Origin of the sequence: Idiomarina sp. 29L, assembly GCF_004123135.1 — a bacterium.
Lineage (GTDB): Bacteria > Pseudomonadota > Gammaproteobacteria > Enterobacterales > Alteromonadaceae > Idiomarina.
Window position 1 is genome coordinate 285505 of record NZ_SDJS01000004.1, and the last position, 54008, is coordinate 339512.

54 protein-coding genes, 1 tRNA gene and 1 other RNA gene (1 of these 56 running past the window's edge) are annotated in these 54008 nt (G+C 46.6%); 18 read left to right on the forward strand and 38 right to left on the reverse strand.

The annotated features are described in order from the left end of the window. The 5 genes in view from hisB to hisIE are tightly spaced (at most 9 nt apart) and all read left to right on the forward strand, a layout consistent with a single transcriptional unit that may run on beyond the window. A protein-coding gene (gene hisB, locus EST55_RS10435; protein ID WP_129497402.1) for a bifunctional histidinol-phosphatase/imidazoleglycerol-phosphate dehydratase HisB crosses the window boundary here: on the forward strand, positions 1-496 show its final stretch. 581 nt of this gene lie to the left of the window's left edge; the window shows 496 of its 1077 coding nt (coding positions 582-1077); its start codon lies beyond the left edge, outside the window; its stop codon occupies positions 494-496. Further along, on the forward strand, positions 493-1083 hold the full coding sequence (gene hisH / locus EST55_RS10440; RefSeq protein ID WP_129497403.1) for an imidazole glycerol phosphate synthase subunit HisH: 591 nt from the start codon (positions 493-495) through the stop codon (positions 1081-1083). Before hisB ends, hisH begins: the two co-directional genes overlap by 4 nt. Next, the gene (hisA, locus tag EST55_RS10445; RefSeq protein ID WP_129497404.1) at positions 1077-1814 is read left to right on the forward strand and encodes a 1-(5-phosphoribosyl)-5-[(5-phosphoribosylamino)methylideneamino]imidazole-4-carboxamide isomerase; all 738 of its coding nucleotides are present in this window, start codon (positions 1077-1079) and stop codon (positions 1812-1814) included. The genes hisH and hisA overlap by 7 nt, the downstream gene beginning before the upstream one ends. After that, positions 1796-2578, forward strand: a complete 783-nt coding sequence (gene hisF, locus EST55_RS10450) for an imidazole glycerol phosphate synthase subunit HisF (protein WP_129497405.1) — start codon at positions 1796-1798, stop codon at positions 2576-2578. Before hisA ends, hisF begins: the two co-directional genes overlap by 19 nt. Before the next feature lie 9 nt (positions 2579-2587). Further along, positions 2588-3196, forward strand: a complete 609-nt coding sequence (gene hisIE, locus EST55_RS10455; protein ID WP_129497406.1) for a bifunctional phosphoribosyl-AMP cyclohydrolase/phosphoribosyl-ATP diphosphatase HisIE — start codon at positions 2588-2590, stop codon at positions 3194-3196. Positions 3197-3207: 11 nt separating this feature from the next. On the opposite strand, the gene EST55_RS10460 is transcribed toward hisIE, so the two are convergent. The 17 genes from EST55_RS10460 to EST55_RS10535 form a co-directional block, all read right to left on the reverse strand. Then, entirely contained in the window at positions 3208-4593 is a 1386-nt protein-coding gene (locus EST55_RS10460; RefSeq protein ID WP_129497407.1) for an MATE family efflux transporter, read from the reverse strand. 44 nt (positions 4594-4637) lie between these two features. Next, a complete protein-coding gene (locus EST55_RS10465) occupies positions 4638-5420 on the reverse strand; it encodes an alpha/beta hydrolase (protein ID WP_129497408.1) in 783 nt (260 codons plus the stop codon). Positions 5421-5429: 9 nt separating this feature from the next. Further along, the gene (locus tag EST55_RS10470) at positions 5430-5831 is read right to left on the reverse strand and encodes an MAPEG family protein (RefSeq protein WP_053952589.1); all 402 of its coding nucleotides are present in this window, start codon (positions 5829-5831) and stop codon (positions 5430-5432) included. A 48-nt stretch (positions 5832-5879) separates the two neighbouring features. Further along, positions 5880-6527 carry an adenylate kinase gene (gene adk / locus EST55_RS10475; protein WP_100691706.1) on the reverse strand — a complete coding sequence of 216 codons (648 nt, stop codon included), beginning with the start codon at positions 6525-6527 and terminating at the stop codon, positions 5880-5882. A gap of 111 nt (positions 6528-6638) precedes the next feature. Further along, positions 6639-8552, reverse strand: a complete 1914-nt coding sequence (gene htpG / locus EST55_RS10480) for a molecular chaperone HtpG (protein ID WP_129497409.1) — start codon at positions 8550-8552, stop codon at positions 6639-6641. A 76-nt stretch (positions 8553-8628) separates the two neighbouring features. Continuing rightward, the gene (gene recR, locus EST55_RS10485; RefSeq protein WP_129497410.1) at positions 8629-9234 is read right to left on the reverse strand and encodes a recombination mediator RecR; all 606 of its coding nucleotides are present in this window, start codon (positions 9232-9234) and stop codon (positions 8629-8631) included. Positions 9235-9249: 15 nt separating this feature from the next. Further along, entirely contained in the window at positions 9250-9576 is a 327-nt protein-coding gene (locus tag EST55_RS10490) for a YbaB/EbfC family nucleoid-associated protein (RefSeq protein WP_088767747.1), read from the reverse strand. 29 nt (positions 9577-9605) lie between these two features. Further along, the gene (dnaX, locus tag EST55_RS10495; protein ID WP_129497411.1) at positions 9606-11684 is read right to left on the reverse strand and encodes a DNA polymerase III subunit gamma/tau; all 2079 of its coding nucleotides are present in this window, start codon (positions 11682-11684) and stop codon (positions 9606-9608) included. Between the two features lie 21 nt (positions 11685-11705). Beyond that, positions 11706-12239 (reverse strand): adenine phosphoribosyltransferase, encoded by a 534-nt coding sequence (locus tag EST55_RS10500; RefSeq protein WP_129497412.1) that lies wholly within the window; start codon positions 12237-12239, stop codon positions 11706-11708. 17 nt (positions 12240-12256) lie between these two features. Beyond that, positions 12257-12634: a response regulator gene (locus tag EST55_RS10505; protein WP_129497413.1), complete on the reverse strand. Its 378-nt coding sequence runs from the start codon at positions 12632-12634 to the stop codon at positions 12257-12259. 39 nt (positions 12635-12673) lie between these two features. Continuing rightward, complete coding sequence (locus EST55_RS12410) at positions 12674-12796, reverse strand: hypothetical protein (RefSeq protein ID WP_268762555.1); 123 nt, start codon at positions 12794-12796, stop codon at positions 12674-12676. A 132-nt stretch (positions 12797-12928) separates the two neighbouring features. Beyond that, the gene (locus EST55_RS10510; protein WP_129497414.1) at positions 12929-14221 is read right to left on the reverse strand and encodes a hypothetical protein; all 1293 of its coding nucleotides are present in this window, start codon (positions 14219-14221) and stop codon (positions 12929-12931) included. A 3-nt stretch (positions 14222-14224) separates the two neighbouring features. Next, the gene (locus EST55_RS10515) at positions 14225-14836 is read right to left on the reverse strand and encodes an energy transducer TonB (protein WP_100691699.1); all 612 of its coding nucleotides are present in this window, start codon (positions 14834-14836) and stop codon (positions 14225-14227) included. 1 nt (position 14837) lies between these two features. Beyond that, entirely contained in the window at positions 14838-15239 is a 402-nt protein-coding gene (locus EST55_RS10520; protein WP_053952599.1) for a biopolymer transporter ExbD, read from the reverse strand. A 12-nt stretch (positions 15240-15251) separates the two neighbouring features. Continuing rightward, positions 15252-15776, reverse strand: coding sequence for a MotA/TolQ/ExbB proton channel family protein (locus EST55_RS10525; RefSeq protein ID WP_088767742.1), 525 nt, complete (start codon positions 15774-15776; stop codon positions 15252-15254). A 3-nt stretch (positions 15777-15779) separates the two neighbouring features. Then, positions 15780-17147 (reverse strand): MotA/TolQ/ExbB proton channel family protein, encoded by a 1368-nt coding sequence (locus tag EST55_RS10530; RefSeq protein ID WP_129497415.1) that lies wholly within the window; start codon positions 17145-17147, stop codon positions 15780-15782. After that, a complete protein-coding gene (locus tag EST55_RS10535; RefSeq protein ID WP_205702588.1) occupies positions 17144-17932 on the reverse strand; it encodes a DUF3450 domain-containing protein in 789 nt (262 codons plus the stop codon). The genes EST55_RS10530 and EST55_RS10535 overlap by 4 nt, the downstream gene beginning before the upstream one ends. A 476-nt stretch (positions 17933-18408) precedes the next feature. On the opposite strand from EST55_RS10535, the gene priC reads away from it, so the two are divergent. Genes priC through EST55_RS10550 form a run of 3 tightly spaced genes read left to right on the forward strand, consistent with a single transcriptional unit; the run spans position 18409 to position 20156 of the window. Continuing rightward, complete coding sequence (priC, locus tag EST55_RS10540) at positions 18409-18939, forward strand: primosomal replication protein PriC (RefSeq protein WP_129497417.1); 531 nt, start codon at positions 18409-18411, stop codon at positions 18937-18939. Then, positions 18926-19891, forward strand: coding sequence for a histone deacetylase (locus tag EST55_RS10545; protein ID WP_129497418.1), 966 nt, complete (start codon positions 18926-18928; stop codon positions 19889-19891). The genes priC and EST55_RS10545 overlap by 14 nt, the downstream gene beginning before the upstream one ends. Beyond that, the gene (locus tag EST55_RS10550; protein ID WP_088767737.1) at positions 19881-20156 is read left to right on the forward strand and encodes a late competence development ComFB family protein; all 276 of its coding nucleotides are present in this window, start codon (positions 19881-19883) and stop codon (positions 20154-20156) included. The genes EST55_RS10545 and EST55_RS10550 overlap by 11 nt, the downstream gene beginning before the upstream one ends. A gap of 20 nt (positions 20157-20176) precedes the next feature. On the opposite strand, the gene ffs is transcribed toward EST55_RS10550, so the two are convergent. The 3 genes from ffs to EST55_RS10565 form a co-directional block, all read right to left on the reverse strand. After that, an RNA gene (ffs, locus tag EST55_RS10555) (signal recognition particle sRNA small type) lies at positions 20177-20273 on the reverse strand. Positions 20274-20355: 82 nt separating this feature from the next. Next, positions 20356-21102: an enoyl-CoA hydratase gene (locus EST55_RS10560; protein ID WP_129497419.1), complete on the reverse strand. Its 747-nt coding sequence runs from the start codon at positions 21100-21102 to the stop codon at positions 20356-20358. 14 nt (positions 21103-21116) lie between these two features. Continuing rightward, positions 21117-22205 (reverse strand): ketoacyl-ACP synthase III, encoded by a 1089-nt coding sequence (locus EST55_RS10565; RefSeq protein WP_088767735.1) that lies wholly within the window; start codon positions 22203-22205, stop codon positions 21117-21119. Positions 22206-22334: 129 nt separating this feature from the next. Here EST55_RS10565 and EST55_RS10570 point away from each other — a divergent pair, with 129 nt between their 5' ends. From EST55_RS10570 to EST55_RS10585, 4 genes are read left to right on the forward strand one after another with little or no spacing between them, the layout of a single operon-like run. Continuing rightward, the gene (locus EST55_RS10570) at positions 22335-22883 is read left to right on the forward strand and encodes a YajG family lipoprotein (protein WP_129497420.1); all 549 of its coding nucleotides are present in this window, start codon (positions 22335-22337) and stop codon (positions 22881-22883) included. Continuing rightward, positions 22883-23473: a peptidylprolyl isomerase gene (locus EST55_RS10575; RefSeq protein WP_129497421.1), complete on the forward strand. Its 591-nt coding sequence runs from the start codon at positions 22883-22885 to the stop codon at positions 23471-23473. Before EST55_RS10570 ends, EST55_RS10575 begins: the two co-directional genes overlap by 1 nt. Then, the gene (locus EST55_RS10580) at positions 23473-24813 is read left to right on the forward strand and encodes an MFS transporter (protein ID WP_129497422.1); all 1341 of its coding nucleotides are present in this window, start codon (positions 23473-23475) and stop codon (positions 24811-24813) included. The genes EST55_RS10575 and EST55_RS10580 overlap by 1 nt, the downstream gene beginning before the upstream one ends. Next, positions 24803-25708, forward strand: coding sequence for a 2-dehydropantoate 2-reductase (locus EST55_RS10585; RefSeq protein WP_129497423.1), 906 nt, complete (start codon positions 24803-24805; stop codon positions 25706-25708). Before EST55_RS10580 ends, EST55_RS10585 begins: the two co-directional genes overlap by 11 nt. Here the strand turns inward: EST55_RS10585 and ribBA are convergent. Genes ribBA through glyA form a run of 4 tightly spaced genes read right to left on the reverse strand, consistent with a single transcriptional unit; the run spans position 25689 to position 29696 of the window. Next, a complete protein-coding gene (ribBA, locus tag EST55_RS10590; RefSeq protein WP_129497424.1) occupies positions 25689-26804 on the reverse strand; it encodes a bifunctional 3,4-dihydroxy-2-butanone-4-phosphate synthase/GTP cyclohydrolase II in 1116 nt (371 codons plus the stop codon). The genes EST55_RS10585 and ribBA overlap by 20 nt on opposite strands. Before the next feature lie 5 nt (positions 26805-26809). Then, the gene (gene ribD, locus EST55_RS10595; protein WP_129497425.1) at positions 26810-27946 is read right to left on the reverse strand and encodes a bifunctional diaminohydroxyphosphoribosylaminopyrimidine deaminase/5-amino-6-(5-phosphoribosylamino)uracil reductase RibD; all 1137 of its coding nucleotides are present in this window, start codon (positions 27944-27946) and stop codon (positions 26810-26812) included. Continuing rightward, a complete protein-coding gene (gene nrdR, locus EST55_RS10600) occupies positions 27939-28388 on the reverse strand; it encodes a transcriptional regulator NrdR (RefSeq protein WP_053952613.1) in 450 nt (149 codons plus the stop codon). Before nrdR ends, ribD begins: the two co-directional genes overlap by 8 nt. A gap of 51 nt (positions 28389-28439) precedes the next feature. Then, positions 28440-29696, reverse strand: coding sequence for a serine hydroxymethyltransferase (glyA, locus tag EST55_RS10605; RefSeq protein WP_129497426.1), 1257 nt, complete (start codon positions 29694-29696; stop codon positions 28440-28442). A gap of 159 nt (positions 29697-29855) precedes the next feature. On the opposite strand from glyA, the gene ettA reads away from it, so the two are divergent. Beyond that, a complete protein-coding gene (gene ettA, locus EST55_RS10610) occupies positions 29856-31520 on the forward strand; it encodes an energy-dependent translational throttle protein EttA (protein ID WP_129497427.1) in 1665 nt (554 codons plus the stop codon). 6 nt (positions 31521-31526) lie between these two features. Here the strand turns inward: ettA and EST55_RS10615 are convergent, their stop codons facing one another. From EST55_RS10615 to radA, 4 genes are read right to left on the reverse strand one after another with little or no spacing between them, the layout of a single operon-like run. Further along, positions 31527-32276, reverse strand: a complete 750-nt coding sequence (locus tag EST55_RS10615; RefSeq protein ID WP_129497428.1) for an ABC transporter ATP-binding protein — start codon at positions 32274-32276, stop codon at positions 31527-31529. Between the two features lie 5 nt (positions 32277-32281). Then, complete coding sequence (locus tag EST55_RS10620; protein ID WP_164976539.1) at positions 32282-33274, reverse strand: iron ABC transporter permease; 993 nt, start codon at positions 33272-33274, stop codon at positions 32282-32284. Further along, a complete protein-coding gene (locus tag EST55_RS10625) occupies positions 33267-34073 on the reverse strand; it encodes an ABC transporter substrate-binding protein (protein WP_129497430.1) in 807 nt (268 codons plus the stop codon). Before EST55_RS10625 ends, EST55_RS10620 begins: the two co-directional genes overlap by 8 nt. Continuing rightward, positions 34063-35427, reverse strand: coding sequence for a DNA repair protein RadA (gene radA, locus EST55_RS10630; RefSeq protein WP_129497431.1), 1365 nt, complete (start codon positions 35425-35427; stop codon positions 34063-34065). Before radA ends, EST55_RS10625 begins: the two co-directional genes overlap by 11 nt. A 62-nt stretch (positions 35428-35489) precedes the next feature. Between radA and EST55_RS10635 the strand changes: the two genes are divergently transcribed. Further along, on the forward strand, positions 35490-37994 hold the full coding sequence (locus tag EST55_RS10635) for a PilZ domain-containing protein (protein ID WP_129497432.1): 2505 nt from the start codon (positions 35490-35492) through the stop codon (positions 37992-37994). Here EST55_RS10635 and serB read toward each other — a convergent pair. Continuing rightward, positions 37980-38630, reverse strand: a complete 651-nt coding sequence (gene serB / locus EST55_RS10640) for a phosphoserine phosphatase SerB (protein ID WP_129497433.1) — start codon at positions 38628-38630, stop codon at positions 37980-37982. The genes EST55_RS10635 and serB overlap by 15 nt on opposite strands. A gap of 26 nt (positions 38631-38656) precedes the next feature. Here serB and EST55_RS10645 point away from each other — a divergent pair, with 26 nt between their 5' ends. After that, entirely contained in the window at positions 38657-39280 is a 624-nt protein-coding gene (locus EST55_RS10645) for an AhpA/YtjB family protein (protein ID WP_232709784.1), read from the forward strand. A gap of 21 nt (positions 39281-39301) precedes the next feature. Here EST55_RS10645 and EST55_RS10650 read toward each other — a convergent pair whose 3' ends face one another. Further along, the gene (locus EST55_RS10650; protein ID WP_129497434.1) at positions 39302-40060 is read right to left on the reverse strand and encodes a TatD family hydrolase; all 759 of its coding nucleotides are present in this window, start codon (positions 40058-40060) and stop codon (positions 39302-39304) included. A gap of 8 nt (positions 40061-40068) precedes the next feature. Beyond that, positions 40069-41658, reverse strand: a complete 1590-nt coding sequence (gene prfC, locus EST55_RS10655) for a peptide chain release factor 3 (protein WP_088767720.1) — start codon at positions 41656-41658, stop codon at positions 40069-40071. Between the two features lie 178 nt (positions 41659-41836). Between prfC and EST55_RS10660 the strand changes: the two genes are divergently transcribed. Further along, positions 41837-43528, forward strand: a complete 1692-nt coding sequence (locus tag EST55_RS10660) for a methyl-accepting chemotaxis protein (RefSeq protein WP_129497435.1) — start codon at positions 41837-41839, stop codon at positions 43526-43528. Here the strand turns inward: EST55_RS10660 and EST55_RS10665 are convergent. The 7 genes from EST55_RS10665 to EST55_RS10695 form a co-directional block, all read right to left on the reverse strand. Beyond that, the gene (locus EST55_RS10665; RefSeq protein WP_129497436.1) at positions 43525-44721 is read right to left on the reverse strand and encodes a phosphopentomutase; all 1197 of its coding nucleotides are present in this window, start codon (positions 44719-44721) and stop codon (positions 43525-43527) included. The genes EST55_RS10660 and EST55_RS10665 overlap by 4 nt on opposite strands. A gap of 5 nt (positions 44722-44726) precedes the next feature. Then, complete coding sequence (gene deoA, locus EST55_RS10670) at positions 44727-46058, reverse strand: thymidine phosphorylase (protein WP_129497437.1); 1332 nt, start codon at positions 46056-46058, stop codon at positions 44727-44729. A 2-nt stretch (positions 46059-46060) separates the two neighbouring features. Continuing rightward, entirely contained in the window at positions 46061-46807 is a 747-nt protein-coding gene (gene deoC / locus EST55_RS10675) for a deoxyribose-phosphate aldolase (protein ID WP_129497438.1), read from the reverse strand. A gap of 9 nt (positions 46808-46816) precedes the next feature. After that, positions 46817-47263, reverse strand: a complete 447-nt coding sequence (gene rimI / locus EST55_RS10680; protein ID WP_129497439.1) for a ribosomal protein S18-alanine N-acetyltransferase — start codon at positions 47261-47263, stop codon at positions 46817-46819. After that, complete coding sequence (locus tag EST55_RS10685) at positions 47256-47567, reverse strand: hypothetical protein (RefSeq protein WP_129497440.1); 312 nt, start codon at positions 47565-47567, stop codon at positions 47256-47258. Before EST55_RS10685 ends, rimI begins: the two co-directional genes overlap by 8 nt. Before the next feature lie 91 nt (positions 47568-47658). After that, positions 47659-47735, reverse strand: a tRNA-Trp gene (locus tag EST55_RS10690). A 94-nt stretch (positions 47736-47829) separates the two neighbouring features. Continuing rightward, positions 47830-48690 (reverse strand): HDOD domain-containing protein, encoded by an 861-nt coding sequence (locus EST55_RS10695; protein ID WP_129497441.1) that lies wholly within the window; start codon positions 48688-48690, stop codon positions 47830-47832. An 86-nt stretch (positions 48691-48776) separates the two neighbouring features. Between EST55_RS10695 and EST55_RS10700 the strand changes: the two genes are divergently transcribed. Both EST55_RS10700 and EST55_RS10705 read left to right on the forward strand, forming a co-directional pair. Beyond that, the gene (locus EST55_RS10700; protein WP_129497442.1) at positions 48777-50504 is read left to right on the forward strand and encodes an autotransporter assembly complex family protein; all 1728 of its coding nucleotides are present in this window, start codon (positions 48777-48779) and stop codon (positions 50502-50504) included. Beyond that, complete coding sequence (locus EST55_RS10705; RefSeq protein WP_129497443.1) at positions 50501-53875, forward strand: translocation/assembly module TamB domain-containing protein; 3375 nt, start codon at positions 50501-50503, stop codon at positions 53873-53875. Before EST55_RS10700 ends, EST55_RS10705 begins: the two co-directional genes overlap by 4 nt. The last annotated feature ends 133 nt before the right edge of the window (positions 53876-54008 follow it).

Consider the following 54008-nt stretch of genomic DNA (forward strand, 5'->3'; position numbering starts at 1 on the left):
ATTCAGTACCGGCATTGGCTTTTTTGACCACATGCTGGAACAAATTGCCACACACGCGGGCATTTATATGAGCGCCGTCGTCAAAGGTGACTTACACATTGATGATCACCACACCATTGAGGATACGGCTTTAGCGTTGGGTCAGGCATTGCGCACAGCACTTGGTGACAAACGCGGTATTGGTCGCTTTGGCTTCGCGCTGCCGATGGACGAATGTAAAGCCGAGTGCCTGATTGACTTATCCGGGCGCCCATACTTGAAGTGGCAAGCGGACTTTAGTCGCGACAAAGTCGGTGAATTGTCGACAGAAATGGTTGAACATTTCTTCCGCTCGCTGACCGATGCTATGGCCATTAGCCTGCACCTCTCAACAACCGAGGGCAACAGTCATCACCAGGTAGAAAGCCTGTTTAAAGTCTTTGGTCGCGCGTTACGTCAGGCGGTTGCTAAAACCGGAGACCAACAACTGCCATCGAGTAAAGGAATGCTGGCATGAAGGTAGTGATAGTCGATACCGAGTGCGCAAACCTGACATCGGTTCGCTTTGCGATTGAACGATTGGGATATTCATGCACAGTGACAGACGACGCAGACGCGATTCGCGCTGCTGATCGTGTCATTTTGCCCGGCGTTGGCACTGCTGCTGCAGCGATGCGTAACCTACAGAGAAAACAGTTGGTTGACGTGCTGAAGTCGCTCGACCAGCCAGTGCTCGGCATTTGTTTGGGAATGCAACTCATGACATCGCATTCGGAAGAAGGTGATGTGGAGTGCCTAGGATTAATTCCGTCATTGACTAAACGGCTTGAGGTTGGCGAACTGCCGCTGCCACACATGGGCTGGAATACGTCGATGCCAACCAATAATAATCCGCTACTGAAGTCTGCCGAACAATACTGTTACTTTGTTCACAGCTATGCGGTCGCCGTTGACGAATATACCATTGCCGAAGCGGAGTACGGCCAACGCTTTGCATCAATGATTCGCCACAACAATTATTTCGGCGCGCAATTTCACCCAGAACGCTCAGGCAAAGTGGGTGAGTCAATTTTACGTGAGTTTCTGGAGGCTAAGCTGTGCTAATACCTGCGTTAGACTTAATTAATGGCGCCGTTGTACGACTGTACCAAGGTGACTTTTCTCAGAAAACTGAATATCAGTTTTCACCGGTTGAACAAGCTCAGAGCTACGTTAAAGCTGGCGCAAAATGGCTTCACTTAGTGGACTTAGACGGCGCCAAGGACCCTAAGCAGCGTCAAACAAAGCTGTTGGAAAAGCTGATCAAAGAGTCAGGTATGAATTGTCAGGTCGGTGGCGGTATTCGCACCACTGAAGACATCGACGCTCTGTTGGCTGTTGGCGTTAAGCGCGTAGTGATAGGCTCAACCGCTGTCAGTTCACCAGAGAAGGTGCTCGAATGGTTTAAAACCTACGGTCCTGAAAAGATTGTGCTGGCGCTGGATGTCAACATTCAACCCAACGGTCAGGCGTTAGTGGCAACGCACGGCTGGCAAGAGTCTTCAGGCAAGGCCCTGGAAGATGTTTTAGACCAATACCTTGAAGTAGGCTGCCAACACGTATTGTGCACCGACATTAGTAAGGACGGCACACTCAGCGGCAGCAACGTCGAACTGTATCAAAAGTACAAAAGTAAGTACCCAAACGTGCAGTGGCAAGCGTCGGGTGGCGTAAGCAGTTTAGACGATATAAAAGCGTTAAAAGCCATTAACTGCGACTCTGTGATTCTGGGTAAATCGCTGCTAACCAACCAATTCACTCTGGAGGATGCACTGGCATGTTGGCAAAGCGAGTAATTCCCTGCCTGGACGTTCGTGACGGTCAGGTCGTTAAAGGCGTTAAATTTCGCAACCACGAAGTCATTGGTGACATTATTCCGTTGGCTCGCCATTACGCCGAGAGCGGTGCCGACGAGTTGGTTTTCTATGACATTACCGCTTCGTCCGATGGGCGCACGGTCGATAAGTCCTGGGTAGAGCGAGTTGCCAAAGAAATTAATATCCCGTTTACGGTCGCCGGCGGTATTCGTTCAGTGGCACAAGCGCAAGAACTGCTGTCAAAAGGCGCTGATAAATTGTCAATTAACTCCCCTGCGTTACTGGATCCGTCATTGATCGACACGCTGGTGGCAGAGTTCGGTCAACAGTGTATTGTTATCGGTATTGATAGTTTCTTCAATGAGGAGACCGGTACCTATGAGGTGCACCAATTTACCGGCGACGAGAAAAAGTCACGCAAATCGGCATGGCAAACCAAAGACTGGTTACAGGAAGTGATTAAACGGGGCGCCGGTGAAATTGTCTTAAACTGCATGAATCAGGACGGCGTACGCAAGGGGTACGATATTGAGCAACTGGCCGCTTTACGCGATTACTGTTCAGTACCCATAATCGCCTCTGGTGGCGCTGGTGAAATACAGCATTTTGTCGATGTTTTTAATGACGCCAAAGTTGATGGAGCTCTGGCAGCTTCAGTCTTTCATAAGAACGTTTTTTCAATTGCCGATGTGAAAAGCGCAATGCACAACAATGGCATTGTCGTGCGTCCAATTGAACCCTAAGGAGTGACAGTGAGAGTCGACAAGCAAAATTTAAACAGCCTTGACTGGGCAAAAATGGACAACCTGCTTCCCTGTGTTGTCCAGCACGTTCTGACCGGCGAGGTCCTGATGCTGGGTTACATGAACGACAAGGCACTTGAAAAGACATTAGTGTCAGGTCAGGTCACTTTTTACAGCCGCAGCAAAGCGCGTTTATGGACTAAGGGTGAAAGCTCCGGCCACGTTCTTGAGTTGGAAGAAATTCATACCGACTGCGACAGTGACGCACTGCTAGTTAAAGCAATGCCTAACGGGCCAACCTGTCATTTGGGCACTCAAAGCTGTTTCGCTGAGACGTCAGGGTCTTTTTTACACCACTTAGAAGGGGTTATTAATTCAAGAAAAGGCGCCGATGCCGGTGAAAGCTACACTGCCAGCCTCTTCCAGAAAGGCATTAAACGCTGCGCTCAGAAGGTTGGCGAAGAAGGCGTCGAAGTGGCGCTGGCAGCAGCAACCAACGACAAAGACGAACTGCTTAATGAAAGCGCCGACCTGCTGTATCACTTATTGGTGGTACTCAGTGCCAGCGACTTGTCAATGAACGATGTGCTTAAGGTGCTTAAACAACGCCATAATTAGCTGATAGCTAATTATGCGTTGTTCAGTTGCTCTTGAAAGTGGCGGCGCTTATAGGCTTTTGAAACTTTTTTCAGCCTGACAGACAATAAAACGGCCGCCACACTCAGGCCACTAATAAAGCCTATCCAAAAACCGGCAGCTCCCATTGCCGGCACCACTAAGTCGGTTCGTCCGAGTATATACCCCACGGTTAAACCGAAAGGCCAGTACGATATGAACGCCAAGACCATTGGCAGTGTCGTATCTTTGTAGCCCCTGAGAGTGCCCATTGCCACCACCTGGAACGTGTCAGACAAGGTGAAAATAGCAGCTAACCCCATCAAGGTCGCTGCTAAGTTAATGACTTCTGTGTTGGGTGTGTACAAGCTAGCCAGAAAGCTGCCACCTAAGTACATAATAAGACCGTTAACGGCTGCAAAGACGCCGCCAAACCATAGGGCAATTCTGAAGTTTCGCATTGCGTTATCCGGGTTTCCGGCACCTAGTGCAAAACCAACACGCAAAGTCACCGCCATAGAAATACTGAGCGGGACCATATAAACCAGTGAACTTATGTTTAAGGCTATTTGGTGGGCGGAGACCACAGTAGGACCTAACGGAGCAATTAATAGCGCAACCGCGGCAAATAAGCTCACCTCAAAAAACAGCGACATTGAAATGGGAAAACCCAGACGAATGACATAAGTCACGTCATCCCAACTCGGCTTGTACCAGCGACGCAATAACTTTAATTCTTTATAGCGCTTGGCGCCGAATGTATAAATGGCCATCGAAATTGCCATCCCCCAGAGCACTAATGCGGTTGCCACACCACAACCGGCGCCGCCAAGTGCCGGCATGCCAAATTCGCCATAGACGAAAATATAGTTCGCCGGAATATTGATGATAAGTCCGATGAAGCCAATAATCAGTGACGGCATGGTGTTCGACATGCCCTCACAGAAGTTTCTCAGAACGGCATAAATAACAAAGCCGGGAATACCCCAGGCAATATAGAACAAGTAGTCCAGCGTAACTTGACGGAACTTATCCTCTACTTCCATTAAGTCGAGCAGCCAAGGTGCTGAAGACATCCCTACTAGGGTAATAGCTCCGACTATGGCACAAGCATAAAACCCCTGCTGCAGCATATTCGCCATTTTTCGATGACCACCGGAGCCGTCAAAATGAGAAATAATGGGGGCAAGCGCCAAAGCAAGACCGAAAACTAATAGTGTCGCGGGTACAAAAATACTGCCGCCAACGGATACCGCCGCAAGATCAATTGCACTTTTTCGACCGGCCATTACCGTATCAACAACGCTCATCAACATCTGTGTGAGTTGTGCGATAAGTATTGGGCCAGTGAGTCGAGCCAGTTTGATTACTTCGCTTTTATTGTCTTGCCAGGGTTTCACAGTTGGAGTGTCTCGCTAATTTAGGCTGTATTGCACGTGTAGCGTTAGCTGTTGATGTATTGTACTAACTTCTCATTCACCTCTGCCGGATGTGTCAGAGGCCCCATGTGTCCTGCGGCAATGGATTCACGCTTCAGCTGGCTAATAACCGTCGAGAGTGCATCAGCCACTGCCTTAGCACTACGACGAGTATGCTCGCCCTGAACCATCAACACAGGCTGCTCAAGACCGGCATAATCGTTCAGGCGCTTAGGCTCGTTAAGCAGCGCATCAAAATCCAATGCCACCTTGGCTGCCTGCTTCACCATCAACGTCTGTATTTTGGACGGCAAGGCGTCGAAATAGCCAGGACTGTTCCAGTAATCGACAAAGGTGCGGGTACACTCTTCAGCATCTTTCCCATGCATCGCCTGACTGATTTCCTGTATTTCAATCATTCCGGGGGAGTCATCGGTTAACACATGGAATGCAACGGGTTCGTACACGGCTACTTTTGCGATGGTAAAAGGTTGCTCCAAGGCCAGTTTCAACGCCAAGGCACCACCGTAAGAGTGACCAATCACATCAATTGCAGTATCTATTTTTAACGCCGAAACAGCCTCAACGACCCGGGGTATCTCGTCTGCCAAGCGAAAGTTCGCCACAGCTTCAGGCTGTGGTGCTTTCCCATAACCGAGTAAGTCAACGGCAATAACAAAACGAGTTGGGCTAAGCCTTTGAATTAAGTCTCGCCACTGAGAACTCGCGCTTTGAGAGCTGTGAAGCAACAATACCGGTGGGTTGTGCTTCTCACCAAAAACATACACTCCAGAACCTAACTCTGACATTTTGTTTCTCTACAGCAAGCTAAAGCCAATGAACTGACCGACACAAATTCCCGCACTGAATAACAGAACGGCGAAGGTACCCAGAACACCAATAGTGCGAAAGATGCTTGGCCCTATTGTCTTAGTTAAACCGATAGCATGGCTTATACGGGCAATGAGCGTAGCAATACCAATTCCGTGAACTAGCTCCGTTGAAGTCCCATTAGCTTCAACCATACCAAGCAAAATAAGAATAAACGGGACATACTCAATAAAGTTACCATGGACCCGTACTGCCACTTTCAGCTCGTCTTCTCCACCGGTACCAATACCAACGCGATACTTCCAGCGTAAGCGAACAATTCGCACAGCCAAAATTAAATAAAGTACTGCAAGTAAGCCAGCGTAAAAACCGGTGATGCGAATATCCATTGTGTCGCCCCTTTATTCAAAAAAGGCCCACCAAGTGAGCCTTTGTGTTTATTTTTTCAGTAGCTCACCAAGCTGGTCGCTAACTTTTTCAACCGGCTGTGTGCCATCGATTTTGTAATACTCAGTTTTGCCTTCTTCCGACAATTTCTGGTAATACTCAACCAGTGGTTCAGTTTGCTCATGGTATACTGACAGGCGTTTACGGACCGTTTGTTCTTGGTCATCCGGGCGAATAACCAGCTCTTCGCCAGTTTCATCGTCCTTGCCTTCTTCTTTTGGCGGGTTATGCTCAACGTGATAAACACGACCTGAACCAGGGTGCACGCGACGTCCACTCATGCGCTCAACGATCACTTCATCCGGCACATCAAATTCTAATACGTAGTCGATCTCAATGCCGTTATCACGCATTGCATCAGCTTGCGGAATCGTGCGAGGGAAACCATCTAACAAAAAGCCGTTTTGGCAGTCTGGCTCAGCGATACGCTCTTTCACCAGTTCAATGATGATGTCATCAGAAACAAGCTGACCGGCATCCATTACCTGCTTGGCCTTTTTTCCTAACTCCGAGCCCGACTTAATTGCTGAACGCAACATGTCACCTGTCGAAATTTGAGGAATACCAAATGTGTTCATCAGGAACTGAGCCTGGGTGCCTTTACCTGCCCCCGGAGCGCCCAATAAAATAATGCGCATAAGAAACCTCTTTGCGTGATTCAAAAGTCTGCCCCGAACTTTACCCTGACAGGCAAGGTATTACAAGCACAGAGAAGTGCTGCGGCCAATGGTATGACCGCAGCAGAAGGCTTATGCGTTAAGCATTAACTTATTCAGTTTCGTCACAAATGAAGCTGGATCTTTCAGATTTCCACGCTCTGCAAGTGTGGCTTGATCGAGTAATACATCAGCCCACTCTTTGAAGGTTTCATCGTCTTTTTCCAACATTCTCTGAACCAAAGCGTGCTCAGGGTTCACCTCAAAAATGTACTTGGTTTCGGGCACCGCCTGACCTGCCGCTTCCATCAACTTCGCCATTTGCGTGCTCATATCATGCTCGTCGGTGATGATACACGCTGGAGAGTCCGTTAAGCGGTGCGTTACGCGAACCTTTTTCACTTTATCACCCAACGCTTTCTCAAAGCGCTCAAGACTCTCTTTGAAGGCTTCTTCGGCTTTTTCCTGCTCGGCCTTATCTTGTTCGTCGTCGAGCTCACCAAGATCCAAATCGCCTCGAGTTACCGACTGTAACTGCTTTTCCTTAAACTCGGTTAAGTGGCTCATGAGCCATTCATCAATACGATCGGAGAGCAACAGAACTTCTATACCTTTCTTGCGGAATATTTCCAATGCGGGATTATTTTTCGCCGCTTCATAGCTGTCCGCCACAATGTAGAAGATCTTATCCTGACCATCCTTCATGCGCTCAATGTAGTCATCAAGACTGACTGACTGAACAGCACTGTCATTATGGGTCGACGCAAAACGTAATAACTCCGCAATACGCTCGCGATTACTATGGTCTTCCGCCGGACCTTCTTTTAAGACATTACCGAAGGTGTCCCAGAACTGCTGATACTCTTCCTTGTTGTCTTTCGCTAGTTTCTTCAGAATTTGTAGCACTTTTTTAGTGCTACCGTTACGCATTGAACGAGTAATTTTGTTGTCCTGAAGAATTTCACGAGACACATTCAACGGCAAGTCATTCGAGTCCACCAAGCCGCGTACAAAACGCAGATAAGTCGGCATTAATTGTTCTGCATCATCCATAATAAAGACGCGCTTAACATAAAGCTTTACGCCATGCTGCTGTTCGCGGTTCCATAAATCCCATGGAGCCCTTTTCGGAATGTACAGCAAGTTTGTGTACTCCGTGGTACCTTCAACTTTGTTATGCGTCCACAGCAGCGGTTCGTCAAAGTCGTGCGCAACCGTTTTGTAAAACTCTTTGTATTCGTCGTCAGTAATTTCTGACTTATCACGCGTCCATAGCGCCTTGCCTGAGTTAATAGTTTCCCACTCACCGGGCTGCGCTTCAATTTTGTTGCCTTCACCGTCCTCAGATTCAGCAACCGGCTCTTTCCACATTTGCACTGGAATGCTCAAGTGCTCTGAGTATTTATTAATAATGCCTCGCAGGCGATACTCGTCTAAGAATTCTTCGGCATCATCTTTCAAGTGCAAGATGATATCGGTGCCGCGACGTGCCTTTTCAATGTCAGCAATTTCAAACTCACCTTCACCACGCGAACGCCATTCAACACCCGCAGTATCTTTACCTAACGCTGAGCGAGTGCGCACGGTAACCTCATCTGCAACAATAAATGCGGAATAGAAACCGACACCAAACTGACCAATAAGCTGACTATCTTTTGCCTGATCACCGGAAAGCTGGCCAAAGAACTCTGCAGTTCCTGACTTAGCGATAGTACCCAGGTTATTCATAACATCGTCACGCGTCATGCCAATACCGTTGTCACTGACAGTAACCGTCTTAGCTTCCTTATCAACCGAGATGCGGACAAACAGCTCATTGTCGTCGCCGTATAGAGAGTTGTCACTCAGCGCTTTAAAGCGCAGCTTATCGGCCGCATCAGACGCGTTGGAAACCAATTCGCGCAAGAAAATTTCTTTATTGGAATACAAAGAATGGATCATCAAATGAAGCAGCTGTTTTACTTCTGTCTGAAACCCGTGTTTTTCCATTTGACCGGCTTCCGCCATAGTGTTTTCTCCTACTGTTTAAAACGTACAGTGATACCTAACGTTTTAAAATGGGGATGACACTACGGTTTTCAAGTCAGCGAATGAATTGTTTTCGGCCGCTAAACGCGTGACCTAATGTGGTTTGGTCAACGTAGCCCAGTTCACCACCTACAGGAACGCCGTGAGCGATGCGAGTGGTGTTAATCTTGTGTTGATCCGCCATGTCCGCGATGTAATGAGCGGTTGCATCACCTTCGACGGTAGGGTTGGTGGCAAGTATGATTTCTTCGATACTGTCTGAGTGAAGCAGCTCTTCGAGCTTATCTAAGCCAATGTCTGATGGGCCAACACCATCGAGCGGCGATAAGTGACCCATTAGAACAAAGTAGCGACCTTTAAACTGGGAGGTTTGCTCGATGGCTAAAACATCGGCCGGCGTTTCAACGATGCAAAGCACGCCACTTTGACTCCGGCTTGAGTCCAGACAAATAGGGCAAAGCTCGTTTTCCGTCAATGTACGGCAACGTTCACAATGTCCGACAGTTTCAACCGCGTGCTTTAAGGCTTCAGACAAGTTTGATGCGCCCGGTTTATCTCTTTCCAATAAGTGAAACGCCATACGCTGCGCCGTTTTCTGACCAACACCAGGTAAACGCTTCAAGCTTTCCACCAATTGTTCGATAGCCGGGCTTAACTTCACTACTGTCGCTCCGCGTTAAAACGGCATTTTAAAGCCCGGAGGTAAACCCATACCGCCGGTAATTTCTGACATACGTTCTTTACTGGTTTCTTCGACACGGCGCACGGCATCGTTCGTCGCCGCTGCCACTAAGTCTTCCAGCATTTCCTGGTCGTCGTCCATAAGGCTTGGATCAATGCTCACGCGTTTGACGTTGTGGTTGCCCAACATTGTGACTTTTACCATACCAGCACCAGCTTCGCCAGTGACTTCCATCGTTGCGATTTCTTCCTGGGCTTTTTGCATGCGCTCTTGCATTTGCTGCGCCTGCTTCATCATATTTCCCATTCCGCCTTTAAACATGTTTACTTCCTCATCTCTTATTTAATTCGTTAAAGCGCTTGCACCGATTCTTCATCAATTTGTGCGCCAAAGCGTTTTTTCAACTCCATCACGCCATTATCTTTTTCTAAACGTTCTAGAGCGCGCTTATGTCTGTATTCATTAATACGTTGCTGCAACATAAGTGGCGTGGGCTGTGTCGGCGTTCCTATCGAAAAAGACACCCTAGTATGTTGTCCCAAAACTTCTTGCAAAGACTCCCTTACAGCCTGCTCGGTTGCGCTATTTAGTAGTGACTGTTGATCACTGTTAACCAGAATTGTCCAATTATCATCGCCACTTTGTTGTAACTCCGAGTTCAGTAATACCTGTCGCGCCAAGCCAGAAATGTCCATGCCCGCTATCATTGCGCTCCAGCGATCAATATCCGCCGCCTCTTTTATATCGTCGGTAATTTCCGGATAGTCGTAGTTGTGCTCTGCGGTAACCACCGGCTGCGGCGTATCACTGCGCGCAGCATTGTCGTGTGGTCGTTCAGAAGTCTCTACCCGGTTTAATTCCCACTTTGATTCAGGTGTTGCCGCTGCGGCTCTAGGTTGAGCCGTTGACTCCTGATGGCTTGACGCTTCAGAAGTGCCTTTCGATGCTACTTCACCGGGCTTTTTTTTTTGCATTAAATCTTGCCGCATTTGCAGCAAATCATCTAAACCGGATACCGGAGTCTCAGTTTGAGAGAGGGTCTGCTCATTCTGCTCTGGTTCAGGTGGTTGTCGATAGGTATCAACATCCGAAAGTTCACTGCCTAGCTCTTCATGTGGTTGGTACGAGTCTACTAGCTCATCATTGTGTGAAAAGCTCGCGGAGCTTTCATTGACTTCGTTATTGTGCTGTACATCTAGTGCCGCACCGGACTCGACTGGAGGCTGCGACGTTGTCGGCGCGCTCATCTCGTTTTGTTCATTTGACGCGGTAAGGTCTGACGACGCCTTTTCTAAAGGCTTTCCAGATAAAAGAGATTCGTCGGAGGAGTTATCCTTTGAGCTCACCGTTTTGGGACGAAACGCCAGTAAACGCAGTAACGTCATTTCCAGACCACTTTTGGCATCCACAGCATACGGCTGCTCTCGGCGCCCTTCCAACACAATTCGATAGAATACTTGTATCAACTCAGCGGGCATTTGTCGCAGCAGTGGTTGAAGCGTATCGACATTATCGAAGGCTTGCTGCGATTCCGGCAGTTGTTGCATCAAGGCCAATTGATGCAACACGCTCTGCATTTCAACCAGCACTGAGCTTAAATCAGGAACCACAGCGACCATGTTATCAACGCGCTGCATTAACGAAACGGCGTCATTATTCAATACATCATTCAATAAGCCAGCAATATCGGCGGTGGGTACATTTCCCAACATTTGCCGGACACTGTCTAACAACACTTCACCATGCCCCTGGGCAATAGCTTGATCGGTTAGACTGAGCGCGTCGCGCATACTGCCATTAGCGGATCTTGCCAGCAAAGAAAGCGATTCCGGATCCGCCGAAATACCTTCCTGCTGTAAAACATGTTTAAGCTGACCAGCAATGTCTTCCTTTGACAAAGCCTTTAAATTGAATTGTAAGCAGCGAGACAGTACGGTTACCGGCAACTTTTGTGGATCAGTTGTCGCCAGCAAAAACTTAACATGCTCAGGAGGTTCTTCGAGCGTTTTCAATAACGCGTTGAAGCTATGGCGCGATAACATGTGAACCTCGTCAATAAGGTAGACTTTATATCGCCCGCGCGTTGGCCGGTACTGCACGTTATCAAGAAGCTCTCGCGTATCTTCGACTTTTGTGCGCGACGCCGCGTCAATTTCTAATAAGTCGACAAAGCGTCCCTGATCAATTTCCTGACAGGCTGAGCATTGGCCACATGGGGTTGAAGTCACTCCCGTATCGCAATTCAGAGCCTTAGCCAAAATTCGAGCTATTGTGGTTTTGCCAACGCCGCGCGTTCCGGAGAAGAGGTAAGCATGGTGAAGCCTTTGCTTCAGCAGTGCATGTTCTAACGGTTTCAATACATGCTGTTGCCCAACCACCTCAGAAAACTGGGACGGTCGCCACTTTCTTGCCAGAACTTGATAACTCATAAGGCTCTCAGGTTGAAATTTTCAGAATTGACACAAGGTATAGCATGCAATACCTGCTTGCCGCAATTTATCCTCACCGCCAAGCTCAGTTAATGAAACGACAAACGCCGCCTCTTTTACCAACGCTCCAGTTGAACAAATCAGCTTCTCAGCGGCGAGTACGGTACCACCAGTTGCCAGCAAGTCATCAATAATTAACACATTATCATCAGCTGACAAGGCATTTTCGTGAATATGAAGCTCATCACTACCGTACTCTAACTCATAGCTTTGACAGACCGTTTTGCCCGGCAGCTTTCCAGGCTTTCTTAGGAGAGTGACACCGCAATCCAGTGCATAAGCAAGTGCGGCACCAAATAAAAAACCTCTTGCTTCAATAGCAGCTATTTGGGTAACTCCTTCCCCTTGGTAACGCTTTTTAAAAGCCTCAATGCTGCTTTTGAACGCACTTGGATTTTGCAGTAACGGAGTAATATCCCGAAAGATAATGCCGGGTTTCGGATAATCCGGAATAGCGCCGATTGAATCTCTCACTTCCTTTAGACTTGCTTCCATAAACCTTTGCTCTTTATTTATGCAACTGCTTTTGCTGACCAATTATTTACAGAGTCAATTAAATACTCTGCATCAAGTGGCTTTGATAAACACTGTGTCGCACCAGCAGCCAACGCTTTTGGCTCAACTTCGACTAATGAGTCTGTGGACATAAAGAGTAATGGTGCATTGCGATAGCTTTCCAACTCTCGCAGGTTCTTCAATAGCGAAAGGCCATCCATTACCGGCATTTTATGATCAATAAGAATAAGATCGTAGTAGTCTTTTTTGGCCTTACTTAAGCCATCCAACCCGTCTTGAGCCGTCTGAATATCGAGCTTCAAAGGTTCCAACATTCTACGAATTGTCCGAAGCGTATTATCTTTATCTTCGACAATAAGCATTGAAATAGACATAACTGTCACTTACACCTTAAGCCTTTTACAGCTTGACTATTAGGCAGATAACACTTGTATTAAGCGCAGTACTAATGGCAAGCAGCCTGCGATAACAAACAATACAATAGCGAATAACAAATAACCGAACCCGGCAGGCTCTTTGAACGACTCTGATGACATGACATCTACCTCCTAAATAAGTCGAGGCAGATCATACTTGATCCTATGCGCTGATAAAAGCAGTTCAGCCAATAAAAAACCCGACCTGATTAGGTCGGGTTTTATTCTGATAATTAACGCTATCAGGTTAAATTATAATTCAATGCCTTTGCGTTTCGCAGTTGATTGAATATAACCTTTCCAGCTTCGGGCGCTGCGACGTTGTCCGTCGAATTTAGCCGCTTCATTAACGTATCTCATCGCTTGGCGGTAATCACCACCGTAGAAATACGCTTCGGCTAAAGACATATAAACTCGACCTTCGTCACGACCTTCCAAATAATCCAATGCTTTTTTCAAAGGTTCTGCTGCTGCAATGTACTGTTCGTTTAGCAACATAATATTGCCACGCTTACGATAGTACTCACCTTTGTCATCCGCATCTTCTGCAGCTTCTGCTGCACGAAGGTACCACTCAACGGCTTTATCCAGAGTTTTCGCACGGTGATAGCTGTTCGCTATGGTAGCGAAATTCTTAGCCGTTTGCTCGATATCGCCTGCTTCCACATGCTTCTCCATGGTGGTAGCTGCTTTATAAGGAATACCTTCGTTATCATAAAGTTGAACCAGCATTTTAAACTGGCTTTCTTTATCCAGGTACCCCGCTAAATAAGCCACTTCCATAGTTTGAAGCGCTTTAGGCAGGTTTTCTTCGAGCATATAAAATTGAGCTAACTGCGGCCACCATTGAGTCACCTCAGGAAGCTTATTCAAGCCTTCCTCTAGTACGCCTATCGCATCCGAGTACATTTTACGCTCGTAATATGAAGCCATCATTAACGTGTAAACGTTTTTATCAGGATCTCCATACTCTAAAGCGGCTTCAGCAAATGGAATGATTTTAGCGAATTCTTTCTTCTGGTAGTAGGCATTAGCCATATACAGGAAGACTTTTGGATCTTTTTCGCCAGTAAACTGAATCCATTTACGAAGGTACTCGATAGACTGGTCATACATTTCTTCTTGAAGACTTAACTGACCGACCAGCTTCATGGCTGCAGCCTGATCACTCCAACCAAGAATATCTTCATCCACTGCGTTCTTTAACAGGCTTAATGCTTCGTCGATACGCTCCTGAGCGGCATATAGATTTCCCAGGAATCTAGCAAGATACGCTTTATCGTATGAGTCGCTAGGTTCCTCGTCTTCTAAAATTGCTATTGCTTCAGGAATATTATCTTCCTCATAAGCCTCGAACGCGTTCATGATAGCCCGACCGATACTTTGTGATGCAGTCTGGTTTTTTCGTGCTTTCTTCTGCGCCTCAACGGTCTCTTTATCCGGAATGTTGAAACCAAGGTCCTGGGCCGAAGCCTGGACCATGGTCAACGACATAGCCGCGACAAAAGCCAGGGCACTAACAAATGTTTTTGATAAATAGTTCATTTCTTAGTTCCCATCCATTGTGAAGTCGAGCTGGACAGTCATCCCCGGTTGACGAACCGGTTTGCCATCGACAACCTTCGGCTTGTACTTCCAGCGCAACAATGCGCGACGAGCTTCACGGTCAAATACTCGACGAGGTTCAGAGTCAATGACTTCAACGTCAGTTACACCACCTTGTTGATCGATAGTGAACCGTAATTGAACCCAACCTTCAGTGCCATTACGCGCCGCTTGAGGCGGATAGCGCGGCTCGATGCGAACGATAGGAGTTGCATCACCGTCACTATTTAAACCTCCTCCCGGACCAGATAGACCGGTGTCAGCTCCACCTACATCCACATCAAAGCCCATATTCAAATTCAGACTGGAGTCCGAAGTATCAGGCTGAGACTGTGGAGTCTCTGGCGGCTGCTCAGGTGGCGGCGGTGGCGGCGGCGGAGTACGCCGACGCTCTTGCACGTCAGACTCAGGTGGCGACGTTACGATGTCAATGACCGGTGTTGGGGGCGGAGCTTCATTACTTTTCGCCCCCCCACCGATTAAGTAAGCCATGAAAGCAAACAAAGCAAACGTAACGGCCGCACCTAGTAGTAAAGATACTAAAAAGCGCACCATATTAGTTAGTCTCCGCTGCTATGGATATCTTATCGATACCCGCTTCCTTAATTTGGTCCATAACTTCAACGACGCGACCATGTTCAGCTTCTTTATCGGCCTGAATAACCACTAAGTCAGTTGGTTGCTCTGCTAGCATACGTTCTAAGTTTGCTGCAACGCGCTTAACGTCGACTTGGCGTTTATCCATCCAGATTTCACCTGTATCACGAATTGCGATAAAGATGTTTGCTGAAGGCTCCTTGTTCGCCTGATTAGCTTCAGGTTTATTTACCTGAATACCAGCTTCTTTAACGAATGAAGTCGTTACGATAAAGAAGATCAACATGATGAAGACGATGTCGAGCATCGGCGTCATATCGATAGACGCATCTTCTTCTTCTCGATTACGATTACGTGCCATAGTTTTACTCTCTTAGTGATGTGGCAAACTGTCAACCAGGCCTTCTTTCGCACGACGAACCTTACTTTCCAGTCGAGTTGCGAAAAACATGCCGGATAAAGCTGCAACCATACCCGCCATCGTTGGGATAGTTGCCATCGAAATACCCGATGCCATTAGACGAGGGTTACCCGTCCCTTGTACTGCCATGATTTCGAAGACCGTAATCATACCGGTTACGGTTCCCAACAGTCCGACCAGCGGACATAAGGCAACACAAGTTTTAATTAACAGAATACGAGCATTCAGTTTATCGTTCGCTTCGGAAATCCATGCTTCACGGATTCTATGGGCGTACCATGAGGTGGTGTCCTTACGGGCATCCCACTTCGCAATAATGTCGTTGCGAAGCTTAGGGAATGCGCCGGTAAGGTACCAATAACGCTCAATCATCAGTACCCACATTAGAAAGAGCACCCCCATGACGATGTACAGGACATCGCCACCGGTAGCCAGAAAATCCCTGATAGATTCCCAAAGTTCCATCAGGTAAAGCATGGGTTACTCCTTCTCCGAGTGCGCAGCTACGATTCCCGCTGCCTGCTCGTCCAGAATGTGAACGATAGACTTAGCGCGAGATGCCACAATACTGTGAGCCAAAATCAATGGAATAGCCGCGATAAGACCCATAGCTGTTGTTACCAACGCCATTGAAATATCGCCCGCCATGATCTTCGGATCACCGGTACCAAACAGTGTGATTGACTGGAACGTACCAATCATACCAACAACTGTACCTAATAGACCAAGCAGTGGTGCGATTGCTGCGAAGATCTTGATAACGTTTACGCCGCTGTCAATCTTCGGAGTTTCACGCAGAATTGCTTCGTCCAATTTCAGTTCTAAGTTTTCAGGATCTGCACTCTTGTTCTCCTGATACACTTTCAGGATACGACCTAAAGCGTTGCTGTCTTTAGGGCTTTCAGGATTTTTAAGCTGTGAACGGATTTTGCCTGCCGCCCCAGTTAACGTAATTAACTTATAAAGCGCAATTAATAAGCCAATAATCAGTACAACGGTAATAACATAACCAACTGTACCACCTTGGTGATAGCGCTCAGAAAGCGTTGCTTTTTGAGTTAACAGACCAAGAATCTGACCTTTAGATGGATCAAGGAACACACCTTCATAACCACTTTCAGTATTGAAGAACTCTTGTGCTTGTCCTGTCGCACCACCTTCTGGTTGACGACCTAATGGCTGAACTTGTTCAGTCGTGTCGTTATACACCAAATATTGGTCACCAGAAATTAGGTTAAAAGTACCTAAGCGAACGACTTCACGTTGCTCAGTACCACCGTCAAGTAAAGTCACTTCAGTATCAAACTTAACGACTTTACCAGACTGAACCATTTCAGTAAGAAGTGCTTGCCATAGTTCTTCTAGTTCTTCCAGAGTCGGAAGTTCTTTTGCTTCAGACAAGCTCTGAAGAACGTCTTCACGACCTGGATACTGAGCACTAACAATTGACGTTGCGATGCGACCGATAGTTTCGGTTGCTGCACCACGAACAACACCGAACATTTCACCTAAGGTGCCTTTGGCGTTCTCAAGTTCCTGCTCTTTGTTTGCTAACGCGACTTCGTTTTCAGAAAATTCATTCTGTAAACGTTTACCGCGCGCTTTCTCGTCTTCAAGCTGTTGCTTAGCACGGTTTAGCATAGCTTGCTTGTCAGCACGCGCTGCTGTGAATTCACGCTCACGCTCAGCATTTAATTCACGAGAAGAAACACGGTTTTTCTCAACTAGCTGTAACAGCTCGTCAAGGTTCTTAGCTTCAGATGTATCCTGAGCTTGTGCAGCGAGAGTCGTACCGGCAGAAAGGGTGACTGCTGCTGCAATCATTAACGATTTTACTAATTTATTCATTCTGCACTCTCCGCTGCGAATACTGGAAGTTTCACCAGATCGTAAGCTGTTTGCTTACGTGACATACGAATCGCTTGGGTCAGAGGACGGATAAACTCGTCTTCCAAAGCAGTCCACTCATCAGTTTCGTTGTTGTAAATCCAAGCATTTCTCAAATCGAGAGACTGTGCCAGGAATGCAACACGACCCATGTGGAAATAATCAACAGCCACTTGCTCGCCGTCTACTTCCAAGTTGCCTTGGTAAGAGATCAAGCCTGAACCGTAGTCCATTTCTGTCTGGTACGCTTCAATGATTTGACGGAACTGCTCAGACGTTGAAACGTTAGCGCTGTCCATGATGTCGCGCAGACGCTCAACACGTTCCATACGCTTTTCACGGTGAATTGGAATATCCAATTTCACAAATTGCTCTAGCGCATCGATCATTTCATACATAAGAGGAACGACGCCCTGCTTAGTACGCTCGATGCCGTCAATTTGCTTTTGCAAAGACGCTAGCGTTGCTTCTTGGTCATTAACCAAGCGCTGAACGTGGTCATTGTATACTTTCAAGTTCTCATACTCAGCAATGACTGAGCGATACTCGATAAGAAGATCCTGGCTTTGCTCAAACAGAGAGTTTACTTTCTCTTGAGACTGAGCGGCCGCATTAAGAATCTTTTTCTCTTCGTTTTGTAGCTTAGCTACATCGACTTGCTGTGCAGCGGCAACGCCAGTGCCAGCAAACGCCATCACACCCATCAGGGTTGCAGCGAGTTTGGTTCTTTTGATTACTTTGGTCATAGTTCCCAACCAATTTGACTTAACTTCCGCTTCAACGCCTAAGGCGCGAAACACCAGTTGTTTGAATGACGAAAAGATCTCGTTCTACGGTTTATAGTTATTGTCGACAAAAGTGACAATAACCAAGAATACTCCCACGATGACTATACGCTGTCAACCAAGTTACCTGAGTTAACCGCGCTATAGCTATCGTTTCAATTCTATACTGTAGAACACGGATCTGGACTCGTACAATCTCCAGATTTTCAGACAACATCCTGTCGTCAAATCAATTCATAGCCTCAAAGAAGTAAAACATACCCCTTTTTAGCTACTACTCCTGTCTTGAATAGTATCACTTTTTGATCCACGAACAACACTGCCTTATAAATTTCAACGTTTTTTATACAAGTAATTTTTGAGCCTATGTGTAATGGCTTAACCTCTTTTTCTGATTTGACCGTGTCATAAGAGAAAAATTCTTTTATTATGGGGTTATGAGACCAATAAATGATTTAACGTCAATTCAACATGTTGAACGATTACTCAATGAGTTTTCCGAGCAAGCTCTGCATATTGACGAAGAAAACAGACGCCACTCAAAGAAAGTCACGGAGCAATGGTTCAGTCCTTCACTGTTCCAAACGCGCTCATCAGTCGCTATAGATTACGTTAAAGAGACAGAGCGTTTGTTAAGTCAACTCTTACAAACAACATCAAAAGAATCGCAACGTTATGTGGCTGAAAAACTTTGCGCTCAAGTAGAAGCGTTAGCAACTGCGTTGCGTTCAGGTAAGCTCCCGGAAATGGGAGAGGAGCAGCGAGAAGTAAAGGCCAGTCATTACCAAAAGCTTCACGAACAATTAGTGACTTATAGAGACTATGAGCGCCGCTTAACTGAAAACCTTGAAAATGCACAAAGCACGGGTTTTCAGGACGTAATTCAAGCCGCTCAAAAGCGATTAAACCGCTGCCAAATGGCAATTGAGCAATTAGAGAGACAGATTCAGCGTTATGACGAAGGTTAATATTCCCTTCATCTACTCTCCAATATACAGCCAACTGTCGCTTCCTGAACGGCACCGCTACCCTATTGAAAAATATCGTTTATTGCATGACTGGGCCATAAGCCGGGGAGCACACGCAAGTCAGTGGAAGGCGCCTGTAGCAGTAACCTGGGAACAAGTTGAACAGACACACAGCGCTTCGTACATTGAAAAACTAAAAGCCAATAGCTTTGAAAAAGCTGAATGGCGAAGAATTGGCTTCCCCTGGTCAGAGCAGCTACTTACGCGTTCTTTAACATCGGCCGGCGGAACGGCTTTAGCTTTACAAATAGCACTAGACTCGTCCATTGCAGTTCATTTTTCGGGAGGCTATCACCATGCCCATAAAGATTGGGGCAGCGGGTTTTGCTTGATTAACGACTTGGCTATAGCCTGTCATCAGTTACTTTTACAACACCCCAATTTAAAAATCGCTGTGCTGGACACGGACGTGCATCAGGGTGACGGTACAGCGACTATCTTCAAAAATGACCCTCGGGTCTTTACTTGCTCTATTCATGGTGAGAAGAACTTTCCATTCTCAAAATCATTGTCAGATTTAGATGTTCCGTTACCCAAAGGAACGACTGATAAAAGTTACCTTCAGGCGTTGCAGAATGCACTTACCTTGATTGTGAAGCGCGTAAAGCCCGATATCATCCTTTACGACGCCGGCGTGGATATCTACACAAAAGATGAGCTAGGCCATTTTCACATTAGTTTAAACGGCATATTTCAGCGTGACATGACGGTGCTTTCATTTTGTCGACAAAATAGCATTCCTGTCGCAGCGGTCATTGGTGGAGGTTATCAACGGAACCTGGAGCGACTGGTGCGAGGACACGCCCAATTACTCAGAGCCGCATATTATGTCTATACTGAAGATCAGTATCTACCTGACACAGCGCTGAGGAGTCCGGAAAATGAAATTTGACGATGATATTCACAATTATTATGAGCGATTAGTTGCGGATAGAGTTGAGGAGCTAGAGCTCGATAAGCAATACGAGCAAGAGTTTCTGGCTGACTTATGCTGTCTGGTGCTGAACCAACTGCCGCCTCGCTATATTCGCCACGAGGTCGATATGGCTTTTTTCCTTCCGCCGTCAAAACGACTGGACATGGAAATGCAGGTCCACAAAGCGATTACGGAAGCTTTAGAGTTTCTGAAAAATAGAAAGAGAGATGAGAGCATTTAATAAGAAGGATTGGGTGGCGACTCTACCAGCCACACCCCGGCACACACATCCCCAACTACGGCTGCTCCCTTCCGGGCCTGACCGGGTTCGCTGGTTAGCGTTGCGGGGGGACCCGCAGAGTCACCATTGACGCTTTATTCAAAGCAGGCGCATTATGACTTACTTGCCATGGGTAAACAACCCAACAACGGTCTTTCGCTTACTTTTTCTGCAGTTTACGGGCAATCGCTTGTTTTGCCTCAGGAGAGCTTAACGCTTTAGCAAAATATTCAGCTTCACGGCTTATGCGTGCAGCCGTTGATTCAACGGGGTGTTTAAGTAATTTTTTCGACATCCGCAAAGACTGGCCAGATTGAGCTCGTAGTTTACTCAACACCTCTTCTACTTTGCCTTCCAACTGCTCGGCAGAAACAACATGATTCACAAAACCAAGCTCCAAAGCAGTTTGTGCATCGAAATTATCCCCCAGCAACAATAACTCGGCCGCTTTCTGATAACCACAAATTTGCGGCAACAATAAACTTGAACCGGCTTCCGGCAGAAGTCCCAATTGCACAAACGGCAATGCGTAAAGCGCTTCATTACTACTGATAACAATATCGCAGTGAAGTAGCAAGGTAGTACCAATACCGATCGCTAGGCCGTTAACAGCCGCGACAACGGGTACTTCCACCTTATTCAAGGTATGTAGAAAACGGAATGGCGGTGCTGATTCATCGAGGTTTTCTATCGCTAGAAAGTCGTTTAAGTCATTACCGGCTGAAAAACTGTCGCCTTCACTCTCAAACACAACTGCATTAATTGATTTGTCACTATCGGCTTCTTTTAGCGCTTCTTCACATAAAGTATACATTGCTTGAGTAAACGCATTTTTCTTTTCTGGACGGTTCAGGCGAATTCTAACAACACCGTTATCTTTTTTTACTATCACTGACTGTTCAGACATTAGCCTTTCCCTCCTTATTGTTGGCGCTTTTTCCAAGCCTTAGCGGTTGCTTCATGCATTGGCACGATAATATCCAACGCTGTCTTATCCCCCGCTGGCAGCTCCATTTGGTTTGGCTTTTTAGGAGTGACTCGTTCCCCCCATTTAATAAGGCCAGCCCCGCACGTTAACCCACCACCGAACACCGCCGACATAATACTATCGCCGGGCTTAATAATGCCGTTATCTGCAGCCTCCGCAAACGCAATGGGAAGTGTTGCAGAGGATGTGTTTCCATACTTTTGAATATTGATAACCGTTTTCTCACTCGGCACTTTACACATCTTGCCCAGGAAGTCGATTAACCGCTTATTTGCCTGATGCGGTATCAGAGCGTCGATGTCTTCCGTTGTCATTCCGGTTTGTTCAAAAACGTTCTCAACCGCCGCACTCATACCTTTAACTGCACGCTTGAAAATTTCCTGACCCACAAAGTCAAATTGCATAATGCCATCGAAGTTGAAACGATCGAAATTGAGACCAAAATCAAGACTCAATACATCACGCGCATCGGCGTCACAACTGACGTGACTTGCCAACAAACCGACTTCATTGTCTGACGCTTCCAGCACCATAGCACCGGCTCCATCGCCAAACAGCACGGCGCTTTCGCGCTTCGTCCAGTCTAAAATACGCGTGAGGCATTCTGCACCTATTAACAATACTTTGCTGTGCGCACCCGTTCTTATAGATTGAGTCGCGAAATGCATGGCATATAAGAAGCTGCTACAGGCGGCATTCAAGTCAAACGCCGCCGCATTTTTTGCGCCAAGACGTTGCTGAACCGCCGAAGCAACATTCGGAATGATTTCGTCTGCGGTACAAGTTCCGACAATGATCAAGTCGATTTCATTAGGGTCTAAGTCAGCCGCAGCCAATGCGTTGCGCGCAGCCACTGTAGCCAGCTCCGACGTGCCTACATGGCTAACTCGCCTTTCTGAAATACCGGTCCTCGAAACAATCCATTCATCGGAGGTTTCCAGGAAAGTGGCAAGATCATCGTTTGTCATAACGGCCGGCGGAAGGCATTTTCCCCAACCCGTGATTTCTGCATATTTTGTCACGGCAAAACCTTTTACTTCTGTCAGTCAATGCTATCTGCGTGCTAAGCTACGTCAAGACAGCAGTCGTTGCTCGTATCATAGCACGAATATTTGTCAGGTGAATGTATCTGAGGAAAAAGGATAATGCTTATGCTTCGTTTAATTCTGGTACTTATTTTGGCTCCGATTTTAGCTGCCTGTTCCAGCCAGCCGGATCCACTTATTATTAGCACAACACCCGTAAACGATACTTTTTCAATAAAAGTAAACCAGCTGGACGTTATTGATACGCGAACCTACTCCTATTTATACCGGCACAAAAAAGACGATGATAAAGCGACATTTGCGCCAACTCAGCAACCGTTGACCGACATCGTTAAAGAGTCGCTCAAGCCTTTAACCGCAAATGCACCAAAAGGACAAGGTTTAAAATGGTATGTGTCGATAGAAAAAGCGTTAATTGATGCAAAGGTCAGTGCTTTGAAATACGAGTTAGAACATCATGTCCGCATACGAGTGGAAGCAGTTAGAGATAACCGCCGTTATAGCAACTTTTATACCGGCAAAGCACAATCGAGTGGCGCGCTGAAACCTGCTCAGGCAACTATTGAGCGTCAGTTCCGTGATCTCTTAAATAACGTATTGAACGATATTGCCAACGACCCTAAACTCCGATTGAGTGAGAGAGAGGTTTACTAATGAAGTTTTGGATTTTACTCGCCAGTTTTCTGGCCGCTTCTTTTGTTGCACCCGCCTGTGCCGAAATACAACCTGACAACCCATTTCCCAGAGTGAGAATGATCACTTCTATGGGAGATATCACTGTTGAATTGAATCGCGAAGCTGCTCCATTAACCATTAAGAACTTTTTTCGTTATGTCAAAAAGGCACAGTACAACGACACGATTTTTCATCGTTTAGTGCCTGATTTTGTCATTCAAGGCGGCGGCTATGATAAAGACTTTCAGGGAAAACCCACTTTTGAACAGGTTGTCAATGAGTCTGGCAATGGGCTGCTCAATGAATACGGTACTATTGCAATGGCCCGAGAACGAGATCCACACACAGCAACTCGTCAGTTTTTCTTTAATCTCAACGACAATACGTCTTTAAACCCCGACAAGGGCGACTGGGGGTATACCGTTTTTGGACGTATTGTGGATGGCTTAGATGTGCTGGAAAAAATGGCTCAGCTTGAGTCAAAACCTTTTGACGATACAACCGGTTGGCGGGATGTTGCAAAGAATCCACCGGTTTTAAAGCGAATTGAAATAGTTCCTCAAAATTAATGGAAAAGCATATCCCCTTCTGGCAAGACATGGATGTTTATAAGCAGTCGCGCGTCTGGGTTATTTTCGTGCTCGGCATCGCCAGCGGATTTCCCTGGGTGATGATTGGCTCTGCGCTTTCCGCCTGGCTTCAGGAGGAAGGGCTAACTCGCTCTGTTATCGGCTATTTCGGCGCTGTTTTTGGGGCTTACTCCATTAACTTTTTGTGGTCACCACTTATCGATAATGTGAGACTTCCCTTACTAACAAGGTGGTTAGGGCAACGTCGAAGTTGGATATTTTTGTGCCAGCTATTGATTGCCACTGGTTGCTTTGCACTTGCTAGCTTGAATATCACTGACAGTCTGCACATCGCGGGTTTAACCGCATTAGCCATCGCTATAAGTTCAGCCACGCAAGACATTGCTATTGATGCTTACCGTATCGAATCATTCTCTGAGAGCGAAGGCCGCTTACAAAGTGCGGGAGCTGCCATGGCAACCGCAGGTTGGTGGACAGGCTATAGCGGCTTAGGCGCACTGCCCTTTTTTATCGTCGACGGCGTCAACTGGAGTTGGCAACACGCCTATTTCGGTCTCGGTTGTGTCATGCTGTTTCTGGCCGCTATTGTACTGCTTGTTCGCCGCACGACTTATACCGCCGTTTCAGAGACAGCTGAGCCTATATCGAATTGGTTTAGCTTTTTCAAAGAGCGCATAAAGCACACCGTTGTTTCACCCATTGCTGAGTTTTTCACACGAAACGGCATAAAACTCGCGTTGTCACTTTTGGCATTTATTTTCTTGTTCAAAATTGGTGAAGCCTTTTTAGGCCGCATGTCTATTGTGTTCTATAAAGAAATTGGCTTTACCAACACGGAAATTGGCACCTATTCCAAGCTTGTAACCTGGTGGGTTACTATTGTCTTTGCAGTGTTAGGCAGCGTTGTTAACCTAAGACTGGGCATTGTGAAAGGACTGATTATTGGTGGTTTAGCCATGTCCGCTTCAAATCTTATGTTCTCCTGGATTGCATTAGTCGGTCCCAACACCAATTTGTTCTTAAGTGCCGTTCTTATTGATGGCTTTACCAGTGCCTGGTCCACTGTGGCTTTTGTTGCGTTCATTAGCTTGCTGTGCAACCGAACCTTTACGGCAACTCAGTATGCGCTAATGGCGTCGCTGGGAACTTTGGGTAAAACGGTATTGGCGTCGTACAGCGGTGTGTTGGTCGATACGATGAACGGTAACTGGCCGCTATTTTTCGTTTTAACGGCGGTAATGGTCATTCCCAGCCTTTGTTTCCTTTGGTTTATTCGTAAGCCGCTGAAAAAGCTTGAGGAAGCAAGAGATGCAAGCTGACTATCATTGGTACGTGTTAGGTCCTGGTGCCATTAGCGGGCTCATCGCCTCCCATTTGCTTGAAGCTAAGCAGCAATGCTCGGCTTTAACTCGCAAAAAAGAATCTAAGCACGGTCAATTAACTTTAAAAGAAGGCACAATAAACAGCACTTATACATTACCTTTTCTACCGACACAGAAATGTCAGTTGGCCAAAGACGCGGTGTTTATTGTTGCAGTAAAAGCCTTTGATGTCGTAAATACTTTGGAAAGTATCACTGCAATTCCCGGCTTTGACAAAGACACGCCAATAATTCTGAGTCACAATGGTATGCTTGAGTTGCCTAACTCACTAACCTCATTGAATATTTATCACCTAGTGACCACCCATGGTGCGGTGAAGCTTGCTCAAGAGCCAACACATATTGTCATTGAGCACCGAGGGAAAGGTCGAAGTTGGTTGCAGCAGAAAGAAAATAAAGCAGACTTCGAGGCGATTTTAGCAAAGAGTTTTAAGCCCATTCTTTTTGAAAGCGATATTCAAACCCGCCGTTGGTCAAAGCTTTTAATTAATTGCGTAATAAACCCATTAACCGCCATTCATCAGTGTAACAATGGCGAACTGCTTAAAGCTGAGTGGCAGGAAGTTATTCAATCGTTGGTCGACGAAGCGGTCTGCGTTGCTCGCGTCGAACAGGTCAATTTAGATGCCAAGAGTGTTTACGAGGAAATACTAAGAGTCGCTGGCGAAACCCGAAACAACGAGTCTTCAATGAGACAAGATATACGTCATAATCGCCGTACAGAAATTGACTACCTGACGGGTTATATTATCAAAAGAGCGAAAAAAGCCGGCTTAAAAGTGCCGGCTCACGAAAAACTAATGAGCGACTTTATCAGTCTCTATCCTCAATAAAGTCGACCACTTCTAAACCAAAGCCGGATAACGCAGAGTAACGCTTCGGCGAACTCATCAAGCGCATTTTATGAATGTTTAAATCCGCCAATATTTGCGAGCCTAAGCCCACATTACGTGACGCATTTGAAGCCGACGCCGTTGGTTTATGCTCACCATGGTCTTGTGCTTCAAACTCTTTTACCTGCGCAATAATATCTTCTGGCGTTTGCTGGCGGCCAATAATCACTAATACACCGTCATTCTCGGCAATGTAAGACATTGCTTTCTGAATTGGCCAACTGCGTTTTGCAGCTCGATCCGTCAGGAAAGTGTCATGGAAAGTGTCCTGTAAGTGCACGCGTACGTTGGTCACTTTATCTTCTGATAGGTCACCGTGCACAAGCGCCTGATGAACCTGTTTATCAATAGTGTCCTGATACGTCACTAAGTGAAATTCGCCAAACGCGGTTGGCAAGGAGCATTCGGCCACTCGCTCAATAGTTCTCTCCTGCGTTGAGCGGTATTCGATTAAATCGGCAATAGTCCCAACTTTAATATCATGCTGTTTTGCGAAGACCTCAAGATCTGGGCGGCGTGCCATAGTACCGTCTTCATTCAGCACTTCTACAATAACAGAAGCAGGTTCGAACCCTGCTAAGCGCGCTAAGTCGCAGCCCGCTTCGGTATGACCTGCGCGGTTAAGTACACCGCCCGATTTTGCTTTCAATGGAAAAATGTGTCCCGGCATGACTAAATCTTCAGGCTTAGCATCTTTTTTCACCGCATCCAGCACTGTTTTCGCGCGGTCGGCTGCCGAAATTCCTGTTGTAACGCCCTCTGCCGCTTCAATAGAAACGGTAAAGTTTGTTGCATAAGGCGCGTTATTTTTGTCCACCATCAGCGGTAAATTCAGTTGCTGGCAACGCTCTTCAGTTAAGGTTAAGCAGATAAGTCCTCGGCCATAACGCGCCATAAAGTTAATCGCTTCTGGCGTCGCGCATTCCGCAGCAATAATAAGGTCACCCTCATTTTCGCGATCTTCATCATCCATCAGGATGACCATTTTTCCCTGACGGATGTCTTCTATAATCTCTTCTGTGCTATGCAATGACATAACGCTTAACCTTTTCCTGTCATAAATTGGGGTACTGCGATAACTCGTTGGTCATCACCAACCTGACGCCTGTCAGTTATTTTAAAGCGTATCGCTTTGTCTAAAGTATTCGGTTCGTCAATATCAAAGAGTGAACGCGCCGCGTTGCCCAGTAGCTGACCTGAGCTGTACATTATTAGCCGGTCACAATAACCCGCCTCTATAAGTGCTGCTGCTAAAGAGGCACCACATTCAGTCCAAACTTGATTCACTTCCCGTTTAGCCAGCTCAGTCATCAAAGCGCTCAGCTCAACTTTTCCGCTGGCTGCTTTATCAATTATAACCTCGTGGCAATGGGCATGGCGGATCGGTTTTCCCGGCTCGCATCTAACTAACCATACCGGTGCGGATGATTCAAAGATTTTAGCATCATCAGTCACTCGGTTTTGGCTGTCGATAACAATACGTATCGGCTGTTTTAACGGTTCAGGTAAAGACCTTGTCGCTGGCCACTGGCTCTGCCGAACCGTCAGCATGGGGTCATCTTTTAAAATGGTATCAGCACCAGTAAGGATCGCGTCGGACTGAGCTCGCCAATACTGAACATCGGCACGCGCATGGGAACCTGTTATCCATTGGCTGCGGCCATCCGATAACGCTGTTTTTCCATCCAGCGATGAGGCCATTTTGACAGTAATGAAAGGACGGTTTTCTCGCATTCTGGACAAGAACCCTGGGTTCAGCTGTTCCGCAGATTTTTCCAACACGCCAACCAACACGTCAATATCCGCTTCGTGCAAACGCTTAATGCCATTGCCACTTACCCGAGGGTTCGGATCATGCATAGCAACCACAACACGCGCAATGCCCGCTTCAATTAAAGCGTCCGCACAGGGCGGCGTGCGTCCCATGTGGCTGCACGGCTCTAAAGTCACATAAGCCGTTGCACCTTTTGCGTCAGCACCGGCCTGCTTTAACGCATGAACTTCCGCGTGCGGTTCGCCGGCTCGCTGATGCCAGCCTTCACCAATGATTTTATTGTCTTTGGTTATCACACAACCGACAGCAGGGTTAGGACGCGTTGTCATAATACCGCGCCGAGCCAACTCAATGGCACGATGCATCATTTCGTGATCAATTTTTAGCTGCGACGGTTTAATCATTCAGACGAGCGATTTCTTCGCCAAACTCTCGAATATCTTCGAACGAGCGATAAACGGAAGCAAACCTTACATAGGCCACTTTATCGATTTGTTTCAGGTTTTCCATAACCAATCCGCCAATAAAATTACTGGTTATTTCACGCTCACCCGTCGCACGGATACTCGATTTAATTTTATTAATAGCCTGTTCCATAAGCTCCAGACTAACTGGGCGCTTTTCGAGTGCTCTTAACAACCCGTTACGGAGCTTATCTTCATTGAATGGTTCTCTCGAGCCATCGGTTTTAATAACCCGCGGCATGATAAGTTCAGCCGTTTCAAACGTCGTAAAACGCTCCTTGCAATGATTACACTCTCGCCGGCGACGTACCGAGGCGCCATCCGCAACTAATCGCGAATCAATAACCTTGGTGTCTTGTGTGCCACAAAATGGACAATGCATTGCCTGACTCCTTTAAGTGCGCTTTACGACTCGAGTAACGATAGTGCGTAATTATCCGTATACTGGAAAATTAGCGCATAACGCTTTTACTTGTTCGCGAACTTCGCTGATTTTGTTTTCGTTCGAGATATCATCCAGAACGTCACAAATCCAGTTAGCAACTTGTTCAGCTTCCGCTTCTTTAAAGCCACGGCGAGTAATTGCCGGTGTACCTAAACGCAAGCCAGAAGTCACAAAAGGTGAACGTGGGTCATTCGGAACCGCATTCTTATTAACCGTAATAAATGCATCACCTAAAGCAGCATCTGCATCTTTACCGGTAATGTCTTTGTCAATTAGGTCAACCAGGAACAGGTGGTTCTGAGTACCGTTAGAGACAATCTTATAGCCGCGAGATTGCATTGCTTTGACCATTACGTTCGCATTTTTTAACACTTGTTGTTGGTACGCTTTGAATTCAGGCTGTAAAGCTTCCTGGAATGCGACCGCTTTACCAGCAATAACATGGCAGAGTGGACCACCTTGGTTACCCGGGAATACGGCGCTGTTCAGTTTCTTGTGTAGCTTTTCGTCATCACTACCGGAAATAATCAAACCACCACGTGGGCCCGCCAGGGTTTTATGCGTAGTCGTTGTAACAACATGCGCATAAGGCACTGGGTTTGGATATTCACCGGCAGCAATTAAGCCCGCTACATGCGCCATATCGACCATTAAATAAGCGTCTACTTTATCGGCAATTTCACGGAATTTTTTCCAGTCAACAATACCAGAGTATGCTGAGAAGCCGGCAACAATCACTTTCGGCTTATGTTCTTGCGCCAGCTTTTCAACTTCGGCGTAGTCTATTTCGCCAGTGCTTTCATCCAGACCGTAAGACACTGCGTTGTACAATTTACCGGAGAAGTTAACACCAGAGCCGTGAGTTAAGTGACCACCGTGAGCCAGGCTCATGCCTAAGAAAGTATCGCCCGCTTCCATTAATGCCATAAAAGCCGCAGTGTTTGCTTGTGAACCAGAGTGCGGTTGCACGTTTGCGTATTTTGCACCGAATAACTCTTTGGCACGCTCAATGGCTAAGTCTTCAACCTTATCGACAAACTCACAGCCACCATAATAACGCTTATGTGGATAGCCTTCTGCGTACTTGTTGGTTAACTGAGAACCTTGCGCCTGCATGACTCGCGGACTGGTGTAGTTTTCTGACGCAATCAGCTCAATGTGTTGCTCCTGACGCTCAACTTCGCCTTGCATCGCTTGCCATAAGTCCGCATCAAAGTCGGCAATGTTCATCTCAGATTTCAGCATTACAGCTCTCCAAATCATTAAATGGTCTTAATTTGTCGGGTATTTTACCTTAAAACACAAATGAGTGCCTAGTTCAGCACAACAAAGTTTGGGGATGTTCGTAAATAACAGTAAACTATGCAGTAACTTTTTTGTTGATAGGAAGGATTTTACGTCGCTATGGCGCAATATATCTATTCAATGTCTCAGGTGAGCAAAGTAGTGCCACCTAAGAAAACCATCTTAAAAGATATTTCTCTGTCGTTTTTTCCAGGGGCCAAAATTGGTGTTCTGGGTGTTAACGGTGCCGGTAAGTCGACCCTGCTCCGCATTATGGCGGGTGTTGATACAGAGTATGAAGGTGAAGCTCGCGCATTATCAGGGACTCAAATTGGTTACCTGCCACAGGAGCCTGAGCTCGATGAAAGCAAAACGGTCAAAGAAACGGTTGAAGAGGCTGTTACAGACGTAAAAGAAGCGCTGGGCCGCCTCGATGAAATTTACGCGGCCTACGCTGATGAGAATGCTGATTTCGACGCGCTGTCGAAAGAACAAGGCGAACTGGAAGCACTGTTGCAAGCCAAAGACGGTCACAACATTGAAAATATTCTGGAACGCGCAGCAGATGCTTTACGCCTTCCTGAATGGGACGCCAAAATCGGCAACCTGTCGGGTGGTGAGCGACGTCGTGTGGCTATTTGTCGTTTACTGTTATCTAAGCCGGACATGCTGCTGTTAGACGAGCCTACCAACCACCTTGATGCAGAGTCGGTTGCTTGGCTAGAGCGTTTCTTGCACGATTACACGGGGACCGTCGTTGCCATTACCCACGACCGCTACTTCCTCGATAACGTTGCAGGTTGGATCCTTGAACTTGACCGTGGCTATGGTATTCCATGGGAAGGTAACTACTCGTCCTGGCTGGAACAGAAAGAGAAACGCCTGGAGCAGGAAGAACGTGCCGAGAAAGCTCGCCAGCGGACGATTAAACAAGAACTTGAGTGGGTACGTACTAACCCGAAAGGTCGCCAGGCGAAAAGCAAAGCGCGTCTTAACCGCTTTGAAGAGCTGCAAAGTGGCGACTATCAGAAACGTAACGAGACCAACGAGTTGTTTATTCCGCCAGGCCCTCGCCTGGGTGATAAGGTCATTGAAGTTAACGGTATTAGTAAGGCTTACGAGAAGCGCCAGCTTATCGACAACCTAAGCTTCAGTGTTCCTAAAGGCGCTATTGTCGGTATTATCGGTCCTAACGGCGCGGGTAAATCAACCTTGTTCCGTATGATCAGCGGCGAAGAAAAGCCTGACAGTGGCTCTATCGAATTGGGTGAAACCGTGCAACTGGCCAGTGTTGATCAGTTCCGCGACAACATGGATGACAAGAAAACCGTCTTTGAAGAAATTACTGACGGTAACGACATCCTGAAGATTGGTAACTTTGAAGTTAATGGTCGCGCTTATGTCGGTCGCTTTAACTTCCGCGGTACCGACCAACAAAAACGCATTGGCGAGCTATCTGGTGGTGAACGTAACCGGGTGCACTTGGCTAAGCTGTTAAAAGCCGGCGGTAACGTTCTGTTGCTCGATGAGCCAACCAACGACTTGGACGTTGAAACCTTGCGCGCACTTGAGGAAGCCATTCTGGAATTCCCGGGCTCTGTGATGGTTATCTCGCACGACCGTTGGTTCCTTGACCGCATTGCCACGCATATTCTGGATTACCGTGACGAAGGCGAAGTGGTCTTCTACGAAGGTAACTACAGCGATTACGAAGCTTATATGAAGGACAAATTCGGTGAACAGGCAATGGAGCCGCACCGTATTAAATATAAGCCTATTGGCTAATAACCGTTATAAGGGGCGAGGCTGCCAGGCTACGCCCCTTTTATTGCAAATCCAGTTCGCATGGATCCCAAAAGTGGCCGCCAAATTCTCTTTGGTTAACACCTCAAAGGGTTGTCCATGACAAACTAGCCGGCCTTTATCCAGCAAGACTAATTCATCACAATATTCAGCCGCCTGTGGGATATCGTGAATGGCCATCATTACTAACCGCCCCTTCTCGCTTTGTTTTTTAAGTAGCTGCAACACATTAAGTTGATGGTAGATATCCAGAGCATTAGCTGGCTCATCACAAAGTAACAGCTCGGGCTCAGAAACAAGTGCCCTAGCCAGCAAAACCCGCTGTAACTCACCTCGCGATAGTCGTTGAATCGAGTGACCAGTAAATTCAGAAAGATTAAGTGTTTCACTCGTTTTTTCAATACGCCGCTGTCGCTCTGAGCGAGGAAGTCGCTTCTTTAAAAGGCCAATGTCGATAATCTCTTCTATGGTCAGATCCCACTGTGGGGTATCGTCTTGAGCCATATACGACAACGTATTTGCCCTTTCATTATCATTCATGCCCGATAGCGACTGTCTATTCCATAAAAGCTTTCCCGAAGCTGCTTCAACCCCAGCTATTGCCTTTAGCAGAGAGCTTTTACCAGCGCCATTGGGGCCTATCAGACCGATTAATTTGCCGCTATCAAGAGACAACCCGACGTTGCTCAGCCTTGGTCGATTAATGCCTTTCAAGCTCACATTATCTATGGTTAGCACTGTATTTACCCTACCGCATGCCGAGCTTTCTGCCTTACCAACAGAAAAATCAGTAAGGGCGCCCCAATAACCGCAGCAACGACCCCCAGTGGTAACTCTCGCCCCACACTCATTAGGCGCACAAAAATATCAATCGATAACACCAGCAAAGCTCCGGTTAACGCGCTCATAGACAAAACGTGTTTGGGGTGGCCAAGTCCCAAGAGCCTTACCACATGAGGTGCAAGCAGGCCCACAAAACCAATAATACCAACACTAACGACGCTACTTCCTGTCAGTAATGCCACAGCAATCAACACCAGATTGCGTCTTATCGGGTAGCTATATCCCATACTGACAACGGTTTCTTCGGAAAAAGTGAGTGCGGTTAAGAAACGCGTTTGAGTCAACACCAAGACTGCACCGACAAAGGCAAGTGGTAGCATCAACATGACGTGTGACCAGCCTCTGTTTGCCAGGCTTCCTAATGTCCACTGACTCCATTCTTGAAAAGCAAATGGGTTAGGGGCTAAATACAACAGCAGCGCCATTGCAGCACCCGCCAATGAGGAAATCGCAACCCCCGCTAAAATGACCCGGTTAACGTCGGCGTAGCCTCCCGCCATCATCACTACGACAATAATAGCGGCCAAGCCACCAGCCAATGCAATAAACGGTAACAACCAGGAAAACGTGGGCAGCAAACCAAAGTACAGTACAGCCACCGTTGTTAAAGCTGCGCCAGACGATACACCTGTCAGTCCTGGCTCTGCCAGTGGGTTTCTGAGTAACAACTGCATGGCTGCCCCTGCCAGTCCAAGCGCTGCGCCGTTAACAAGTGCAAGTACCAACCTTGGCAATCGAATGTCCACTAAAATGGTCTTTTGATAAACCGACAAAGTGCCACTTTGCCACCAGTCCAAAAGCGTGACTCCGCTACTACCTTGCGATGCGTGCCACAACGAGAGTGCTATAATGCCGGTAGTGAGCACTAACATCCATTTCATTAACCTACTCACGGTTGCCTCTCCTGTGGCCAAGCGCTTCGACGTACTCAACTGCATTCACGACTGGGCATGACGACGTTTCATGAGGAATGAAATGGACTTTGTCTTGTTCCTCCATCCATCTGCGTACTACGGGATGATGCCGCCAAATATTGGCCAGAGCGAAGTCAGCTGACTTGGCGTCATCGGTGAAACCTTCCATAATGACGGTGTCCGGCTGCCAGCTTATCAGCTGCTCTAAGTCGATCGATACTAAGTCATAGCCGGCTGTAGAGGCGAGATTTTGCCAGCCCATTTGGCTAAATATGCTGTCCGTCCAGCTACCTTCTCCCCAGCTATACTGATTCGGCATAATAACAATTGCCGATCGGCTATCCGCTTGCGACTCAAGCGCAATTTGCAGCTTCGTTTTATGTTGGTCTACTTTTTCAGAATACCCCGTTTGGGCTGACATAATAGACAACCACTGTTCATAATCCTCCCAGCTCCGGGGTTGCGGCAAAATGACAACATCCACATAGTCCTTCAACGCCTCAATCAACCTCCGCTGGTTAAACTCCGTCGCAAAAACCTTCGTTGGTCTTAAAGACAAAATGCTTTCCAGAGTACCGTTGTGCCTTTCGATACCGGACAGTTCACTATCTTTATGCAATTTAGTAATACCGACCAGCTCACCGCGTTCGCTCCAACGCGCCAGCGCAATATCGACACACTGGTTGAGGGAAACCCAGCGCTTTTTATTCTCAGCCTGAGCCGGTAGGGTTGTCAACGCAATCAGCAGAGCGCTTATGGTAGTAAATTTAAATAACATCCAACGCCTGCTGTAGATTTTTCACACCAATAACTTCCATACCTTCCGGCGCCATTTTAGGTTTATTGGCAATAGGCACCACGGCTTTTTTGAAGCCATGCTTGGCCGCTTCATTTAATCGCTCCAGCCCGTTTGGCACAGGACGGATTTCGCCAGCTAAGCCGACCTCACCGAAAGCCACCAACTCCCTGGGCAACGGATCGCCTTTAAAGCTCGATACAATCGCCAGAAGTAACGCCAAATCGGCTGAGGTTTCTGCCACTTTTACCCCACCAACCACATTAACGAACACATCCTGGTCGGACACTTGCAAACCGCCATGACGATGCAAAACAGCGAGCAATAACGCCAACCGCGTTGCTTCTAAGCCCACCGCTACACGCCTTGGATTTGCTAATGCGGAATAGTCGACGAGTGCCTGTATTTCAACGAGTAATGGTCGAGTACCTTCCCAAACCACCATAACCACAGAGCCGTTACCTTGTTCTTCAGCACGCTGTAAGAATATTGCAGAGGGGTTTGATACCTCTTTCAGGCCTCCTCCCGTCATAGCAAATACGCCTAACTCGTTTACCGCGCCGAAGCGGTTTTTAGTGCCTCGGAGCGTTCGATAACGTGAATCGGAAGAGCCATCTAAAATAACGGAACAGTCAATACAGTGCTCCAGTACCTTAGGTCCTGCCAAAGACCCCTCTTTGGTCACATGACCGACCATAATAATGGCAACATTCTTTTGCTTTGCGTAACGCGTTAAGTAAGCGGCCGCTTCCCGCACTTGAGATACGCTGCCTGGCGCCGACTGAATGTCCGCCAAGTGCATTACCTGTATTGAGTCGATAACCATAATGGCTGGTTTTTCTTTGTCAGCCAGCTGGCAAATGGTTTCTACAGAGGTTTCTGACAACATTCGTAATTTATCAGTCGGCAAATTCAGGCGCTGTGCTCGCATGGCAACCTGCTGTAACGACTCTTCCCCGGTCACGTACAATGCAGGCATTTTCTCAGCGAGTTGGCAGAGCGTTTGTAACAATAGAGTACTTTTCCCGGCTCCGGGCGAGCCACCAATTAAAATAGCCGAGCCCGGTACAACGCCGCCGCCCAACACTCGGTCGAACTCTTTAAAGCCAGAGCTAAAGCGCGGCACTTCCTGCAGATCAACCTCATTAAGCGTTTGCACTTTGCTTTCAGTCATTCCCGCAAACCCCTGACGCGCGACTGCCGGAGAAGCAGGTTTTGATGCCAGACGAACTTCGGTTAAGGTATTCCATGCTTTACACTCTGTGCACTGCCCTAACCAACGAGGGAAGTCTGCTCCACAGTCGTTGCACACGTATGCCGTTTTTGCTTTTGCCATTAATCTGCTTCTCGTTTTAATATGAGGTAATATTCAAGAATAACGAATAAAAATGGATCTTGATGCCAAACTCTTATTTTGACCAATTAATTGAACAGTTGAAACCCGTTATTTACGATTCTGATTTCGACGCTATTTTCCAGACCTTAACCAAAGATCTGGACGGTCCCACTCGTTTCAAATTAAAAATGGAGCTTAACCGACTTGCTGCTCCTTGTCGTCGAACAGTTGATTTACGGAATCAAGTCGATGACGAATGTTTTCCTTATGAGCATCAAGGCCGTCGGCATCAACTGGACAGCGTTGCTATCGAGATCTTTGAAAAAGGTCTGGAGACCTACAAAGGCGTATTTACTCAAGACACATTTGAACAAATTCTTGACGCCGATAATCAGCTACGTCGTGCCCAGGAGGAAGAGCGAGCTTATGCACAAAGCCTTGCGTCTCAAAATGCTGAGCCGGTAAGCGGCCAGTCGCCATTCAGAGATGAGTCTAACGAGCCCTATTCCTATTTAGCGGAAACTTTCCATTTTGGTCGTTATCCGTATCGCTCAGAAGAGCGCATGAATTTTACCATAGATGTTCTGTTAACCGACGCTGACGAGCAGCAGTTTAAAGGGATTACCGCCGACATATCCATTACCGGTATGCGCATAAGGCTGGACGAACCACGAGACATTAAGGCACAAGAACAACTCGAGCTGTCCTTTGTCGGCTTAGCCAAAGAGTTTACCGTCGACCCTGAAATGCGCATTCCCTATGTCGTCGTTGGCGTACAGCAAGTTGATGGAAAGCAGTACATTAATTTAAATCGAGCGTCAGAGTTTCGCTCCGACGAACTTGACCGTTTCTTCCAGCGTTTCATTAATGGCTACAAAAAACGTTATCGCGTTAATATTGATAACACCTATGACAGTGTCATTAATAAAGGGTACGAGCAGTTTTTCTTACCGAGAACGCGGCAATTACCGGTTTACTTTTCAGAAGCAAACAAACGGCTCATTGCGGACTATGTGTTAACGACAGACAATAATCGTTTTGTTTTAGATACTTGGTTAAATGAGCTCAATCAAATTAGTTTCGGTTCAATATTTAATGTCCGGCGCAGTCAGCAGATTTTCGAACAGTTAGAGTCAGCCGGTACAGCACAGCTGATTATTTTGAGCTTTTCCATAACAGCGCGAGGCAAAATCTATCACTATTCAGCCACCGTCGATGAGTTAAAGCGAGCCGGGCTTTGGGATACCTATATTGCCTTTGGTCGTCAAAAAGCTTCCTGGCGAGTGTTTCAGGTTGACGTTCGTTCTTGCAATAGTGAGCTGGCCTGGCAACCACAAGCGGTTCCGGAGCATATAAAAGTCCCTTTTCGTATCAATCCTCCTTCAGTTGAGGTAAAGCAGGCAGTTAAGCCGCTGAAATACCTGGCGGCGGTTTCCGATGTTACCGCTTACGTTAATGATTTAACTGTTGGAGAAGTTAATAAGTCACAACTTCCTTCTTTAAAGGCCTTTGCACATCCGCCTGCGGTACCGTTAAGAACCAAAGAAGCGCGTTTAGAGTTCGTTAACCTGCGCAAAGAACGGCGCTTTAACTACCGCAGCCGTTGCCGCGTGAAAGCCGGTAAGTTTGTCAGAGATGCGATGATTATCGATCTCTCAATAAGTGGCTTACAGGTACAAATGGATACCCCAGCCAGTATCTCTGCAGGCGATACCGTCTATATCTCTATGACCGGCTTTTTAAAAACGTATAAAAAAGCCAAACTCAGCGAGCTGCCTTACCTTGTCGCATCAACCGACCGCGCAGGAACGACATTACGGCTAAAAGCGGATACAACCGCGGAGCCTCACCGGGGGTCTGACTTTATTCGCTTTCTGATACGTGAGCAACGAGATGTCTTAAAGCTACAAGTCGAAAACACATCCGTTAACGGTCTGCCGTTATGTTTAAGAAATTTATATTGTTATGCGCCAGCAGCGGTACCGGTGTTTTTTAATCGCTCAAAACAAAAAGCACTCTCAACTCGCCGGGTTGGCGTTTCTTCATGGACCTCCGGTTGGTTAAGTATTCTGAAGCGTTTACCCGGTAGCCGCGACACTATTATTAACTTACAACCACTGTTACGAGGAAATTCAGTAACTGAGGTGTTTGAGCCCAAACTCAAGTCCATGAAGCGTGATGCGTTTCCGGAGTCACTTCTGCTCCTTATTAGGCTTTATCGTCAAAATGGAGAGTACATTGTTCAAACTCAATGGTGTGAAACTCACGCTACCGACGATATCCATGGCTTTATTGATCAATGTTTGCCGAACTCGGTCTTTCGCGCTATTGCTATCAATTTATCAAGAGCCGGCAAGCCGGATATCCAATTTATTCAGGCAGAACTCGCGTATATGAGCTACTACGCGGCCTACAAAGCGGAAGACTTAGAAGAAGAACTATGGAAAATTTTCGGCGTTGCCGAAACTATCGATGTCACGTCCAGCTTACTCAGCTTCACACTGCCGGATTCGGCTTCCATTAACGAACAAGAAGAGCGGCTGGTTTCATGGTTAGATAAGCTTTGAACTCTCTAAACAGAAAAGAACCTGGCGCAAGTCAGGTTCATCAATACAATAATCCGCGATACGTTTTAATGACGGTTTAGCCTGATAAGCAATACCCACGGCAGCCCGTTCAAGCATCATAGCATCGTTGGCTCCGTCACCGACAGCGACCGTTTTAGACATCGGAATATTCCACTTGTTTGCTAAGTCCTGCAGGGAGCTGGCTTTGATGCGGGCATCGACTATATCACCCAAAACCCGTCCTGTGAGAAGCCCGTCACTCACTTCTAGTTGATTCGCAATAACGGCATCCGCCTGAAGTTCAGCAGCCAGCCTGTCGGCAAACCAAGTGAAGCCTCCTGAAACAATCGCACGCTGCCATCCTTTTTCTTTTAAGGTGGAGAACAATTCTTTTGCTCCTGGATGCAAAGGAATAGGGTTAAATAGCGCCTGAAGTGACGACTCACTAACGCCCTTAAGACAAGCCACCCTCTGGCGTAACGACTCACTGAAATCCAGTTTTCCTTCCATCGCCGCTTTTGTTATGCCTGCAACTTTAGTATAACAATCATTGAGTCGAGCAATTTCATCGATACACTCAATACCAATTAGGGTAGAATCCATATCGAAAACGATTAAACCAGACGGATACTTCATGAATCAAAAACTCCTGAATCTGTGCTATGCGTACTCAACAAAATAATCTCTGGCAACCACTTAAAAGCTGGTTGTTGAAGGATACAACTCGCGCTTTTATGCACATTGCGACCAAACGCGCTTTGCGACTGGGTGCTGCGGCAGGTTTGCTATTTATTATTATTAACGTCTGGAATATTGCCAGTGTTCAGTCACAGCAGCAACTTTTTAACCAAACCCAATCAATTACCGAACTGCTAATGCAGCAAGTTGAGCACGAAGCACATCATTGGGTTGAACAACGAGAAACCGACAAATTGCAGCAATTGGTTGACTATGTAACCAGCCAGCCACATGTGTTGTCTGCGGTTATTCGCGATCGCTTTGGTGAAGACATGGTCACATCAGGGGCGGCGACATCTATCATCGACTGGCCGGCAACCAGTTTAAAGGCGGATCCCTGGATACTGATCGAAGAAATCAACGAAGAGCAACATATCAGTGGCTATATCCAGGTAGTATTTGATAAAAGCACTTTGTTAGCCCAAAGCAGACAAGCGCACGACGGCCTAATGCAGCAAGGCAAAGTACTGCTGTTGCTCGCCATGCTAGCGGGCGTGTTTATTATGCTGGGTTTTAACCGAATACGAGACCGTTACTGGCAGAAATAGGCACTACTTTCGATATTAGCTTTAGCTAAACAGCTCGACACTGTTCTGCCATAACTGTGACGCCAGCGCTTCCTTATCAGTGCTTTTTAATTCAGCTAAAGCTTCTAATACAAGGGCCACTCGATAAGGCTCATTTCTCTGTCCTTGATACCCGGACAGCGGCATATCGGGTGAATCGGTTTCGAGTACCAGGCTTTCTATCGGTACTTCTTGGATAGCCTGCCTAGTTTTTTGTGCACGGTCGTAAGTGATCACTCCCCCCACACCGAGCTTATAGCCTTGCTCAACAAACTTCATCGCCTGTTGATGGCTGCCGCTAAACGCATGAATAACACCTCGCTCAGGCCCGTACTTCTTAATATCGGCATGAGTACGGTCGAGCGTTTTACGGTGGTGAATAATAACCGGTAGTTTCAACTGCTTTGCCAGCTCAAGCTGACGAATGAAAAGCGTATGTTGCTTGTCATAGTCCGGGCAGGTTTTATCAAGACCAATTTCTCCTACCGCTTTTACCTGCCCCTTTTTCTGCTCCAGCGTCCTCTCCAGCACTTCGATATCGCTGATGTCGTGCTCTTCAATAAACCAGGGATGCAAACCCAGTGCATAAGACCAACTAGTGTTCTTACTTGCTAAAGATGACAGTTTCTCCCACTGGTTTCGTGTCACCCCAGGCACCATAAATCGCTTTACGCCAGCTTCATTGGCTCTTTCCAGCACCGCCTCTCTATCCTTATCAAAGGCATCAAAATCGAGGTGACAGTGCGTATCAAAGAGCCGCATATTAGCTATCAGTGCTCGCGTGTATGGGTAAAGGTGATATCAGGGTAGCGCTCTTCAGCCAAACTTAAGTTCACCATAGTCGGCGCTATGTAGGTTAAGTTATCACCGCCATCTAGCGCCAAATTCGATTCTGCTTTTCGACGGAATTCATCCAGCTTTTTCTCGTCTTTCGACATAACCCAACGTGCTGTAGCGACATTAATGTTTTCGTAAATGGCTTCCACTTTGTATTCGGTTTTCAAACGATGAACCACAACATCAAACTGCAGCACACCTACCGCTCCAACAATAAGGTCATTACTGATAAGCGGCCGAAATACCTGCACAGCACCTTCCTCTGATAGCTGAACCAAGCCTTTTAGCAGTTGCTTTTGCTTAAGAGGATCTTTCAAGCGAATGCGACGGAATAGCTCCGGTGCAAAGTTTGGAATACCACTAAATTTAAACTCCTCACCGGCTGTGAAGGTGTCGCCTATTTGGATAGTACCGTGGTTATGCAGACCAATAATATCGCCAGGGAAAGCCTCTTCAACATGCGAACGGTCGCCTGCAAGAAAGGTCAGTGCATCGCTAATTCGGACATCTTTACCGGTTCGCACTTGCCGCATTTTCATGCCTTTTTCATATTTACCCGACACAATTCGCAAAAACGCCACTCGGTCGCGGTGTTTCGGGTCCATATTCGCCTGGATCTTAAAAATAAACCCTGAAAAGTTTTTATTATCAGCCTCGACAAAGCTGCCCTCATCTGTCTCGCGCGATTGAGGTTTAGGTGCCCAGTCCACAAGCCCATCGAGCATATGATCAACACCGAAGTTTCCAAGTGCGGTACCGAAAAACACCGGTGTTAATTCGCCTGCTAAAAACATTTCTAAGTCAAAAGGATTTGATGCTCCCTCAACCAGCTCAATTTGTTCCCGCAATTCTTCAGCCCACACGCCTAGACGTTCATCGAGCTCAGGGTTGTCGAGACCTTTTATAATGTCTTCCTCCTGAATTCGGTGTCCTTGGCCGGTTTTGTAGAGAATGACCTCGTCACGCAGTAAATGGTAAACGCCTTTGAAGTTTTTACCTGAGCCGATTGGCCAGGTGATAGGCGCACACATGATTTTCAGAACATCTTCCACTTCATCCAACAGCTCTAAAGGATCGCGAATATCGCGGTCAAGCTTGTTCATAAACGTCAAAATAGGCGTATCTCTTAAGCGAGTGACTTCCATCAGCTTAATGGTTCGGTCCTCGACACCTTTCGCACCGTCGATAACCATTAAACAAGAATCCACCGCCGTTAGCGTTCGGTAAGTGTCCTCCGAGAAGTCGGCATGCCCTGGCGTATCCAGAAGGTTGACCAGCGCCTCGTTATACGGAAACTGCATAACCGAAGTCGTGACGGAAATACCCCGCTCCTGCTCCATTTCCATCCAGTCTGATTTTGCGTGCTGTCCGGACTTCTTTCCCTTTACTGTGCCCGCTTTTTGAATTTGATGACCGTGCAGAAGTACTTTTTCAGTAATGGTCGTTTTACCCGCATCGGGGTGAGAGATAATCGCGAATGTACGTCTTTTTTCAACTTCTTCGTGTAACTTTGCGTCAGACATTAACAGCACTCAATTTCGGTTATTAATTAATTGCCCTTATTTTCGCTTATCTGCTGCCGATACACAAATTAAGGATGACTAACACCAACTTAATAAGATTCCACAAATGTCTAACAGATAAGTTGTTTAGCTTGTACTAAACTAGACAAGTTAACGTCATAACCAAGGCTACGAAACTATGAGATTGACCATTAAAGCGAAAGTGTTCTCTCTGGCACTCATTCCACCACTGCTTATAGCCGTTTTCCTGACCTGGTACAACTTGTCTCAGTCGACACAAGTTGCGCAGAACGCGGTGTCAGACTTTAAGTCACAAATGCAAAAAGATGCCCGAGAGGAAGTCCGTAACTATCTGCAATTGGCTATGAGTTCAATTGAACATTTGCTTGAAGACGACTCATTAGGCTCTTTACCAGAGCGCCAAGAGCGTGCGAAACAAATTTTGCGCCAGCTTCGCTTCGATGATTCCGGTGACGTCGGTTACGTCTTTGTTTATGACGATAAAGGAAACAGCATCGCGCACGGTGTGAATCAGTCACTGGAAGGCAAGAACTTATACAACTTTAAAGATCCAAACGGCGTTCTTCTCATCCAAGAGCTGATCGAAGCGGCAGAGAGTGGCGGTGGTTTCGTCGAATACGACTGGGAGAACACCAGTGGTCAGGTCAATCCCAAATTAGGTTACGCGGATATGCTGTCAGAGTGGGGCTGGGTTGTTGGTACCGGCTTTTGGACAGCTGGTCTACAAGAGCAAACACAAGTTATTGAAGGTAATGTTGACGATGCCTTAGCAGAGTCCACTGCGAGTACCATCATCGCATCCATTATTGTGCTGCTTATCATCGCTGCCCTTGCCCTTTTTGTCGTGAAAGGAATTACAGGGCCGCTGAAGCGGGCATTAAATGCAATGGATCAAATAGCTAAGGGCGACGGCGACCTGACCCAACGTTTAGATACCGACAGCAATGACGAAATGTCAGAGCTTGGCCAGGCATTTAATAACTTTGCCGACCAAGTCTCTGATATGGTCGCCAATATACGGACGTCGGCAACGTCGGTTACTCACTCGACTCAGCGTTTAGACGGTGTACTTACCGAAGCGCGTAATGGGGTTAACGAGCAGCAGGAAGAAAGCGAACAGATTGCGACCGCTATTAATGAACTGGCGACAGCGTCACAGGAAGTTGCCCGCAGCGCAAGTGAAGCATCAAGCGCTGCAGAGCAAGCAGAAGAGCTTGTGCACTCCGCTAACCATCTGTTAACTAAGGCCGTTAATGTCATTCATGGCCTTGCTGAGAAAGTAGAAGATGGCTCGTCTGAAGTGGAAAAATTGAATGCGCACTCTGCTGAAATTGGCTCAGTACTGGATGTTATTCGTGCCATTGCCGAACAAACAAACTTATTGGCTTTAAACGCTGCTATCGAGTCTGCCCGCGCGGGCGAAGCGGGACGCGGCTTCGCAGTTGTTGCTGACGAAGTTCGTACGCTGGCTAAGCGCACGCAAGACAGTACTCACGAAATTGAAAGCATGATTGAGCAGTTACAAAGTGGCAGCAAACAGGTATCAGAGGTGATGTCTGCTATTAAAGAAGGCAGCGAAACCAGTGTTGCTGAAGCTGCAGAAGTCGAAACGGCACTGGCTCAAGTGTTGGAAGCGGTGAATACTATCAATAGTCAGAATGCTCAAATTGCGACGGCAGCGGAAGAACAAACCTCTGTGTCTGAATCCATTAATGAAAACATGACAAAGATTGTCGATATCGCTAAGCAAACTGCCAGCGGTACTCAGCAAGCGGGTGAGCATATGCGCGAGCTTACGGACACAGCTCACCAGCTCGAAGACAATGTAAAGCGCTATCGCATTGACTAAATGTCGATAGCCTGGCCTTCATCCATTGGCGTGAGTTGAAACCAACGGCAGAGCGTTTGACCTAAATCGGCAAAGCTCTGTCGTTCACCATGATTCTTTGGCTCGATCTTGTTCCCCGATAGCAACAATGGAACATATTCTCGGGTATGATCGCTACCCGGCCAAGTTGGGTCACAGCCATGATCAGCCGTTAGCACAAGCAAATCATCTTCTTTCATTGCACTGATGACTTTTGGCAACCAAAGGTCAAAACGTTCCAGCTCTTCGGCGTAGCCCTTCGCATTGCGTCGATGCCCATATAGCGTGTCAAAATCGACTAAATTGGTGAAAATAAGGGTGTTGTCACCCGCGGTACCCATTGCTTTTAACGTTTCGTCCATTAGTTCAGATAAGTCTTTTCCTTTAAACGACTGACTGATGCCGCTATGCGCAAAGATATCTGAAATTTTACCAATGCCAACGACCTGTCCCCCAGCACTTTCTAATTTATTCAATACCGTCGGCTTAGGAGGCAATACCGAGTAATCTTTACGATTAGCCGTTCTGACATAATCATCGGGCGTTTCCCCGACAAACGGACGCGCTATAACACGGCCAATATTATAGTCGTCCAGCAACCCTCGCACTTGCTCACACAGTTTATAGAGGCGCTCAAGACCAAAATACTCTTCGTGTGCGGCTATTTGAAAAACTGAGTCTGCGGAGGTGTAAAATATGGGAGCGCCAGTCTCAATATGCTTTTGACCCAGCCGCTGAATAATTTCAGTGCCAGAAGCATGACAATTGCCCAAAATACCCGGTATACCCGATTGCGCTTGAATCTTTTGCAGTAAGTCTTTTGGAAAGCTGTTCTCTTTATCCGTAAAGTATCCCCAGTCAAAGTGGACCGGCACCCCCATCAACTCCCAATGACCTGACGGCGTGTCTTTACCGGATGACACCTCTGCCGCCCACGCAAATGCGCCTTCGGTTTCACATTCATGAATACCATCTGCGTAATGGCCAACAGCGCCTCGGTGAGCCTCACCAAGCCCTAACTTAAGCAAGTTCGGTATACTGAATGCGGCGCCTGATTGCTTACGTTTTTCGGCGATATGACCAAACGTATCGGCACCTAAGTCACCAAATTTACCAGCGTCCGGAGCCGCTCCGATACCTAAAGAATCTAAAACAATCACGATTGCTCTGGCCATAAAGGTTACCTTGTCAGCCGTTCGTAAATTACTGGGTTCGGCGGCAGTGCAGTCTCAGTAAATGTCATAGCGGATAAAAACATCTCTCTAGCTATGTCGACTTTGCATCTGTCATTACCGCAAATCCAGGCTAGCGGCCGCCCTTTACTTAGTTGAGTTCCCAGCGGAGTCATATGCTTAATACCAACACTTAAATCTAATGTATCATCCGCTTTACGACGGCCACCTCCTAGCTGCACTACCGCCATGCCTATCGACCTCGTATCATACTCACTTAGGTACATGTCCAAATGTTTATCGGGGGCATAAACAGGCTCTATAATTTTTGCCTCAGATAAGTAATGTTCAGGTCTCTCAATAAAATCCGCAGGACCGTTGAGTAACCGCACCATTTCAGCGAATCGCTCAGCTGCAGAGCCTGTATCCAATGCTTTAATGACCCGCTGTTTTGCATCGTCCAGGCTTTTTGCTATCCCCCCGGACAAAAGTGACTCAACAGCCAACGCCTGAGTGACCTCATGAAGCCGCGCATCTCGGTGCCGCCCCGTTAGATAATCAACCGCCAGTTTCACTTCCAGCGCATTGCCTGCCGTCGATGCTAACGGTTCATTCATATCGGTCACCAACGCGGATGTCGATACACCGAGTTGTCCGCCGACGCTGACAATTTTTCTGGCCAGCTCCAGCGATTTCGCATGACTTGGCATGAAAGCACCGTTGCCCGACTTTACGTCCATGACCAACCCGTCAAGACCTTCAGATAGCTTCTTTGACAAAATGGAAGCAGTAATTAGCGGAATCGACTCAACGGTGGCCGTTATATCCCGGGTAGCATAAAATCGCCTGTCGGCTGGCGCCAAGTTACCGGTTTGTCCGATAATGGCGACGCCGGCTTTCTTCACGACGTTTTTAAACGTGTCATTATCCGGTGTCGATTGATAGCCCGGTATCGAATCGAGTTTGTCTAACGTGCCGCCGGTATGCCCTAAACCACGTCCCGAAATCATCGGCACATAACCGCCGCAAGCAGCAATAATAGGTCCCAACATTAAGCTGACAACATCACCAATCCCGCCAGTCGAGTGCTTATCCAAAATAGGACCATCAAACTCTGACTTCGGCCAACTCAGAACATCTCCGGAGTCTCGCATAGCCTGAGTCAGGCTTATTGTTTCATCAGCATTCATGCCATTAAAATAAATAGCCATTGCCAGAGCTGCGATTTGCCCTTCACTGACGCTATCGTCGCAAATGCCGTTAACGAACTGGTGAATCTCCCACTCAGTCAATTGAAGAGCATCACGCTTTTTTCGAATACTGTCTTGAGGCAAATACATGGTTAGTGATTATCCACAACCGCCTGGATATCCTTCAGTAGGCTGCTTGCACCAATTCGGAAATGCCCCGGTGTCACCCAGTTCTTCCCCATAATTTCTTCAGCCAGATTAATATACTGCATAGCTTCTCCTACCGTGCGTATACCACCAGCCGCTTTAAAACCACAGTCTGTGCCGCTCGCCTTAATAACACCCAGCATCGTTTGAGCCGCCGATAAGGTCGCGTTAGTGTCCACTTTGCCTGTTGAGGTTTTAATAAAATCAGCGCCATTGGCAATAGCAATTTCACTTGCCGCCACAATAGCATCCTGTGTTTTAAGCTCACCCGATTCAATAATAACTTTTAATATTACTTCATCGCCGCAAACGTCCTTGCACTCACGGACTAATTCAGCTGGCGTGCTCTCATCGCCATTTAACAGCGCTCTATATGGCAAGACAACATCAATTTCGCGCGCCCCTGCCGCTATAGCTCGCTCAGTTTCCGAAACAGCTCTCTCAATATTTGTACTTCCGTCTGGAAAGTTAGTGACGGTTGCGATAGGAATGTTGAGGCTCTGCTCTTCGAAGTAAGTTTTCGCTGTCGCCACCCATTCCGGAAAAACACAAATAGCGGCTACCGACTGGCTACCAATTTCTACCTTCGTGCAGAGTGATTCAATAGTGGCTTTATCATCGTCATTGTTCAAAGACGTCAAATCGACATAGGATAATACCTGTAAAGCCTGTGCATGATTTTCCGATGGCATAAACTTCTCCTAATTCTGTTCGCTTTGCCACTTCATGACTAAAGCGTCTTCGTAGCCATTATGGGTTTTGTAATAGTCGGAGCGCTTAGCCAGCTCGCTGAACCCATACGTTCGATATAAATTAATTGCAGTTGTATTGGACGCGCGTACTTCAAGGAAGACCAACATACCGTTGTTCGCCGCATAGTTTAAGGTATCCTGCATTAAGTAATGCGAAAAACCCTGCCCCTGGTGCTTTGGATCAATAGCGATATTAAAAATGGTGAGTTCGTCCAGTACCTGCTGGCAAATAATATAACCGACTGTTTCTTCGTCAACGACTAACTGTCTATTATAGTAAGCTGGCCCATGACTTTGGCAAAAAACCGATAAGCTCCATGGGTGCGCGTGAGCTAGCCGCTCGATTTCATAAGAGCGACTGTCAGGAGTAAAGCATTGAATTTTTATGTCAGGCATGGTTTAGACGTTGCCAAAGCGCTTTTTTAAAGTCAGCCGTTGGTAGATTATCAAACCAGGTATCGTAATTGAGACAGTTATCTGATAGTTCCGTTATTTTAACCGCTACCGGTCGCTCACCGACGCATAAGCAAAAGTCGTTAAACCACTGCGGTAGCTCAACCGGTAATTGTGTCTCGCCAACTAAATGATAAGAGCCCAACTTATAAAAATATTGACCTTTTGGCTCAGGCGCTTTTTCCCAAAGTGGGATATTCATAGCGGCTAATGCCTGCATTTGCTGAGAAGTCCACTGAGCATTCATAAAAGTTACCGTATAGATGAATTACCAAAGTAAGTACTAAAAGATATGAATGTAGTGTAATTGAGCAGAATAAATAAGACTAGTGAAGAGTTGGCAGGGGCGGAGGGATTCGAACCCCCAACCGTCGGTTTTGGAGACCGCTGTTCTGCCAGTTGGAACTACGCCCCTAACTCTTGAGGCATGGATTATACCGACAACAAACCGCGGCACAAGTACTTATTGGCTCTAACTCTGTCGTTTGCAGATAATTTAACCAGCAAAACTAATGATCGGTATCGAACAGTTCTTCATGAACTAGCTCAATAATTTCTTCCACTTTAAACTCATCGATTTGAAAGTGTTCCAGTACTCCGTCCTGCACTGACTGCCATTCATCTTGTCCTGCCAAGCTACGCGTTCTTAGGTCTATCGCATAACGGGATATTTTTAATATGCCTAACAAATCCAACGCAAGCCCCGACAGCTCACTCGATGTTAAAAAAACAGAGCTGTCATCGAACAAATAATAAATAACTTCGACAACAATTTTGGGGAGCTTCCACTGCTGAGCGAGTAACGCACCCATTGTGGTGTGGGTTGTATTAAACTTGCGCTGCTCTTGTTCGATAATTTCAGGCCATGGTTGGCTACTTGAAGCATCCAATAGCTCTGAATATTCTTCATCAAACTCTGACAACATGACGGGAATACCTGAGCTTTGAAAAAGACCAAGCATGTAAGCATGATCTCGCAGCTCCGGCCTACCGACAGCTTCGGAAACCATCACACAAGCACTCGCCACCCATTCGTTATAACGCCAAAACTCATTGAGATCATAGTCCGACTTCAGCGCTGACTTTAATGCAACCGCTTTTACAATCGGAAAGACGCGTCGAAAGCCCAGCGTCATGACCGCTTGCTGAATTGAGTCAATTTCTTTTGCACGCCGGTAAGCAGCCGAGTTCACAACTTGTAGAACCGCAGCAGCAATCCCCATATCCGATGCGATAGCATCAGCAATAACAGATACATCGGGTTCCTCTTTTTTGGCTTCACTACTAACAGTTAACAGAGTCTGTGGTCGTGGCGGTATACTAACCTTTTGTAATAGCCGTTTCTCTGCTGTTGTAATTTCTATCGCCATAATGTCTCCAAGTTGAACCCGATGGGTGACACAGAGTCTCAAACAATGAGATTATGTTGTCATCTTTTTTATGGTAAAACACGTCAATGCTTTACATTCGCTGTATTCTAATTGCTGGTAGCTTATTTTTCAGTTGTCTGACTTTTGCTTCTGTCGAAGTAAGAGTGTCGGGTGTCGAAGGTAAAGCGTATGACAATGTCATGACGCTACTACAGATAGCCCGATTGAATGGCAGCAACACTTACGCTGATTATCGAATCCGGTATCTACATCGACAAGCGCCCAACGACATTCAAAAAGCATTGCGCCCTTATGGATATTATCAGGTTGAAGTGAATGCTCAACTAGAAAGTGTTGAAGATGGGTGGATAGCGTCTTACGACGTTGTCTTAAATGAACCAGTGCGCATTGCCACAAATAATTGGGCGATAAAAGGAGATGCTAAAGACGATGCTCGCTTTCAGTCTTTGTTAGATGGAAGCAAACTAAAGCCTGAACATCGCTTTATTCATCAAGAATATGAGGAATTAAAGTCTCGCTTATTGTCACTGGCAAGCCGCCGCGGTTACCACGATGCCCGATTTGAAAAACACGATGTCATTATTGATGTCGACCAAAATACAGCTAATATCGATGTTGTTTTTGAGTCTGGACGGCGATATCAGTTTGGCCCTGTTAACTTTGAGCAAGACATTCTCAATGACGAACTACTGCAACGATATGTTCCGTTTAAGCAAGGGGAAGGCTACACCAGTCAGGAACTCAGCAATTTACAGGTTGGGTTACTCGACAGTGGCTACTTTTCTCAAGTGCAAGTCAGCCCGCAGTGGGATGAATCGGAAAATCAGCAGGTGCCTATTGAGGTTAAATCCAGCGCAAATTACAGAAACCAGTATCAATATGGTATCGGTTATGGAACCGACACGGGAGCCCGAGTTAGTGCCAGTCTAAACCGGCGCTGGGTCAACGAAGATGGCCACCAATTTCGGGGGTTGACTCAAGTATCTCAAATTGAAAGCCTTGTTAGTGCTAACTACATCGTACCCGGGAAAAAACCGCAGTCTGACTACTATCGATTTAACGCAGAAGTATCGGATAAAAACAATGAAGGTCAGGAAAACCGTTTATACCGTATAGGCGCGTCCAGTACCGTTACCATGAACCAGTGGCAACATGAGTTTGGCTTAAGCTGGCAAAGAGATGACTTTCAGATTGGTGAAACAGAGGGTACTAGTCAATTTCTTATCCCACGATCTAGCTGGACCTACATGACAGCCGACGGACGCTTGAATATTGATAAAGGATTTCGCTTTGATGCTACGCTTAAAGCGGCAAATGATACGCTTTTATCAGACGCGAACATGGCCAGTTTAAAGCTGGGGTTCAAAGCCGTCGTACCGCTAACTGCGCGCGTCAGAATACTCACTCGTGCTGATATAGGCGCCACTTATATTGATAACTTCAATACCCTGCCTCCATCATTACGCTTTTTTGCGGGTGGCGACCACAGTGTTCGTGGTTATGCCTATGAACAACTCGGTCCTGAGGACGAAACCGGAACGGTTATTGGGGGGCGTTACCTAGCAACAGCCAGCGCAGAAATCGACTATCGGTTTAAGGAACACTGGCGGGTTGCATTGTTTACGGACATCGGGAATGCGATGATCGAACCTAATGAGCCATTAAAGCAAAGTATTGGCTTTGGTGTGCGCTGGATATCGCCTATCGGCTCAATTCGGCTTGACTTAGCTCAAGCAATTGATGAACCCGATAAGCCTTGGCGACTGCACTTAACCCTGGGGCCTGATCTATGACGATTTATCGCTGGTTGGCAAGCATCATATTGGGCATCTTTCTTGTAATACCATCGGTTGCGATCTCATTGTTCGGTACCGAAACAGGCAGCCGCTGGGTAGTCGATAAAGCCATTCGTTACTCCCCAATAGATATTCGCTACGACAAGTTTCGAGGCAAGCTACTAACCGAGTTTAGCTTTAATAACTTACGTGTCGAGTCCGAGTCATTTGCTTACCAAACCGAAGCATTAGAAATTCATTGGCAGCCGTTAGCGTTATTATCAGGCTCTATTACGGTAGAGCGTATTAAGAGTGATCACGGCGAAGTCCGATTACGCTCTACAGAGGCTAAACCCAACAACGATAACCAAGCAAACGCTCTCAATGAGATAAAAATAGAACTTCCCTTATCCATTTATATTCAGAAGCTAACAGTGTCTGACACGTTATTCTTTTTCTTTGAGGCTCCGGCTCAAAAGCTTGATGTAAACCTTTCCGCTAAAGCAAACACGCGTGGCCGTGTTACTCTGAGAAACTTAGATATTTCGCACCAGTATGTAACAGCATCCGTTCGCGGGCAGTCGTTACTGTCATATCCTTTTAAAAGCTCACTGAATACTAAAATTGAGCTGCATTCGCCGGATTATCCCGCTCTCACTATCAACAGCCTATTTAAAGGGGATATAAGAAAGCTCGTCACTGAGACGAAACTTAGTGACAGTCTGAATGCTTCCCTTGAAGCTACTCTGCATCAACCAGCCAAAGCGCTGAGCTGGTCTGTTACCAGTCAATGGAATGAAAGCAACCTTACCCCATGGTTAAAGGCTTTTGACTTAGGAGACCTGAGCCTTGTGTTTAACGGAGCCATCGCAGGGGAAGGGAGTTTAAACAGCGCCATTCTTAGTCCGGACCTATCGGTTACCGTAAACCAAAGAAATGCAGCAATATCTGGACGCTTAACGTACGAGTCTAATGCACTAACAATTAACTCGCTTAACGTGAGTTCAGATAATGATATTCGTGGTGAATTGCTCATTAGCGGAAGTATTGTTCACCTCGATTCAGTCCCTGTTATTGATATCACGTCGCAATGGGATACTGTTTTATACAAACCCAGCGATATTATTAGTGAAGGCGGTAAATTAACAGTTAGTGGAGCTATCGATAATTTATCCGCTCGTTTATCGAGCGATATTAACGGCTTGTTACCACAACCATTTAAGCTAACCAGTGAGGCTAAGCTTGCTTCCAAGTCGCTCAATCTAACCACATTAAAGCTCAGTCAAAATAACAACATGATAGCTGCAGAGGCAACTATTGATTGGAGCCGTGATATTTCTTTAAATGCCAATGTAACTGGTACTTACGAAGGTCATGACGTCAATAGCAAAGTTTCAATGAGCTACGCCGCCCCCTATCTATTTGTCGAAAGCATGGAAGGAAATTGGGGAGCTCAATCGTTTAACATTAACGGAGCATTGAGCTCAGGCCGAACATTGAACTGGGAGCTTCAATCTGACCAATTAAGCCAGGTATCAGAATTACAAGGAACTGCTTTAGCGCGCGGAACCATTAATGGTGTGTTAAACCAACCCGAGTTTACGATAGGGCTCGATTCCGCCGAATTAAAGCAAACAGGCTATAAGGAAGTTTATTTAACTCAGCCTACCGATTTAACACTCAGTTCTAAAAATGCTAATTTTAGAATACAAGATCTATGCATTGGTTATGCGGAGATTAACTCCCCTTTATGCATTCAGTTAGACAAAGATAAAAGCAGGCTGTCTTTTAAAGCTAACGCTCAATCTGTTCCTATAAATGCATTGCAAGCTTTAGTCATACCATCGGCATTGTACAAACTGCAAGGCGATCTGGATCTCGACGTCGAAGGTTCAGTAGATATTGAAACAACGACATTCCGCCAGTTAAATGCATCAATAAATGCCGACAACACAAAAGTGTCGACGGCAGAAGAAACAGTAACCTTAGAGAAATTGCAGTTGGTTGCGAAAACTAAAGAGCAAGGATTACAAGCCAATGTAATCGCTCAAGCTAATGAGCTTGGATTAAACCTAACTGGTCACGTCGAGACAGACAGCTTGGGCGAAGATAGTGAAGTATCCGGCGCTTTAGACTTTGATTCAGACAGCCTGGAACTAGCTAACTTATTAATTCCACAAGTCGGTATTGATAACGGAAAGGCTTCTGCTCACCTAACAATAGGTGGAACAGTTGGAACTCCGCTAGCATCGGGAAAAGTTCAACTCAATGCGAATCAGATAGTAGTTCTGCAATCTGGCACCATGCTCAAAGACGTTACCGGGACTCTGCAAGCAGATGCAAACTCAGGTCAGTTTAAGGTGGAGGCTGACGGAAAAGTGGGTTCCGGAAAATTGCAGATTACGGGCTACTTGGATGCATTTAAGCAATTCGGCAAGTTAGAAATTAATGGAAACGAGCTGCTTATTATCGATACGCCCGATTTGCTTATAGAAGCCTCACCTGAACTAACGGTAAGCCTAGATAAAAAGCTGATAAGCTTAAATGGAAAATTAAATATCCCTAAGGCGCGCATAACACCTATAGAACTGAACCAAGCCATAACAGAATCGGCTGATGTTCGGTTGAAAAATGAAGAGAAAAAAGAGTCTGTATTCAAAACCCAAACTGACTTAACCGTCTCTTTGGGAGAAAACGTAAGAGTTAAGGCGCTTGGCTTTGCTGGTCAGATTCAAGGAAGCCTTAACATTACTCAACAACCTAACTCTCCGGCAAGAGGGAACGGAACTATAGGTGTCACGTCCGGGCAATATGAAATTTATGGACAAAAACTAACGATAGAGCGTGGCGACTTACTATTTAACGATGTTCCTTTAAGCAGCCCTTCATTAAACCTTAGGGTTACTAGAAACATCAGCTCTTCAACAAGTAATCAAAAACCACCGGAGGAAATAGGAGCGCGAGTCACAGGCAGTATTGAGCAACCCGAGCTTAGCCTATTTTCTACACCACCAATGAGTGATAGCACAATACTGTCCTACCTTCTTTTCGGAAAACCACCGGGCAGCCAAGGCGACGTGAACAATCTGGAACTCCAAGCTGCTCTATTGGTAGGCGGCCGTAGTACCGAGTTTTTAACCGATGGATTGAAAGAAACTTTTGACTTAGACGAAGTTTCCCTCGATTCACGAACCAGTGATGTTAACGACACATCTTTGTATATCGGCAAACATTTATCCCCAGACTTATATATTAAGTACGGAATCGGTTTAATAGAACCAACCTCAACTTTCATCCTACGTTATAGCCTTACCGACAAATTGATTTTCGAGTCTGTTTCTAATGCGGAAGGTCAGGGTGGAGATCTCATCTACACCATCGAGAAGTAGTTATGGTTTGATGCCATTGCATTAGTTGAGGTCGTTAAGGTTTTCAGCATGAGCAAGCCATTGGGCGACTGCACCCAGCCATTGCTCCTGACGTAATAACGTCAGGCTACCGAAGAAACAGAGGCTCAGGAGC

What these genes read in the sequence shown, in the direction of transcription:
- deoC (WP_129497438.1), bottom strand. Translation starts at nt 46,807, where the DNA reads ATGCCATCGGAAAATCATGCACAGGCTTTACAGGTATTATCCTATGTC.
- dnaX (WP_129497411.1), bottom strand. Translation starts at nt 11,684, where the DNA reads ATGAGTTATCAAGTTCTGGCAAGAAAGTGGCGACCGTCCCAGTTTTCT.
- glyA (WP_129497426.1), bottom strand. Translation starts at nt 29,696, where the DNA reads ATGCTGAAATCTGAGATGAACATTGCCGACTTTGATGCGGACTTATGG.
- EST55_RS12410 (WP_268762555.1), bottom strand. Translation starts at nt 12,796, where the DNA reads ATGTCATCAGAGTCGTTCAAAGAGCCTGCCGGGTTCGGTTATTTGTTA.
- EST55_RS10500 (WP_129497412.1), bottom strand. Translation starts at nt 12,239, where the DNA reads ATGGAAGCAAGTCTAAAGGAAGTGAGAGATTCAATCGGCGCTATTCCG.
- EST55_RS10575 (WP_129497421.1), top strand. Translation starts at nt 22,883, where the DNA reads ATGAAGTTTTGGATTTTACTCGCCAGTTTTCTGGCCGCTTCTTTTGTT.
- EST55_RS10645 (WP_232709784.1), top strand. Translation starts at nt 38,657, where the DNA reads ATGCGTACTCAACAAAATAATCTCTGGCAACCACTTAAAAGCTGGTTG.
- EST55_RS10530 (WP_129497415.1), bottom strand. Translation starts at nt 17,147, where the DNA reads ATGAATAAATTAGTAAAATCGTTAATGATTGCAGCAGCAGTCACCCTT.
- EST55_RS10470 (WP_053952589.1), bottom strand. Translation starts at nt 5,831, where the DNA reads ATGGATATTCGCATCACCGGTTTTTACGCTGGCTTACTTGCAGTACTT.
- EST55_RS10705 (WP_129497443.1), top strand. Translation starts at nt 50,501, where the DNA reads ATGACGATTTATCGCTGGTTGGCAAGCATCATATTGGGCATCTTTCTT.
- EST55_RS10660 (WP_129497435.1), top strand. Translation starts at nt 41,837, where the DNA reads ATGAGATTGACCATTAAAGCGAAAGTGTTCTCTCTGGCACTCATTCCA.
- EST55_RS10535 (WP_205702588.1), bottom strand. Translation starts at nt 17,932, where the DNA reads ATGACCAAAGTAATCAAAAGAACCAAACTCGCTGCAACCCTGATGGGT.
- EST55_RS10635 (WP_129497432.1), top strand. Translation starts at nt 35,490, where the DNA reads ATGCCAAACTCTTATTTTGACCAATTAATTGAACAGTTGAAACCCGTT.
- ettA (WP_129497427.1), top strand. Translation starts at nt 29,856, where the DNA reads ATGGCGCAATATATCTATTCAATGTCTCAGGTGAGCAAAGTAGTGCCA.
- EST55_RS10585 (WP_129497423.1), top strand. Translation starts at nt 24,803, where the DNA reads ATGCAAGCTGACTATCATTGGTACGTGTTAGGTCCTGGTGCCATTAGC.
- ribD (WP_129497425.1), bottom strand. Translation starts at nt 27,946, where the DNA reads ATGATTAAACCGTCGCAGCTAAAAATTGATCACGAAATGATGCATCGT.
- EST55_RS10510 (WP_129497414.1), bottom strand. Translation starts at nt 14,221, where the DNA reads ATGAACTATTTATCAAAAACATTTGTTAGTGCCCTGGCTTTTGTCGCG.
- htpG (WP_129497409.1), bottom strand. Translation starts at nt 8,552, where the DNA reads ATGGCGGAAGCCGGTCAAATGGAAAAACACGGGTTTCAGACAGAAGTA.
- EST55_RS10685 (WP_129497440.1), bottom strand. Translation starts at nt 47,567, where the DNA reads ATGAATGCTCAGTGGACTTCTCAGCAAATGCAGGCATTAGCCGCTATG.
- adk (WP_100691706.1), bottom strand. Translation starts at nt 6,527, where the DNA reads ATGCGCATTATTTTATTGGGCGCTCCGGGGGCAGGTAAAGGCACCCAG.
- ribBA (WP_129497424.1), bottom strand. Translation starts at nt 26,804, where the DNA reads ATGTCATTGCATAGCACAGAAGAGATTATAGAAGACATCCGTCAGGGA.
- EST55_RS10560 (WP_129497419.1), bottom strand. Translation starts at nt 21,102, where the DNA reads ATGTCTGAACAGTCAGTGATAGTAAAAAAAGATAACGGTGTTGTTAGA.
- EST55_RS10505 (WP_129497413.1), bottom strand. Translation starts at nt 12,634, where the DNA reads ATGTCTATTTCAATGCTTATTGTCGAAGATAAAGATAATACGCTTCGG.
- EST55_RS10520 (WP_053952599.1), bottom strand. Translation starts at nt 15,239, where the DNA reads ATGGCACGTAATCGTAATCGAGAAGAAGAAGATGCGTCTATCGATATG.
- EST55_RS10465 (WP_129497408.1), bottom strand. Translation starts at nt 5,420, where the DNA reads ATGTCAGAGTTAGGTTCTGGAGTGTATGTTTTTGGTGAGAAGCACAAC.
- radA (WP_129497431.1), bottom strand. Translation starts at nt 35,427, where the DNA reads ATGGCAAAAGCAAAAACGGCATACGTGTGCAACGACTGTGGAGCAGAC.
- hisH (WP_129497403.1), top strand. Translation starts at nt 493, where the DNA reads ATGAAGGTAGTGATAGTCGATACCGAGTGCGCAAACCTGACATCGGTT.
- priC (WP_129497417.1), top strand. Translation starts at nt 18,409, where the DNA reads ATGAGACCAATAAATGATTTAACGTCAATTCAACATGTTGAACGATTA.
- EST55_RS10695 (WP_129497441.1), bottom strand. Translation starts at nt 48,690, where the DNA reads ATGGCGATAGAAATTACAACAGCAGAGAAACGGCTATTACAAAAGGTT.
- EST55_RS10570 (WP_129497420.1), top strand. Translation starts at nt 22,335, where the DNA reads ATGCTTCGTTTAATTCTGGTACTTATTTTGGCTCCGATTTTAGCTGCC.
- deoA (WP_129497437.1), bottom strand. Translation starts at nt 46,058, where the DNA reads ATGTATTTGCCTCAAGACAGTATTCGAAAAAAGCGTGATGCTCTTCAA.
- hisF (WP_129497405.1), top strand. Translation starts at nt 1,796, where the DNA reads ATGTTGGCAAAGCGAGTAATTCCCTGCCTGGACGTTCGTGACGGTCAG.
- EST55_RS10665 (WP_129497436.1), bottom strand. Translation starts at nt 44,721, where the DNA reads ATGGCCAGAGCAATCGTGATTGTTTTAGATTCTTTAGGTATCGGAGCG.
- EST55_RS10580 (WP_129497422.1), top strand. Translation starts at nt 23,473, where the DNA reads ATGGAAAAGCATATCCCCTTCTGGCAAGACATGGATGTTTATAAGCAG.
- EST55_RS10650 (WP_129497434.1), bottom strand. Translation starts at nt 40,060, where the DNA reads ATGCGGCTCTTTGATACGCACTGTCACCTCGATTTTGATGCCTTTGAT.
- EST55_RS10515 (WP_100691699.1), bottom strand. Translation starts at nt 14,836, where the DNA reads ATGGTGCGCTTTTTAGTATCTTTACTACTAGGTGCGGCCGTTACGTTT.
- EST55_RS10550 (WP_088767737.1), top strand. Translation starts at nt 19,881, where the DNA reads ATGAAATTTGACGATGATATTCACAATTATTATGAGCGATTAGTTGCG.
- rimI (WP_129497439.1), bottom strand. Translation starts at nt 47,263, where the DNA reads ATGCCTGACATAAAAATTCAATGCTTTACTCCTGACAGTCGCTCTTAT.
- EST55_RS10490 (WP_088767747.1), bottom strand. Translation starts at nt 9,576, where the DNA reads ATGTTTAAAGGCGGAATGGGAAATATGATGAAGCAGGCGCAGCAAATG.
- serB (WP_129497433.1), bottom strand. Translation starts at nt 38,630, where the DNA reads ATGAAGTATCCGTCTGGTTTAATCGTTTTCGATATGGATTCTACCCTA.
- EST55_RS10700 (WP_129497442.1), top strand. Translation starts at nt 48,777, where the DNA reads ATGCTTTACATTCGCTGTATTCTAATTGCTGGTAGCTTATTTTTCAGT.
- EST55_RS10545 (WP_129497418.1), top strand. Translation starts at nt 18,926, where the DNA reads ATGACGAAGGTTAATATTCCCTTCATCTACTCTCCAATATACAGCCAA.
- EST55_RS10625 (WP_129497430.1), bottom strand. Translation starts at nt 34,073, where the DNA reads ATGTTATTTAAATTTACTACCATAAGCGCTCTGCTGATTGCGTTGACA.
- EST55_RS10525 (WP_088767742.1), bottom strand. Translation starts at nt 15,776, where the DNA reads ATGCTTTACCTGATGGAACTTTGGGAATCTATCAGGGATTTTCTGGCT.
- nrdR (WP_053952613.1), bottom strand. Translation starts at nt 28,388, where the DNA reads ATGCATTGTCCATTTTGTGGCACACAAGACACCAAGGTTATTGATTCG.
- prfC (WP_088767720.1), bottom strand. Translation starts at nt 41,658, where the DNA reads ATGTCTGACGCAAAGTTACACGAAGAAGTTGAAAAAAGACGTACATTC.